The organism is Mycobacterium sp. NGS11 (genome assembly GCF_059813315.1).
Window position 1 is genome coordinate 1 of record NZ_JCALEJ010000016.1, and the last position, 57,397, is coordinate 57,397.

Annotated in this window: 52 protein-coding genes and 1 pseudogene (1 of these 53 cut by a window edge); 21 read left to right on the forward strand and 32 right to left on the reverse strand. The window is 68.7% G+C overall.

Annotation, left to right across the window (positions count from 1 at the left end; genetic code table 11):
* The 3 genes from AC5Y4T_RS17665 to cydC all read left to right on the forward strand — a co-directional run.
* The coding region (locus tag AC5Y4T_RS17665) for a cytochrome d ubiquinol oxidase subunit II (protein WP_499954557.1) at positions 1–501 on the forward strand (501 nt) is incomplete at its 5' end.
* 62 nt (positions 502–563) lie between these two features.
* Positions 564–2,177, forward strand: coding sequence for a thiol reductant ABC exporter subunit CydD (gene cydD / locus AC5Y4T_RS17670; protein ID WP_499921738.1), 1,614 nt, complete (start codon positions 564–566; stop codon positions 2,175–2,177).
* The gene (gene cydC / locus AC5Y4T_RS17675) at positions 2,164–3,867 is read left to right on the forward strand and encodes a thiol reductant ABC exporter subunit CydC (RefSeq protein WP_499921615.1); all 1,704 of its coding nucleotides are present in this window, start codon (positions 2,164–2,166) and stop codon (positions 3,865–3,867) included. Before cydD ends, cydC begins: the two co-directional genes overlap by 14 nt.
* Here the strand turns inward: cydC and AC5Y4T_RS17680 are convergent.
* From AC5Y4T_RS17680 to AC5Y4T_RS17725, 10 genes are all read right to left on the reverse strand, one after another.
* The gene (locus AC5Y4T_RS17680; protein WP_499954661.1) at positions 3,814–5,214 is read right to left on the reverse strand and encodes a bifunctional lysylphosphatidylglycerol flippase/synthetase MprF; all 1,401 of its coding nucleotides are present in this window, start codon (positions 5,212–5,214) and stop codon (positions 3,814–3,816) included. The two genes, cydC and AC5Y4T_RS17680, sit on opposite strands and share 54 nt — an antisense overlap.
* Before the next feature lie 139 nt (positions 5,215–5,353).
* Entirely contained in the window at positions 5,354–6,271 is a 918-nt protein-coding gene (locus tag AC5Y4T_RS17685; protein WP_499954559.1) for an acyl-CoA thioesterase II, read from the reverse strand.
* A 14-nt stretch (positions 6,272–6,285) separates the two neighbouring features.
* Positions 6,286–7,704: a pyruvate kinase gene (pyk, locus tag AC5Y4T_RS17690; protein ID WP_499921618.1), complete on the reverse strand. Its 1,419-nt coding sequence runs from the start codon at positions 7,702–7,704 to the stop codon at positions 6,286–6,288.
* A 66-nt stretch (positions 7,705–7,770) separates the two neighbouring features.
* Complete coding sequence (locus AC5Y4T_RS17695) at positions 7,771–8,124, reverse strand: DUF2752 domain-containing protein (RefSeq protein ID WP_499954663.1); 354 nt, start codon at positions 8,122–8,124, stop codon at positions 7,771–7,773.
* Positions 8,125–8,303: 179 nt separating this feature from the next.
* Complete coding sequence (locus AC5Y4T_RS17700) at positions 8,304–9,788, reverse strand: prolipoprotein diacylglyceryl transferase (protein ID WP_499954561.1); 1,485 nt, start codon at positions 9,786–9,788, stop codon at positions 8,304–8,306.
* The gene (gene trpA / locus AC5Y4T_RS17705) at positions 9,785–10,600 is read right to left on the reverse strand and encodes a tryptophan synthase subunit alpha (RefSeq protein ID WP_499954563.1); all 816 of its coding nucleotides are present in this window, start codon (positions 10,598–10,600) and stop codon (positions 9,785–9,787) included. Before trpA ends, AC5Y4T_RS17700 begins: the two co-directional genes overlap by 4 nt.
* Positions 10,597–11,859, reverse strand: a complete 1,263-nt coding sequence (trpB, locus tag AC5Y4T_RS17710) for a tryptophan synthase subunit beta (RefSeq protein ID WP_499921742.1) — start codon at positions 11,857–11,859, stop codon at positions 10,597–10,599. Before trpB ends, trpA begins: the two co-directional genes overlap by 4 nt.
* 70 nt (positions 11,860–11,929) lie before the next feature.
* Entirely contained in the window at positions 11,930–12,748 is an 819-nt protein-coding gene (gene trpC, locus AC5Y4T_RS17715) for an indole-3-glycerol phosphate synthase TrpC (RefSeq protein ID WP_007776189.1), read from the reverse strand.
* A gap of 110 nt (positions 12,749–12,858) precedes the next feature.
* Positions 12,859–13,533, reverse strand: coding sequence for a TIGR02234 family membrane protein (locus AC5Y4T_RS17720; protein ID WP_499954565.1), 675 nt, complete (start codon positions 13,531–13,533; stop codon positions 12,859–12,861).
* Positions 13,526–15,058 (reverse strand): anthranilate synthase component I, encoded by a 1,533-nt coding sequence (locus AC5Y4T_RS17725; protein ID WP_499954567.1) that lies wholly within the window; start codon positions 15,056–15,058, stop codon positions 13,526–13,528. The genes AC5Y4T_RS17720 and AC5Y4T_RS17725 overlap by 8 nt, the downstream gene beginning before the upstream one ends.
* Before the next feature lie 63 nt (positions 15,059–15,121).
* Between AC5Y4T_RS17725 and AC5Y4T_RS17730 the strand changes: the two genes are divergently transcribed.
* On the forward strand, positions 15,122–15,580 hold the full coding sequence (locus tag AC5Y4T_RS17730; protein WP_499921623.1) for a peroxiredoxin: 459 nt from the start codon (positions 15,122–15,124) through the stop codon (positions 15,578–15,580).
* A gap of 3 nt (positions 15,581–15,583) precedes the next feature.
* Here AC5Y4T_RS17730 and AC5Y4T_RS17735 read toward each other — a convergent pair whose 3' ends face one another.
* The 9 genes from AC5Y4T_RS17735 to hisD all read right to left on the reverse strand — a co-directional run bounded on the left by AC5Y4T_RS17735 (position 15,584) and on the right by hisD (position 23,218).
* Positions 15,584–16,675, reverse strand: a complete 1,092-nt coding sequence (locus AC5Y4T_RS17735) for a calcium:cation antiporter (RefSeq protein WP_499954569.1) — start codon at positions 16,673–16,675, stop codon at positions 15,584–15,586.
* An 80-nt stretch (positions 16,676–16,755) separates the two neighbouring features.
* Positions 16,756–17,103 carry a phosphoribosyl-AMP cyclohydrolase gene (gene hisI, locus AC5Y4T_RS17740; RefSeq protein ID WP_499921625.1) on the reverse strand — a complete coding sequence of 116 codons (348 nt, stop codon included), beginning with the start codon at positions 17,101–17,103 and terminating at the stop codon, positions 16,756–16,758.
* Complete coding sequence (gene hisF / locus AC5Y4T_RS17745) at positions 17,100–17,888, reverse strand: imidazole glycerol phosphate synthase subunit HisF (protein ID WP_499921626.1); 789 nt, start codon at positions 17,886–17,888, stop codon at positions 17,100–17,102. The genes hisI and hisF overlap by 4 nt, the downstream gene beginning before the upstream one ends.
* A 1-nt stretch (position 17,889) precedes the next feature.
* On the reverse strand, positions 17,890–18,690 hold the full coding sequence (locus AC5Y4T_RS17750; RefSeq protein ID WP_499921627.1) for an inositol monophosphatase family protein: 801 nt from the start codon (positions 18,688–18,690) through the stop codon (positions 17,890–17,892).
* A 6-nt stretch (positions 18,691–18,696) separates the two neighbouring features.
* Positions 18,697–19,428: a bifunctional 1-(5-phosphoribosyl)-5-((5-phosphoribosylamino)methylideneamino)imidazole-4-carboxamide isomerase/phosphoribosylanthranilate isomerase PriA gene (gene priA, locus AC5Y4T_RS17755; protein WP_499921628.1), complete on the reverse strand. Its 732-nt coding sequence runs from the start codon at positions 19,426–19,428 to the stop codon at positions 18,697–18,699.
* A gap of 76 nt (positions 19,429–19,504) precedes the next feature.
* Positions 19,505–20,128, reverse strand: coding sequence for an imidazole glycerol phosphate synthase subunit HisH (hisH, locus tag AC5Y4T_RS17760; RefSeq protein ID WP_499954571.1), 624 nt, complete (start codon positions 20,126–20,128; stop codon positions 19,505–19,507).
* A complete protein-coding gene (hisB, locus tag AC5Y4T_RS17765) occupies positions 20,125–20,745 on the reverse strand; it encodes an imidazoleglycerol-phosphate dehydratase HisB (RefSeq protein WP_499954573.1) in 621 nt (206 codons plus the stop codon). The genes hisH and hisB overlap by 4 nt, the downstream gene beginning before the upstream one ends.
* Entirely contained in the window at positions 20,742–21,875 is a 1,134-nt protein-coding gene (locus tag AC5Y4T_RS17770; protein WP_499954575.1) for a histidinol-phosphate transaminase, read from the reverse strand. Before AC5Y4T_RS17770 ends, hisB begins: the two co-directional genes overlap by 4 nt.
* Positions 21,872–23,218: a histidinol dehydrogenase gene (gene hisD, locus AC5Y4T_RS17775; protein WP_499954577.1), complete on the reverse strand. Its 1,347-nt coding sequence runs from the start codon at positions 23,216–23,218 to the stop codon at positions 21,872–21,874. The genes AC5Y4T_RS17770 and hisD overlap by 4 nt, the downstream gene beginning before the upstream one ends.
* A gap of 96 nt (positions 23,219–23,314) precedes the next feature.
* Here hisD and AC5Y4T_RS17780 point away from each other — a divergent pair, with 96 nt between their 5' ends.
* A complete protein-coding gene (locus tag AC5Y4T_RS17780) occupies positions 23,315–23,728 on the forward strand; it encodes a nitroreductase family deazaflavin-dependent oxidoreductase (RefSeq protein WP_499921633.1) in 414 nt (137 codons plus the stop codon).
* 65 nt (positions 23,729–23,793) lie between these two features.
* Here the strand turns inward: AC5Y4T_RS17780 and nadC are convergent, their stop codons facing one another.
* The 3 genes from nadC to nadA are packed head-to-tail and all read right to left on the reverse strand — an operon-like array spanning position 23,794 to position 27,277.
* Entirely contained in the window at positions 23,794–24,654 is an 861-nt protein-coding gene (nadC, locus tag AC5Y4T_RS17785; RefSeq protein WP_499954579.1) for a carboxylating nicotinate-nucleotide diphosphorylase, read from the reverse strand.
* Complete coding sequence (locus tag AC5Y4T_RS17790) at positions 24,651–26,231, reverse strand: L-aspartate oxidase (RefSeq protein WP_499954581.1); 1,581 nt, start codon at positions 26,229–26,231, stop codon at positions 24,651–24,653. Before AC5Y4T_RS17790 ends, nadC begins: the two co-directional genes overlap by 4 nt.
* Positions 26,228–27,277 carry a quinolinate synthase NadA gene (gene nadA / locus AC5Y4T_RS17795; RefSeq protein ID WP_499954583.1) on the reverse strand — a complete coding sequence of 350 codons (1,050 nt, stop codon included), beginning with the start codon at positions 27,275–27,277 and terminating at the stop codon, positions 26,228–26,230. The genes AC5Y4T_RS17790 and nadA overlap by 4 nt, the downstream gene beginning before the upstream one ends.
* Positions 27,278–27,323: 46 nt before the next feature.
* On the opposite strand from nadA, the gene AC5Y4T_RS17800 reads away from it, so the two are divergent.
* Both AC5Y4T_RS17800 and AC5Y4T_RS17805 read left to right on the forward strand, forming a co-directional pair.
* Positions 27,324–28,049 carry an NUDIX hydrolase gene (locus AC5Y4T_RS17800; RefSeq protein WP_499921637.1) on the forward strand — a complete coding sequence of 242 codons (726 nt, stop codon included), beginning with the start codon at positions 27,324–27,326 and terminating at the stop codon, positions 28,047–28,049.
* Positions 28,050–28,209: 160 nt separating this feature from the next.
* Complete coding sequence (locus AC5Y4T_RS17805; protein WP_499921639.1) at positions 28,210–29,550, forward strand: lipase family protein; 1,341 nt, start codon at positions 28,210–28,212, stop codon at positions 29,548–29,550.
* Here the strand turns inward: AC5Y4T_RS17805 and AC5Y4T_RS17810 are convergent.
* The 3 genes from AC5Y4T_RS17810 to bioB are packed head-to-tail and all read right to left on the reverse strand — an operon-like array spanning position 29,545 to position 31,496.
* Positions 29,545–30,204, reverse strand: coding sequence for a DUF2567 domain-containing protein (locus tag AC5Y4T_RS17810; protein ID WP_499954585.1), 660 nt, complete (start codon positions 30,202–30,204; stop codon positions 29,545–29,547). The two genes, AC5Y4T_RS17805 and AC5Y4T_RS17810, sit on opposite strands and share 6 nt — an antisense overlap.
* Positions 30,201–30,428 carry a biotin synthase auxiliary protein BsaP gene (gene bsaP / locus AC5Y4T_RS17815; protein WP_064883538.1) on the reverse strand — a complete coding sequence of 76 codons (228 nt, stop codon included), beginning with the start codon at positions 30,426–30,428 and terminating at the stop codon, positions 30,201–30,203. The genes AC5Y4T_RS17810 and bsaP overlap by 4 nt, the downstream gene beginning before the upstream one ends.
* 30 nt (positions 30,429–30,458) lie before the next feature.
* On the reverse strand, positions 30,459–31,496 hold the full coding sequence (gene bioB / locus AC5Y4T_RS17820) for a biotin synthase BioB (protein WP_499921643.1): 1,038 nt from the start codon (positions 31,494–31,496) through the stop codon (positions 30,459–30,461).
* A gap of 131 nt (positions 31,497–31,627) precedes the next feature.
* Between bioB and AC5Y4T_RS17825 the strand changes: the two genes are divergently transcribed.
* From AC5Y4T_RS17825 to AC5Y4T_RS17850, 6 genes are all read left to right on the forward strand, one after another.
* Entirely contained in the window at positions 31,628–31,819 is a 192-nt protein-coding gene (locus tag AC5Y4T_RS17825; protein WP_499954587.1) for a hypothetical protein, read from the forward strand.
* Positions 31,820–31,932: 113 nt separating this feature from the next.
* The gene (locus AC5Y4T_RS17830; protein WP_499921647.1) at positions 31,933–33,765 is read left to right on the forward strand and encodes a hypothetical protein; all 1,833 of its coding nucleotides are present in this window, start codon (positions 31,933–31,935) and stop codon (positions 33,763–33,765) included.
* Positions 33,766–33,769: 4 nt separating this feature from the next.
* On the forward strand, positions 33,770–34,135 hold the full coding sequence (locus AC5Y4T_RS17835; RefSeq protein ID WP_499954589.1) for a hypothetical protein: 366 nt from the start codon (positions 33,770–33,772) through the stop codon (positions 34,133–34,135).
* Positions 34,132–35,496, forward strand: a complete 1,365-nt coding sequence (locus tag AC5Y4T_RS17840) for a hypothetical protein (RefSeq protein ID WP_499954591.1) — start codon at positions 34,132–34,134, stop codon at positions 35,494–35,496. Before AC5Y4T_RS17835 ends, AC5Y4T_RS17840 begins: the two co-directional genes overlap by 4 nt.
* A 72-nt stretch (positions 35,497–35,568) precedes the next feature.
* Positions 35,569–37,743, forward strand: coding sequence for an adenylate/guanylate cyclase domain-containing protein (locus AC5Y4T_RS17845; RefSeq protein WP_499954593.1), 2,175 nt, complete (start codon positions 35,569–35,571; stop codon positions 37,741–37,743).
* A complete protein-coding gene (locus tag AC5Y4T_RS17850; RefSeq protein ID WP_499954595.1) occupies positions 37,743–39,149 on the forward strand; it encodes a mechanosensitive ion channel family protein in 1,407 nt (468 codons plus the stop codon). Before AC5Y4T_RS17845 ends, AC5Y4T_RS17850 begins: the two co-directional genes overlap by 1 nt.
* Here the strand turns inward: AC5Y4T_RS17850 and AC5Y4T_RS17855 are convergent.
* From AC5Y4T_RS17855 to AC5Y4T_RS17870, 4 genes are read right to left on the reverse strand one after another with little or no spacing between them, the layout of a single operon-like run.
* Positions 39,146–39,658: a 2'-5' RNA ligase family protein gene (locus AC5Y4T_RS17855; protein WP_499954597.1), complete on the reverse strand. Its 513-nt coding sequence runs from the start codon at positions 39,656–39,658 to the stop codon at positions 39,146–39,148. The two genes, AC5Y4T_RS17850 and AC5Y4T_RS17855, sit on opposite strands and share 4 nt — an antisense overlap.
* Positions 39,658–40,338 (reverse strand): dethiobiotin synthase, encoded by a 681-nt coding sequence (gene bioD, locus AC5Y4T_RS17860; protein WP_499954599.1) that lies wholly within the window; start codon positions 40,336–40,338, stop codon positions 39,658–39,660. Before bioD ends, AC5Y4T_RS17855 begins: the two co-directional genes overlap by 1 nt.
* A gap of 9 nt (positions 40,339–40,347) precedes the next feature.
* Complete coding sequence (locus tag AC5Y4T_RS17865) at positions 40,348–41,493, reverse strand: 8-amino-7-oxononanoate synthase (RefSeq protein WP_499954601.1); 1,146 nt, start codon at positions 41,491–41,493, stop codon at positions 40,348–40,350.
* A gap of 6 nt (positions 41,494–41,499) precedes the next feature.
* Positions 41,500–42,804, reverse strand: coding sequence for an adenosylmethionine--8-amino-7-oxononanoate transaminase (locus tag AC5Y4T_RS17870; RefSeq protein WP_499954603.1), 1,305 nt, complete (start codon positions 42,802–42,804; stop codon positions 41,500–41,502).
* A gap of 62 nt (positions 42,805–42,866) precedes the next feature.
* Between AC5Y4T_RS17870 and AC5Y4T_RS17875 the strand changes: the two genes are divergently transcribed.
* From AC5Y4T_RS17875 to AC5Y4T_RS17905, 7 genes and pseudogenes are all read left to right on the forward strand, one after another.
* Positions 42,867–43,343: a hypothetical protein gene (locus AC5Y4T_RS17875; RefSeq protein ID WP_499921662.1), complete on the forward strand. Its 477-nt coding sequence runs from the start codon at positions 42,867–42,869 to the stop codon at positions 43,341–43,343.
* 334 nt (positions 43,344–43,677) lie between these two features.
* Positions 43,678–44,331 (forward strand): annotated as a pseudogene (ripD, locus tag AC5Y4T_RS17880) (NlpC/P60 family peptidoglycan-binding protein RipD); the annotation flags it as partial.
* Between the two features lie 325 nt (positions 44,332–44,656).
* Positions 44,657–46,813 (forward strand): acetyltransferase SucT, encoded by a 2,157-nt coding sequence (gene sucT / locus AC5Y4T_RS17885; RefSeq protein ID WP_499954605.1) that lies wholly within the window; start codon positions 44,657–44,659, stop codon positions 46,811–46,813.
* A 62-nt stretch (positions 46,814–46,875) separates the two neighbouring features.
* Positions 46,876–49,077: a glycogen debranching protein GlgX gene (gene glgX, locus AC5Y4T_RS17890; RefSeq protein ID WP_499921665.1), complete on the forward strand. Its 2,202-nt coding sequence runs from the start codon at positions 46,876–46,878 to the stop codon at positions 49,075–49,077.
* A 3-nt stretch (positions 49,078–49,080) separates the two neighbouring features.
* Positions 49,081–51,381 (forward strand): malto-oligosyltrehalose synthase, encoded by a 2,301-nt coding sequence (treY, locus tag AC5Y4T_RS17895; protein WP_499954607.1) that lies wholly within the window; start codon positions 49,081–49,083, stop codon positions 51,379–51,381.
* Positions 51,374–53,113 (forward strand): malto-oligosyltrehalose trehalohydrolase, encoded by a 1,740-nt coding sequence (gene treZ / locus AC5Y4T_RS17900; protein WP_499954609.1) that lies wholly within the window; start codon positions 51,374–51,376, stop codon positions 53,111–53,113. The genes treY and treZ overlap by 8 nt, the downstream gene beginning before the upstream one ends.
* Positions 53,114–53,150: 37 nt before the next feature.
* Positions 53,151–53,321, forward strand: coding sequence for a hypothetical protein (locus AC5Y4T_RS17905; protein ID WP_499954611.1), 171 nt, complete (start codon positions 53,151–53,153; stop codon positions 53,319–53,321).
* Between the two features lie 4 nt (positions 53,322–53,325).
* Here AC5Y4T_RS17905 and AC5Y4T_RS17910 read toward each other — a convergent pair whose 3' ends face one another.
* Positions 53,326–54,654 carry an aminotransferase class I/II-fold pyridoxal phosphate-dependent enzyme gene (locus tag AC5Y4T_RS17910; protein WP_499954613.1) on the reverse strand — a complete coding sequence of 443 codons (1,329 nt, stop codon included), beginning with the start codon at positions 54,652–54,654 and terminating at the stop codon, positions 53,326–53,328.
* Positions 54,655–54,694: 40 nt separating this feature from the next.
* Here AC5Y4T_RS17910 and AC5Y4T_RS17915 point away from each other — a divergent pair, with 40 nt between their 5' ends.
* Entirely contained in the window at positions 54,695–55,366 is a 672-nt protein-coding gene (locus AC5Y4T_RS17915) for a pyridoxamine 5'-phosphate oxidase family protein (RefSeq protein ID WP_499950771.1), read from the forward strand.
* Positions 55,367–55,370: 4 nt separating this feature from the next.
* On the opposite strand, the gene AC5Y4T_RS17920 is transcribed toward AC5Y4T_RS17915, so the two are convergent.
* A complete protein-coding gene (locus AC5Y4T_RS17920; RefSeq protein ID WP_499954615.1) occupies positions 55,371–56,252 on the reverse strand; it encodes a phosphatase PAP2 family protein in 882 nt (293 codons plus the stop codon).
* 15 nt (positions 56,253–56,267) lie between these two features.
* Positions 56,268–57,397, reverse strand: the 3' portion of a protein-coding gene (ilvA, locus tag AC5Y4T_RS17925) for a threonine ammonia-lyase (protein ID WP_499950769.1). 154 nt of this gene lie beyond the right edge of the window; the window shows 1,130 of its 1,284 coding nt (coding positions 155–1,284); the start codon falls outside the window, past its right edge — the gene reads right to left on this strand; its stop codon occupies positions 56,268–56,270.

The window sequence follows — 57,397 nt, forward strand, 5'->3', positions numbered from 1 at the left end:
CTTGCCAGATCGAACGGGCGACGTAACTCGGCGCCGACGGCCTCAGCAAGCCGGGCCGCCCGCCAGCTCGTGGCATCAATGATCTGCCAACCAAAGTCGGCCCGCTCGACGGGTACCACCACCTGCCATGGCAAGGACTGGAGCTGGGTGGTGCTGGCCGCGGCGGTGCTGGCGCAGCTGGCGGCGGTGCTGCTGGTGTGGCGGCGCGCCTCCGACGGGTGGGCGTTCACCTGCGTCGCACTGGTGGTCGCGGCCGTCGTGATCCTGCTCTTTGCGTCGCTGTATCCGAACCTGGTGCCCTCGACGCTGAACCAGCACTGGAGCCTGACCATCTACAACGCCTCCTCCACCCACTACACCCTCAAAGTCATGACGTGGGTGACGGCGTTCATGGCTCCGCTGACGGTGATCTACCAGGCATGGACGTATTGGGTATTCCGGCAACGGATCTCGGCCGACCGGATACCCGCGCCCATCGGCCTGGCAAGGCGCGCGTCCTGAGCGGTACGGACCGTACCAGCCGGGCGCCCCTGGACCCGCGACTGTGGCGGGCGTCGGCGGCGTTGCGCCGCTACCTGGTCGCCGTGGTGGGCTGCGGCGTTCTGATCTCGGGCTGCGCGATCGGCTCGGCGGTCGTCCTGGCGGGCATCGTCGCGCGCGCCGTCGGCGATTCCGGCGCCCGCGGTTTGCGCGCCTTCCTGGTCCCGCTGTCAATCCTGTTGGCGCTCTGGGTAGTCCGTGCCGTGACGCATTGGCTGCAGGCCCGGCTGGGGCAACGGGGGGCCAGCGCGGTCATCGCCGATCTGTCCGGCCAGGTGCTTGCCGCGGTGACCGCCAGGCAACCCAGCGAACTCGCGACGCAACGCGACTCGGCCGCCGTTGTGGTCACCCGCGGACTGGACGGCTTGCGCCCCTATTTCACCGGCTACTTGCCGACGTTGCTGCTCGCCGCGATCCTGACCCCGGCCACGGTCGCCGTGATCGCGGCGTACGACCTGAAATCGGCGGTGGTCGTGGCGATCACGCTGCCCCTGATACCGATCTTCATGGTGCTGATCGGACTCGCCACCGCTGACCGGTCGGCCGCGGCGCTGGCCGCGATGACGACGCTGCAGGCCCGGTTGCTGGACCTGATCGCCGGCATCCCCACCCTGCGCGCACTGGGGCGCGTCGTGGGGCCCGAGCGCCGTATCGCCGAACTGGCTGCGGCACATCGCCGTTCGGCCATGGCGACGCTGCGGATCGCATTCCTGTCGGCTTTGGTGCTGGAGCTGTTGGCCACGCTCGGGGTGGCGCTGATCGCGGTCGGGATAGGTCTTCGGCTGGTGTTCGGTGAGATGACCCTGACCACCGGGTTGACGGTCCTGCTACTGGCTCCCGACGTGTACTGGCCGCTGCGCCGCATCGGCGTGGAATTCCACGCCGCGCAGGACGGCAGGACCGCGGCCGCTGCGGCGTTCGCCCTCATCGGCGAGCCGACCGCGCCGAAGGCCGGGACTTTGACGGTCAGCGCGCGCGGCGCGCGGATTCACCTCGATCATCTGACCGTGGGCGGCCGCGACGGCCGGGCGCCGCGCGATCTGAACGCGGTCATCGAACCCGGCTCGGTGACGGTGCTGACCGGGCGCAACGGCGCCGGCAAGAGCACCACCCTGCAGGCGATCGCCGGCATCAGCGTGCCCTCGTCGGGCCGGGTCAGCGTGGACGGCGTCGACGTCGCCGACCTGGAGCCCACCGGATGGTGGCCGCAACTGTCCTGGCTTCCGCAACGTCCGGTGCTGGTGCCGGGCACCGTCGATGAGAACCTGATGCTGCTCGGGAACCTCGACGACGTCGAAAAGGCTTGTGCCGATTCCGGGTTCGACGCGGTGCTGGCCGAACTGCCAGATGCCGGCGGCACCGCGCTCGGGCGCGGCGGTGCCGGTTTGTCGCTGGGACAACGACAACGGCTGGGTCTGGCCCGGGCTCTCGGCTCGACGGCCGCCGTGCTGTTGCTCGACGAACCGACCGCCCACCTGGACGCCGCCACCGAGGAGCGCGTCTTGCGGGCCATCGTCGAGCGGGCGCGGGCCGGTGCGACCGTGATCGTCGTCGGCCACCGTGCGCCTGTCCTGGCCATCGGCGACCAGGTCGTCGAGGTGGTCGCCGAGCGCGGGGTGCGTTATGTCGCAACCTGATCCGCTGATCGACGGTTTGGCACTGCTGTGCCCGCGGCTAACCCGCGTACTGGCGGCGATCGCGCTCGGGGTGCTCTCGCTAAGCAGCGCACTGGCCTTGGCCGGCGTTTCGGCATGGCTGATCACGCGCGCCTGGCAGATGCCGCCCGTCCTGGACCTGTCGGTGGCGGCGGTCGCGGTTCGCATGTTCGCGATCTCGCGGGGCGTGCTGCACTATTGCGAGCGACTGGCCACCCATCACACGGCCCTGCGGACGGCCGGCACCGCACGCGTACAGATCTACCAACGGTTGGCGCGCGGACCGGTGGCGGCCTCCGTCCGGCTGCACAGCGGTGAACTGGTAGCCCGCGCGGGCGCTGACGTCGACGAGCTGGCCAACGTCCTGGTTCGCGCCGTGGTGCCGATCGGCGTCGCGGTCGTGCTGGCGCTGGCGGCAACCGCGGTCGTCGCGGCCATTTCGCCGGCGGCGGCCGTGGTGCTGGCCGTCTGCCTGCTGACCGCCGGCTTGGTCGCGCCCCGAATCGCCGGCCGTGCCGCCGCAGCCCAGGAAGACGTTGCGCGACAGCATCATTCCGAACGAGACACGTCGGCCATGCTCGCCCTTGAGCACGCGCCCGAGCTCCGGGTGGCCGGCCTGCTTCCCGATGTCATCGCCGAATCGCAACGCCGGCAACGCGCTTGGGGCGATGCGCTGGACGCCGCCGCGAAACCGGCGGCTGTCGCAGCGGCGATGCCGACCGCGGCGATCGGGGCGAGCGTGCTGGGCGCGGTGGTGTGCGCGATCGGGTTGGCGCACGCGGTCGCGCCCACCACGCTGGCCGTGCTGATGCTGCTGCCGCTGTCCGCTTTTGAGGCGATGACGCCGTTACCGGCCGCCGCGGCGCAATTGACGCGGTCGCGGATCGCCGCGCGCCGCCTGCTCGAACTGGCACCGCCCGGGTCCGAGATCGCGACGGCGAGCGTACCCGCACCGGTCGGTACCGGACGGTTGTCGGCCGACGTACGTTCCGGTCATGACGGCGCGGCACGCTCGACCCGCATCAAGGTGGATCTGCCGGCCGGCGCGCGGCTGGCCGTCACCGGCGCCAGCGGTTCGGGGAAGACGACCCTGCTGATGACGCTCGCCGGCCTGCTGCCACCGCTGGGCGGGCGGGTGAGGCTGGGCGACACCGACGTGAGCGAGTTCGACGAATCCGACTTACGCAGCGCGATCGGGTTTTTCGCCGAGGACGCCCATGTCTTCGCCACCACCATCCGCGACAACCTGCTGGTCGCGCGCGGAGACTGCGACGACGAAGAATTGACGGCAGCGCTGGACGCGGTCGGACTGCACTCGTGGATCGCCGGTCTTCCCGACGGCTTGGCCACGGTGCTCACCGCTGGGGCGCAGGCTCTTTCGGCCGGCCAGCGCAGGAGGCTGTTGCTCGCGCGGGCGGTGATCTCTCCCGCGGGGATCGTGCTGCTCGACGAACCCACCGAACATCTCGATGTCACCGACTCGGAACGGATTCTGCGAGATCTGTTGACCCCGAACTCACGGTTGTTTTCCCCGCAACGGACGGTGGTGGTCGCGACTCACCACCTGCCCACGGGGCTGGGCTGTCAGCAACTCACTGTGACACAGGCGCAGACACACTCAGAGGTGTCGCCGGCGCGGCATGAACTCCAGCGACAACAGCACGAACAGTAGCGGGACGATCTGCGCCATGGAGATCAGCGCGTAGCGACGGGCGTCGAGGGCATGCCACTTGCGTAGATACCGATACAACGACTCGAGGGCGATCAACGGGTCGAGCACGTGGATCAACCGATAGAAGACGCGCTGGGTCCGGCCGCGGTTCTTGTCATCGAAGATCTCGGGAAACGCGGCGAACGCAAGCGATACCCGCTGTGCCCCAGTCTCTTTGCCCGCCATGATCATGTCGACACTGAGCCGCTCGTCAAGCCCGTTGGGGGCGCTGCGCCGGCGCCACGGCACGTCGAGGGTGATGTCGCTGCCGGCGCCGGCCGTGGCGTATCGGTGAAACGCCTGCACGGTGCCCGCTTTGTCCCTGGCGATGATCAGCTGGATTCCGGGGAACCGGCCCTCCAGTACGCCGTCGAGGTTCATGTGGAATCCGCGGTCGGCGCGGGCCCCCTTGGACGACTCCCGGACCACCTCCGTGAGCTCGGCCAGCAACTTCTCGTCGAGCTCCTGCTCCGCCACGATTTCGGTTGTCACACCGCAGTTGTGGGTCCGCTTCACCGCTTGACGCAGGTTGCGGAATTTGCGGCCCACCATGTCGAAACCGGTAACATCAACGACTACATCACGGCCGATCGGTATGGGCCGCAACGGTTGTCCTAGCACTGACGAATCGGTCCACAGGCTCAGCCGCCGCTCACTGCACCCCACTACGGCGATGCGCCATCCGTGCGCGTGGCAGGTGGCGGCGAAATCGGCGACCAGTTCCGGAAAGCGCGCCTCGTCGCCCACCGGGTCGCCCCCCACCGCGGCGATCCCCATCCGCGTGCGGTACGCGAGCGCCGCGGTGCCGTCGGCGGTGAAGTGGTAGCTCTTGCCGGTCTGCATCGTGAACGGGGCGAGCGCGTCGCCGCCGGTCGCGTTGATCAGCTTCCACAGCCGGGGCAGATCATCGGGACGTGGGTGGGAGGCCGTCGGCCACATCAACACCATGCCGGAGCTGGCGATCACCACATCGCCGAACAGATCGAAGGACAGCACATGCAAGCCCAGCCCGGCCAGCACGAAAAAGGCGGCGACGACGGCATGCATCGTCGTCACTGGCCGGCCCAGGAAGATACCGCGAGCCATCCACGCCACCGCCACCAGAACGGTCAGTGACCAGGCCAACCGGTCCGTGTAGTCCCAACTCGGATGGGTGTGGTGCCGGGCGAGTATCCCGATGAACCAGCATGCGGCGCACAACAGCGCCAGAGCGCCGATCAGCCGGGCCCCGAGTGAATCGACGGAGACGACAACGCGTTCGCGCGCGCGGGTTCTCGCCGCCGTGACGTCGACCACTGGCCCGTTCACCATCACCTCCCGATGCAATGACACGGCGGCTTGTGGCCGCCCTTTGCACCGAATACCCGACTACGTCAACGCTACGCCCGACGACGACCGTTTCGCGGCCGAATTCGAACGAGAGGTTATGCACCTATTCGATAACGTTTTATCGGCCGGATGGAGGGAAGTATTTGAGCACTCCTTCTTGCATCACCGTGGCCAGCGGTTGCCCGGAGCGTGCGAAGAAGTGCCCGGTGCCCAGCCCGCGCGAGTCGGCCGCCACCGGCGACGATGTGGAGTACAGCACCCAGTCGTTGAAGTTGACCTGCCGGTGAAACCAAATGGAATGATTGGCCGACGCGGCGAATATGCGGTCGAATCCCCACGAAAGACCGTGCGTGGTGATAACCGAGTCCAACACGGTGGTATCCGACGAATACACCATTGTTGCCGTGTGCAATACGGGGTCGTCGGGAAGGTCGCCCAGGGCCTTGACCCAGACCCGATTGTGCGGCAGCCGGTCGCCTTTGGTGCGCATCACCCATGCCGGGTCGTTGGTGTAGCGCCATTCGATCGGCTGCAGCGCGTTGACGAAGTGCGGAACCGTCTGCTCGTAGCCGCGCAGCAGTTCGCCGATCGTGGGCTGCGTGTGCGGCTCGGCAACCTGCGGCGGCTCGATGCCGTGCTCCAGGCCGCGGCCGCCCGACATGTAGGAGATCAGCGCCGACGACAGCAACGTGCCGTCTTGCACCGCATCGACGCGCCGATTGGCGAAGCGGCGCTCGTCGCGCAGGCGGGTGACGTGGAATTCGATGTCCTTGGCGGTGTCTCCCCCGTTGATGAAGTGCACCGACAGCGCGCTCGGCGGCAGGTCGTCGCGAAGCAGGCTGCGGCTGCTCGCGACGAATGACTGCGACATCAGCTGGCCACCGAAGGTCCGCATCGGGTTCTTGCTCGGATGCGAGCCGATGAACAGGTTGTCGTCGACGCGATGGAGGTCGAGAGTCGCCAGCAGCTCCGCGAAATCCGAATGGGCCTGTGTGGCGGCTTCTCCTGGCCCTCCAGACTCACAGCCGGCCGCCACACGCTCTCCTCTAGTTAGACGTCGTCCTCCCCGATCCTGTGCACATGGATGAGGTTGGTTGACCCTACTGTGCCAGGTGGCGCGCCGGCGACGATGACCACCAGGTCGCCGCGCTTGTAGCGACCGAGCTCCAGCAGTGACTTGTCGACCTGGCGGATCATGCCGTCGGTGGAAGTCATCATCGGGACGATGAACGTTTCGGTTCCCCACGTCATGGCGAGCTGGCTGCGCACCTCGGGCCACGCGGTGAAGGCGAGCAGCGGCAGGGGCGTGTGCAGGCGCGCGAGGCGCTTGACCGTGTCGCCGGACTGGGTGAACGCGACCAGCGCCTTGGCGTCGAGCCGCTCGCCGATGTCGCGGGCCGCATACGAGATCACCCCGCGCTTGGTACGCGGCACGTGTGTCAGCGGCGGCGCGGCCGTGGAGTTGTCCTCGACCGCGCAGATGATGCGCGCCATCGTCCGAACGGCCGCCAACGGGTACTTCCCCACCGAGGTTTCCCCGGACAGCATCACCGCGTCGGCGCCGTCGAGGACGGCGTTGGCGACGTCCGAGGCCTCGGCCCGGGTCGGCCGAGAACTCTCGATCATCGAATCGAGCATCTGGGTCGCGACGATCACCGGTTTGGCGTTCTCCCGGGCCATCTGGATGGCCCGCTTCTGCACGAGCGGAACCTCTTCCAGGGGAAGTTCGACGCCAAGGTCGCCGCGGGCCACCATAATCGCGTCGAAGGCCAGCACGATGGCTTCCAGATTGTCGACGGCCTCCGGTTTCTCCAGTTTGGCGATCACCGGCACCCGACGGCCGACACGGTCCATCACCTCGTGCACCAACTCGACGTCGGACGGCGAACGGACGAAGGAGAGCGCGACCAGGTCGACACCGAGTTCCAGCGCGAAGGTGAGGTCGTCGACGTCCTTCTCCGACAAGGCCGGTGCCGACACGTTCATGCCTGGCAGCGAGATGCCCTTGTTGTTGCTGACCGGGCCGCCCTCGACGACCGTGCAGACCACGTCGTCGCCCTCGATGCCGTCGATGACAAGGCCAACCTTGCCGTCGTCGACCAGAATCCGATCACCGACGGCGGCGTCCTCGGCCAGCTTCTTGTAGGTGGTCGACACCCGGTCGTGGTCGCCTGCGCAGTCCGCGACGGTGATGCGCACCGTTTCGCCGTCGGCCCAGTACGTGGGTCCGGTGGCGAAACGTCCCAGCCTGATCTTGGGGCCCTGCAGGTCGGCGAGTACGCCGACGGCTCGGCCCGTGGCGTCGGAAGCCGACCGGACGCGCTCGTAGGCGGCTTTGTGGTCGGAGTAGTCGCCGTGGCTGAAGTTCAACCGAGCGACATCCATGCCGGCCCCAACCAGGGCCAGGATCGACTCATCCGAACTGGTCGCGGGGCCAAGGGTGCAGACGATCTTTCCGCGTCTACTCACGCCGACCCAGCATAGTCGCGTGCAACCCCCGCGGCCCGCACATCATCGCTCGCGCGCGGTGTGCTCTTACCCACCAAGAACGGTGGGAAACAACGGGAAGGCCGGCAGGTTACGCAGCACCGTCCAGGCGATCGTCGCGACCACGGCCACCAGCAACGCCGCCGTGGGCGGCAGCCCCTTGCCGCGCGCGCGGCGCACCAGCAGCCAGGCAGCCAGCAGCGGGATTCCCACCAGCGCGAAGACGTTGTCGTGGATGGCGGCCATCAGGTCGCCGTGCATCAGGTCGTGCGTCATCCGCAGGCCACCGCAAAACGGGCAATTCCAGCCGGTGAGCAGCTTGAACGGACACGCCGGGTAGACCGAACTCGGGCTGTGCGGGTCGACCAGCGCGACGTAGCCGAGCGCGCCACCCAGCACCACGCCGGTACCGGCCCCGATGAGCAGGCGGTGACCCCGCCCGCCGCGTGGACGGGGTTGTCCCGGAGCATGCGCGGGAGTGTGAGGCTGCATCACTTAGCCCGCTGACCTCGCGTTGGTCACGCCTTTCAGGATGCCAGATCCGTCGCGCCCGGCCGCGGGAATCGGGACACGGGCGGCCGTTAGCGGCCCGACAACCGGTTCCGCAGCCGCGAGCCCCAGCGCCGACGGGGTTCCGATTGGGCAGGCGTCGTTTCGGCGGGCTCCTGGGCGGCGGGCTTTCCGTCCGATTCCTCGTCGACGGGCTCGTCTTCGGTTGCGGCTTCCGGTTCTTCGGCTTGCGGTTCTTCCGCTTCCGGTTCTTCGGCTTCGGCTTCGGCTTCAGGCTTTTCCGCTTCCGGCTCTTCCGATTCCGGTTCCTCCGCTTCGGCCTCGGGCTCTTCCGCTTCTGCCTCTTCCGGTTCCCCGTCGACCAATTGAGCCTCGGCTGTCGGCTCGTCCGATTCGGAGGTTTCGGCCAACGCCTCGGTTTCGGGCTCGACTTCCGGCACTTCGGCTTCCGATTCGACCTCGGGCTCGTCTGCCCCGGCATCGCCCGAGTCGACGGCGGCTTCCGTCGAGTCCGCCACCGGTTCTTCGGCTTCCGCGGCGGCGGCGGTGGTGGTGTCGTCAGCCTCCGCCGCCTCGGCCGAGCCCGGCGGCGCGTCGGCTGCGGCCGCCGCGCCCGCCGCAGTCGTCGCGACCGCCACCGTTGCGGGCTCATACTCCGACTCGACGCCGGCCGCTTCCTCTTCGAGATACTCGTTGCCGCGCAGTGTGGCGGGGTCTTCGCGGCCCTTTGGCGCCGCCATCAGATACACCACGGCCCCGATGAACACGAAAGTCGATGTGAACGAGTTGATCCGGATGCCGGCGATGTGGGTTGCGGTGTCATCGCGCAGCAACTCGACACAGAATCGCCCCACGCAATAGCCCGCCACATACAGCGCGAACAGTCGGCCGTGGCCCAGATTGAAGCGCCGGTCGGCGTAGATCAACACGACGAAAACCAGGACATTCCAGATCAATTCGTAGAGGAACGTCGGCTGCACCACGAATGCGATCTGGCCCGTCGAGATGCCATCCAGCGAATGCGGGTCGATGTATCCCGAGGGGTCTCGGCGGTAGAAGACCTCCAGGCCCCACGGCAGCGTGGTTTCGCGGCCATAGAGCTCCTGGTTGAAGTAATTGCCGAGCCGACCGATGGCCTGCGCCAGAATGATTCCCGGGGCCAGCGCGTCGGCGAAGGCAGGAAGCGGGATCCCGCGCCGGCGGCAGCCGATCCAGGCGCCGACGCCGCCGAGCGCCACCGCGCCCCAAATGCCCAGCCCGCCGTCCCAGATCCGCACGGCCGCGCCGACTCCCGCGCCGCCCGGGCCCCAATAGGTGCGCCAGTCGGTGGCCAGGTGGTAGAGCCGACCACCGATCAGCCCGAACGGCACCGCCCACAGTGCGATGTCGTAGATGACGCCGCGCTCGCCGCCGCGGTCCGCCCAGCGCCGGTCACCGATCAGCAATGCGACCACGATGCCGGCAATGATGAACAGCGCGTAGGCCCGGATGGGCAGCGGCCCGAGGTGCCATACGCCCTGCGACGGGCTCGGAAAATAGGCCAGTAGCTTCGTCATAAGGCGTCCGCCCTCTGACGAACACCGGCGGCGAGTTCTTCAGTCAGCGCACGCAATGCAGTCAACCCTCCGTCTCCCAGCGCAGACACCAGCGCCGACCCGACAATGACACCGTCTGCGTAGCTGCCGATCTCGGCGGCCTGCTCCCGCGATCGCACCCCCAGTCCGACACCCACTGGTATGTCGGATATCTCCCTTACCCTGCTCACCAATTCGGGTGCCGCGTTGGACACGACGTCACGCGCACCCGTCACGCCCATCGTCGAAGCCGCGTAGACGAAGCCACGCGACGCCTCCACCGTCATCGCCAACCGCTGCGGCGTCGAGGACGGCGCGACGAGAAAGATGCGGTTCAACCCATAATCGTCGGAGGCCGCCAACCACTGCCCGGCTTCGTCGGGGATGAGATCGGGGGTGATCAAGCCGTACCCGCCGGCCGATGCCAGGTCCCGCGCGAATGCGTCAACCCCATAGCGCACCACCGGGTTCCAATACGTCATCACCACGGCGTGGCCGCCCGCCGCGCTGATCGCCTCGACCGCGGCAAGCGTGTCACGAACGCGCACACCACCGCGCAGCGCGATCTCGGTGGCCTTGGCGATGGTCGGGCCGTCCATGCCCGGATCCGAATAGGGGACGCCGACTTCGATGATGTCGCAACCCGATTCGACCAGGGTGGTCATCCCGTTCACCGACGTCGACACGTCGGGGTAGCCGGTGGGCAGATAGCCGATCAGCGCCGCGCGGTTGTCTTTGCGGCAGCCATCGAAAACCGACTCGAGCTTGTCCGCCTCGCTGTGTTTGACCGTCATCGATCGCTGGATCCCAACAGCCCGAACCACTTCGCCGCGGTCTCGACGTCCTTGTCGCCGCGGCCGGACAGGTTCACCACGATGATCGAGCCCCGCCCCAACTCGGGGCCCAATTTCAGGGCACCGGCTACCGCGTGCGCCGATTCGATCGCCGGGATGATCCCTTCGGTGCGGCACAACACGCGGAACGCGTCCATCGCCTCCGAGTCGGTGATCGGACGGTATTCGGCGCGCCCCGTCTCGCGCAGATACGCGTGCTCTGGACCCACTCCTGGGTAATCGAGACCGGCTGAGATGGAATGGGATTCGATGGTCTGCCCATCCTCGTCCTGCAGCAGATACGAGAACGATCCCTGAAACGCCCCGGGTGAGCCGCCGCTGAAAGTCGCAGCGTGCCTTCCGGTTTCGACCCCATCACCGGCGGCTTCGAATCCGATCAACCGCACGTTGGGGTCGTCGATGAACGGGTGGAAGATGCCGATGGCGTTGGAGCCGCCGCCGATACAGGCCACCACGGCGTCGGGCAACCGGCCCGCCTGGGCCTGGATCTGGGCGCGCGCCTCGAGGCCGATGATGCGTTGGAAGTCGCGGACCATGGCGGGAAAGGGATGCGGGCCGGCAGCGGTGCCGAAACAATAGAACGTGGTGTCGGCATTGGTCACCCAATCCCGAAACGCCTCATTGATCGCGTCCTTGAGCGTCTTCGAACCGCTTTCGACCGAGACGACCGTGGCCCCCAGCAGGCGCATGCGCGCCACGTTGAGCGCCTGACGCTCGGTATCGACGGCGCCCATGTAGATCACGCATTCGAGACCGAGTAAGGCGCACGCGGTGGCGGTCGCGACGCCGTGCTGGCCGGCCCCGGTCTCGGCGATCACCCGTTTCTTACCCATCCGCTGAGCCAGCAACGCCTGGCCGAGCACGTTGTTGATCTTATGAGAACCGGTGTGGTTCAAGTCTTCTCGCTTGAGGAAGATGCGCGCGCCGGCCTGTTCGGACAACCGGGGCGCCTCATACAGCGGTGACGGTCGGCCCGCGTAGTTCGCCTGCAGGTAATCGAGGGTGTCCAGGAAATCCTGGTTGACACGTTCCTTCTCGTAGGCGGCGGTGACCTCTTCGATCACGGCCATCAACGCCTCGGCGACGTAGCGGCCGCCGTACACGCCGAAATGCCCGCCCGCATCGGGTTCGTGACGGGTGGGTTCTGCGATGGCTGCGCTCGGGAGCGGAAGGTCCGGGCGGGACAGGTCCACCATCACCAAGGCTCTACGCGGGGATGGCTCATGGGTTCAACGTATCAGCGCAGGGACTTCTGGAGTGACGTAGTGACTAGCGAGCCGGTTTCGGACAGGACGGGTGGGTGCCAGCGGTAACCAGGTCGGCGACCGCGGCGCGCGGATCGCCGCTTTTGACCAGGCCTTCGCCGACCAACACCGCGTCGGCACCTGCACCGGCATACGCCAGCAGGTCTCCGGTACCGCGCACGCCGGATTCGGCGATCCTGATCACGTTGCTGGGCAGCCCGGGAGCGATGCGCGCGAAGCAATCCCGGTCCACCTCCAGGGTCGCCAGATCGCGGGCGTTGACGCCGATTACGTTGGCCCCGGCCTTGAGTGCCCGGTCGGCTTCCTCTTCGGTGTGCACCTCGACGAGCGCCGTCATGCCCAGCGATTCGGTCCGATCGAGCATCGACACCAACGCCGACTGTTCCAGCGCGGCGACGATGAGCAGCAGCATGTCGGCGCCGTGCGCACGCGCTTCGTGGATCTGATAGGGCTGCACGACAAAGTCTTTGCGCAGAATCGGAATCGAGACCGCCGCGCGAACCGCGTCGAGATCGTCGAGCGAGCCGTGGAAACGGCGCTCCTCGGTCAACACGCTGATGATGCGGGCGCCACCGTCTTCGTAGGCACGGGCCAGCTTGGCGGGATCGGCAATGGTCGCCAGGGAACCCGCCGACGGGCTCGCGCGCTTGACTTCGGCGATGACGCCGATACCGGGCTCGCGCAAGGCCGCCATCACATCGCGGGGCGGGGGTGCGGCCGCTGCGGCGGCTTTGATCTCCGACAGGCTGATGAGCGCTTCGCGCGCGGCAACGTCGGCCCGGACTCCCTCGAGGATGGAGTCAAGCACGGTTGCCGGACTCATGCCTGTCGTTTCCCTTCGCCCTGTCGTCCGCTGTCATCCACGGCCACTTCGTGTCCCCAGCCGAATGCGACGACGTCAATGAAGGGTAGCGGCCCGCGGCTTGCAGCCCGTCACCGACCCTCGGTGTCAGACTCACCTGCCTGATCGGTTGGGTCGCGTCCCTCGTCAAGCGCGTCCCAGATCATCCGCTCCGACATTCCCGGCGTCTCCGGCTCCTCCAGCATCGCCCCGCCGGCCTGTCCGCGCCGCACATTCGACCGGCGCGTCGCCGGCGCCGCGTACTTTATTGCACTCGACCGTGCCGACCCCGAGTCCGACGCCGACCGCATGAGTAGGACGGCGGCTACCAGCGTGCACGCCGCAGCGATAACGGTGACGCCCGCACCCCAGTACCGCCGCTCGCTTCCGACCAGCGACATCACCGAGACGTGCGCCAGCTCAGCGCCGCGGACCGCCACGTCCGGCAGTGCCCACAGGCTGACCCCGAGGTAGCCGACCGCCAGACTGACCAGCGCCAGCAGGCCCGCGAGCGCGCGCAAGAGCCGGCCCCGCACGGCGATGGCGGCGACGGCCGCGGCCAGCAGCAGCAACGCCAGCGGAAGCAGCGCCGTCGACCACGCCGCGCCGGCCAATGTCACCTGCTTGGGCGGTCCCAGCCCATCGAACGACCGGATGACGACCCACGGCAGGCGCGAGGCCACCCACAACGTCCCGGCGGCAACCACCAGCACTGCCTGGGCAATTCGGATCAGCCACCGGCTCTTCGGCCGTCCGGTGTCAGCCATCGCCCACGGGTTCGGTCAACGTCTCGGCGGCGGCGATCGCGCTGAGCACCGCGCGGGCCTTATTGGTTGCCTCGGTGTATTCGTAGGGGCCGTTGGAGTCCGCCACCACCCCGCCGCCGGACTGCACGTAGGCGGTGCCGTCGCGCATCAGGGCGGTGCGAATGGCGATCGCGAAGTCGGCGTTGCCGGCGAAGTCCAGGTAGCCGACCACGCCGCCGTACAGGCCGCGGCGGGTCTTCTCCACCTCTTCGATGAGTTCCATGGCCCGCACCTTCGGCGCGCCCGAGAGCGTGCCGGCGGGAAAGCAGGCGGTCACCGCGTCCAACGCGGTACGGCCCTCGTCGAGCGTGCCCGTCACCGTCGACACCAGGTGCATGACGTGGCTATAGCGTTCGATATGGCTGTAGTCCTCGACGCGCACGGTGCCCGGTGCGCAGACCCGGCCTAAATCGTTGCGGCCCAGGTCGACCAGCATCAGGTGCTCGGCGCGTTCCTTCTCGTCGGCCAACAGTTCCTTTTCCAGCAGCTGGTCCTCTTCCTCGGTGCCCCCGCGCCACCGCGTTCCGGCGATCGGATGGGTGGTCGCGGTGCCGTCGGCGACGGTCACCAGCGCCTCGGGGCTGGAGCCGACGATCGAAAAATTAGTTCCGCCAACGTCATTCGGGACGTGCAGTAGATACATGTAGGGGCTCGGGTTGGTGACCCGCAACATCCGGTACACGTCGATGGGATTGACGTGGGTGTCCATTTCGAACCGTTGCGAGGGCACCACCTGGAAGGCCTCGCCCGCGGCGATCTGCTCGACGAGGTAGTCGACGATCTTTCCGTACTCCTCGACGCTGCGCTGCGCGCGATAGCGCGGCTCGGGTCGCCCGAACGTGCCGACGGTCGACGGCAGCGGCTGGCCCAGCGCCGCGGTCATCACGTCCAAGCGGGCGATCGCGTCGTCGTAGGCCTCGTCGACCCGCTCGTCGGTCCCGTTCCAGTTCACGGCGTTGGCGATCAGCGTGATGGTGCCCTCGTGGTGATCGACCGCCGCCACATCGGTGGCCAGCAGCAGCAACATGTCGGGGAGCTGCAGGTCGTCGACCGCCAGTTCGGGCAGTCGTTCCAGGCGCCGGACCATGTCGTAGGCGAAGAACCCCACCATGCCGCCCGACAGCGGCGGCAGCCCCGGGAGCGGGCCGGTGGCCAGCAGCTCGCACGTGGCCCGCAAGGCCTGCAGCGGGTCGCCCCCGGTCGGCGCGTCGTGCGGCACCACGCCCAGCCAGACGGCTTCACCGTCACGTACGGTCAGCGCCGACGGCGCTCCCGCGCCGATGAACGACCAGCGTGACCAGGAACGGCCGTGCTCGGCGGATTCCAGCAGAAAAGTGCCCGGGCGGTCGGCGGCGAGTTTGCGGTAGGCCGACAACGGCGTCTCGCTGTCGGCGAGCACCTTGCGGGTCACCGGAACCACGCGGTGCTCGGCTGCCAGCTGGCGGAAATCCTCTCGTGAGGTCGTCGCGGCGAGGTGGGCGTGCACCGAACCATCCTCCCAGACGCGTGGAAGCCCGAGCGGAGAGCTTGGCGGCGTAGCGTGTCCGCCATGAAACCTGGTGACACCGTCGCGGACTTCGAACTACCGGATCAGACCGGGACGCCGCGCACGCTCAGCGAACTGCTTTCCGGGGGGCCCGTGGTGTTGTTCTTCTACCCGGCGGCGATGACGCCCGGTTGCACCAAGGAAGCGTGCCACTTCCGCGACCTGGCCGCCGAGTTCGCCGCGGTCGGGGCCAACCGGGTGGGGATCAGCGCCGACGCCGTGCAGAAGCAGGCCAAGTTCGCGGACATGCAGAAGTTCGACTACCCGCTGCTTTCGGACAGCGACGGCAGCGTCGCGACCCAATTCGGCGTCAAACGCGGCCTGCTCGGCAAGCTGATGCCGGTCAAACGCACGACGTTCGTCATCGACACCGACCGCACGGTGCTCGAGGTGATCTCCAGCGAGTTCAATATGGACACCCACGCCGACAAGGCACTGGCGACGTTGCGGGCCCGCGCGTAAGCCTCAGGGGTTGATCGCCAGGAACACGTAGGCGGCCAGCAGCACCAGGTGCACCTCGCCCTGCAAGCGGGTCGCCCGCCCGGGCACCACCGTCAGCATGCTGATCACGACGGTCAGGGCAAGCAATACCAGTTGGATGGCGCCGAGGCCGAGCACCAGCGGCCCTTTGAGCCATATCGACGCCAGCGCGATCGCGGGGATCGTGAGCCCGATGCTGGCCATCGCCGAGCCGTACGCCAGATTCAAGCTGATCTGGATGCGGCCCTGCCGCGCCGCCCGCACGGCCGCGAGCGTCTCGGGCAGTAGCACCAGCGCCGCAATGATCACGCCCACGAACGACTGCGGAAAGCCGACCGCGGTCACCGCCCTCTCCACGGCCGGCGACTCTTCTTCGGCCAGGCCCACCACCGCCACCAGAGCGCCGAGCATCAGCGCGAGGCTGGTCAGCGCGGCGCGGGTGGTCGGGGGGTCGGCATGGCTTTCGTCGGCGAACAGGCTTTTCTGGCCCTTCTGCGCGATCGGCAGGAAGAAGTCGCGGTGCCGCACGGTCTGCGTGAAGACGAACACGAGGTAGAGCAGCAGCGAGGCGACGGCGGCGAAGGCGAGCTGGCCGGGCGAGAACTCCTTGCCCACGGTGGTGGTGGTGAACGCGGGCAGCACCAGACTCAGCGTCGCCAGGGTGGTCACGGTTGCGAGCGCGGCGCCGCTGCCTTCGGCGTTGAATATCGTCACGCCGTAGCGCCGGGAACCCAGCAGCAGCGACAGCCCGGCGATCCCGTTGGTGGTGATCATCAGCGCGGCGAACGCCGTGTCGCGGGCCAGGGTCGCCGTCTCGTTACCGCCGGACGCCATCAGCTCCACGATCAGGGCTACCTCGATGACCGTCACCGCCGCCGCGAGCACCAACGACCCGAACGGCTCACCGACCCGGTGTGCGACCACCTCCGCGTGGTGCACGGCGGCTACCACCGCACCGATGAGAAACAACGCCGTCAGCCCGACCAGCACCGGCCCGAGCGTCTTGCCCCAGATCAATGCCAGCACGACGACGGAAAGCACCGGCACGACGACGTTCCAGGACGACCATTTCGACATTGACCGCCATTCTTGTCGAAGTGATGTGCCCACGCCCGCGGAAAGTGACCCTACACACGCCTCGCGCTGCCGAGCGAGGGTCAGCGCTCCGGTGCCAGCAACACGTCGGCGTCGAAGCAACTGTGGTCGCCGGTGTGGCAGGCGCCGCCCACCTGGTCTACGGTCAGCAGCACGGCGTCGCCGTCGCAGTCCAGACGCACCGAATGAACATATTGGGTGTGACCGGACGTGGCTCCCTTGATCCACTGCTGCCCGCGGGACCGTGAAAAGTAGGTCGCCTCACGGGTTTCCAGTGTTCGGGCCAGGGCGGCGTCGTCCATCCAGGCGACCATCAGCACGTCACCGCTGCCGCGCTCCTGCACCACGGCGGTGAACAGGCCCTCGGCGTTGCGCTTCAGCCGCGCGGCGATCTGGGGGTCGAGCGTCATCGCACGGTGATCCCTTCTGCGGCCATCGCGGCCTTCACCTGGCCGATGGTCAGCTCCCGGAAGTGGAACACGCTGGCCGCCAACACAGCATCGGCGCCGGCGGCGACGGCGGGCGCGAAGTGTTCGGCCGCACCGGCGCCACCGCTGGCGATGACCGGCACCGTGACCGCAGAGCGCACTGCGCGCAGCATCTCCAGGTCGAATCCGGCTTTGGTGCCATCGGCGTCCATCGAGTTCAGCAGGATCTCCCCTACCCCCAGATCGGCTCCGCGCGAAGCCCATTCGACCGCATCGAGCCCCGTGCCGTGTCGCCCACCATGGGTGGTGACCTCCCAGCCCGATGGTGTCGGCACCGCGCCCGGCGGAACCGTTCGCGCATCGACGGACAGCACGATGCACTGGGAGCCGAACTGCCGCGCCATCTCGGCCAGCAGCTCGGGACGGGCGATCGCGGCGGTGTTGATGGAAACTTTGTCGGCGCCCGCGCGCAGCAACACGTCGACGTCGGCCACCGTGCGCACCCCGCCGCCGACCGTCAGCGGAATGAAGACCTGCTCGGCGGTGCGGCGCACCACATCGAGCATGGTGGCCCGTCCCGACGAGGATGCGGTCACGTCGAGAAAGGTCAGCTCGTCGGCGCCTTCGGCGTCATAGGCCGCCGCGAGCTCCACGGGATCGCCGGCGTCGCGCAGGTTCTCGAAATTGACACCCTTGACCACCCGGCCGCCGTCGACATCGAGGCACGGGATCACTCGCACCGCGAGCCCGTTGGGGGCAGGGGGCATCTCAGTAGTCCTCCGGTCGGCCGGTGGCGCGCAGGATTTCCAAGATCTCGGCGTGGGCGGCGGGGCCGGCCGCCAGCGCGGAATCGGATGCGGGAGTCCACGGTTCGCCGGCCAGATCGGTGACGACGCCACCGGCAGCCCGGACCAGCGCGACTCCGGCGGCATGGTCCCACACGTGGCCGCCGAAACTTATTGCCGCACCGAGTATTCCGTCGGCGACGAACGCAAGGTCGATTCCGGTGGACCCGTGCATGCGCAAACGCGACGAGACCCGGCTGAGGTTCTCCAGCAAGGCGATTCGATAACGTCCGGGGAATCGGCCCCGCGCATCCGCGCTGAACGACCCGGCGCCGACCAGGGCGTCGGCCAGATCGACGGGGGTGAGCGGCGGCTGCGGCACCCCATTCTTGCGCAACGGACCGCCCGCCACCGCGGTGTAGCGCTGGTCCATGAACGGCAGCCAGGTCAATCCGGCCACCGGTTCGCCGTGCCGCAGCAGACCCAGCAGGATGCCGGCCATCGGCGATCCGGCCGCGTAATTGAACGTGCCGTCCACGGGATCCAAGACCCACACCCATGGCGAGTCGACGGCCGAGCCGCCGAATTCCTCACCGTGCACCCCGATCCCGGTGGCCTCGACGAGCGCGGCGACCACCTGACGCTCGATCGCGAGGTCGACATCGGTGGCAAAGTCGTTGCCCTTCTTGCGGACCGCGGAATCGGCGCGGTGACCGGCAAGGAACGGCTCGGAGGCATCGTCGAGAATCGCCGACGCCTGCGCCACCAGGGTGTGCACGTCCATGCGGTGCTACTCCGCCACCGCGGCCAGCGCCTGCGGCAACGTGAATCGCCCCGCGTAGAGGGCCTTGCCGACGATGGCGCCCTCGACCCCGCGGTCGGTGAGGGTGGCGATCGCGCGCAGGTCGTCGAGGCTGGACACCCCACCGGAGGCGATCACCGGGGCGTCGGTGCGCTCGGCGACGGACGCCAGCAAGTCCAGATTGGGACCGCCCAGCGTGCCGTCCTTGGTCACATCGGTGACCACGAACCGCGAACATCCCTGCCCGTCAAGGCGTTCCAGCACGTCCCACAGGTCGCCCCCGTCGGTTTCCCAGCCCCGCCCCCGCAACCGGTGCTCACCGTCGACGATCTGCACGTCCAAGCCCACCGCGACCTTGTCGCCGTGTTCGCTGATCGCCCGGGCACACCACCCGGGGTTCTCGAGGGCCGCGGTGCCCAGGTTCACCCGCGCACAGCCGGTGGCCAGGGCGGCGGCCAGCGAATCGTCGTCGCGAATCCCGCCGGACAGCTCAACCTGCACGTCGAGCTTGCCGACCACCTCGGCCAGCAGTTCGCGGTTCGATCCGCGTCCGAACGCCGCGTCCAGGTCGACCAGATGGATCCATTCGGCGCCGTCACGCTGCCAGGTCAGCGCGGCATCCAGCGCCGAGCCGTATTCGGTCTCACTGCCCGCCTTGCCCTGCACCAGCCGCACGGCGCGGCCGTCGACCACGTCGACCGCGGGCAACAAGATCAACACATTCCCTCCTGTGTGCCGAGACGCGTCTTGCAGCACCCCGGCTTGTGCTTGGTAGAAAGCGCTTTCGCGAGGTCCCTCACAATGCGTGGACCCAATTGCTCAGTACGGCCGCGCCGGCATCCCCGCTCTTCTCCGGGTGAAATTGGGTGGCCGACAGCGGCCCGTCCTCGACCGCCGCCAGAAACGGGCCCTCGTGGGTGGCCCACGTCAGCACCGCGTCGGGCGAACCCTCCCACTGCTGCGCGGCGTAGGAGTGCACGAAGTAGAACCGGGTGTCCGCATCAAGCCCCTTGAACAGCACTGTGCCGGGCCCGGATTCGACGACGTTCCAGCCCATGTGCGGAATGACCGGCGCCTGCAGTCGCGTGACGTATCCCGGCCACTGACCGCATCCCTGCGTCTCCACGCTGAATTCGACGCCGCGGGCGAACAGGATCTGCATGCCGACGCAGACGCCCAGCACCGGGCGATCGGCGGCGATCCGCTCGGCGATGATGCGCTCGCCGCCGATGTTGCGCAGCCCGGTCATGCACGCCTCGTAGGCGCCGACGCCCGGCACCACCAATCCATCGGCAGCGGCCGCGGCATCGGCGTCGCCGGTCACCTCGACCGACGCACCGACCCGCTCGAGGGCGCGCTGGGCCGACCGCAGATTGCCCGAGCCGTAGTCCAGGACAACTACTTTCTTGTGTGCCGTCACAGAACCCCTTTGGTGGACGGCACATCCGACACCCGGGGGTCGGATTCCACCGCCTGGCGCAGCGCGCGGGCTACCGCCTTGTACTGCGCCTCGGTGATGTGGTGTGGGTCGCGCCCGTAAAGGACGCGCACGTGCAGCGCGATGCGCGCGTTCATGGCCAGCGATTCGAACACGTGCCGGTTGATGACGGTGTGATAGGGCACCGAGCTCCCGGCAATCGTGGTGTGCTGCAGGTGATCCGGCTCTCCGCTGTGCACGCAGTAGGGCCGGCCGGACACGTCGACCGCCGCGTGGGCCAGCGTCTCGTCCATCGGGATGAAGGCGTCGCCGAACCGCCGGATGCCCCGTTTGTCACCCAGGGCCTGGCCGAGTGCGGTGCCCAGCGCGATGGCGGTGTCCTCGATGGTGTGATGTCCCTCGATCTCGACGTCGCCCTTGGTGCGCACGGTCAGGTCGAAGCTGGCGTGACTGCCCAGGGCCGTGAGCATGTGGTCGTAGAACGGCACACCTGTGTCGACGTCGACCTGGCCGGTGCCGTCGAGGTCGAGTTCGACGACGATGTCGGATTCCTTGGTGCGGCGCTCGATGCGCGCACGGCGGGTAGTGGTCGCTGTCACGGTGCTCCTACGGGGCTGGGGGCGAGTTCGGTGGTGGCCAGCTGGGCGCTGGCGCGCAGGAAGGCGTCGTTCTCCTCCGCCAGGCCGGTCGTGGCGCGCAGGTAGCCGGGGATTCCGACGTCGCGGATCAGCACGCCGGCATCCAGATAGCGCTGCCAGGTGGCGGGCGCGTCGGCGAACTCCCCGAACAGCATGAAGTTCGCGTCGCTGGGAATCACCCGAAACCCCATGCCGGCCAAGGCCGTTGAGACACGTTCGCGTTCGGCGATCAGGGTCGCCACGCTGCCGAGCGTGTCATCGGCGTGCCGCAGCGCGGCGCGTGCGGCGGCCTGGGTGAGCACCGACAGGTGATAGGGCAGCCGCACCAGCAGCATCGCGTCGATCACCGCCGGGGTGGCGATCAGGTAGCCAAGCCGGCCACCGGCGAACGCGAACGCCTTGCTCATGGTGCGCGAGACGATGAGCTTCGTCGGATACTCCCTCACCAGCTTCACCGCGCTGGGCTGCGAAGAGAATTCGCCGTAGGCCTCGTCGACGATCAGGATGCCGGGCACGACGTCGAGCAGCCGGCGCAGGTCCGGCAGCGAAACGCTCTGCCCGGACGGGTTGTTCGGGCTGGCGACGAACACCACATCGGGCCGGCGGTCGGCGATGGCGGCCACGGCGGCGTCGACATCCAGGCTGAAGTCGTCGGCGCGGGCGGCCTGCAGCCATTCGGTGCGGGTGCCGTCGGAGATGATCGGGTGCATCGAGTAGGACGGGACGAACCCGATGGCGGTGCGGCCAGGCCCCCCGAACGCCTGCAGCAGCTGCTGCAGGATCTCATTGGAACCATTTGCCGCCCACAGATTTTCGACGCCCAGCTGAACGCCGGTCTGGGCGCTGAGGTAGGCGGCCAGGTCGGCGCGCAGGGCCACCGCGTCGCGGTCGGGGTAGCGGTGTAGTTCGGCGGCGACCGCGCCCACCGACCGCACCACGTCGTCCACCAACGCCTTGCTGGGCGGGTGCGGGTTCTCGTTGGTGTTCAGCCGCACCGGGACATCCAGTTGTGGTGCGCCGTAGGGCGATTTACCGCGCAGGTCGTCGCGCAGCGGCAGATCGTCCAGCGTGGGCTCCGATTGTCCACTCATCGCTCGAACCTCCGCCGCACCGCTTCGCCGTGTGACGGCAGGTCTTCGGCCTCGGCGAGCGCGATCACATGCCCGGACACGTCTTTCAAGGCCGCCTCGGTGTAGTCGACGACGTGGATGCCGCGCAAGAAGGTCTGCACGGACAGGCCGCTGGAATGCCGGGCGCTGCCGGCGGTCGGCAGCACGTGATTGGACCCGGCGCAGTAGTCACCCAGGCTCACCGGCGCATACGGTCCGACGAAAATGGCGCCGGCCGAACGGATTCGGCCCGCGACGGCGGCCGCGTCGACGGTCTGGATCTCCAGATGTTCGGCGGCATAGGCGTTGACGACGTCGATTCCGGCGTCCAGGTCGTCGACGAGGATGATGGCCGATTGGCGTCCGCCGAGCGCCGCCGTCACCCGTTCGCGGTGCACGGTCGTCTGTAGCTGGGCGGCCACCTCGGCGTCGGTGGCGGCGGCCAGGTCCCCGCTGGGCGTGACCAGCACGCTGCCCGCCATCTCGTCGTGTTCGGCCTGGCTGATCAGGTCGGCGGCCACGTGCGCCGGGTCGGCGGTGTGGTCGGCCAGGATCGCGATCTCCGTCGGGCCGGCTTCGGCGTCGATCCCGACGCGCGACCGGCACAGCCGCTTGGCCGCGGTGACGTAGATGTTGCCCGGTCCGGTGATCATGTCGACGGGCGCCAGCTCGGCGCCGTCGACGTCGGTGCCGCCGTAGGCCAGCAGCGCCACCGCCTGCGCGCCGCCGACGGCCCACACCTCCTCAACCCCCAACAGCCGGGCGGCGGCCAGGATCGTCGGGTGCGGCAGGCCGCCGAACTGGGCCTGTGGCGGGCTGGCGACCACCAGGGAGGCGACGCCGGCGGCCTGGGCCGGCACCACGTTCATCACCACGCTGGAGGGGTAGACGGCGTTGCCGCCGGGCACGTAGAGGCCCACCCGGTCGACGGGGACCCACCGCTCGGTGACGGTCGCGCCCGGGCCGAGCGTGGTCGTGACGTCGGTGCGACGCTGGTCGGCGTGCACGGCGCGGGTGCGTTCGATCATCACCCGCAGCGCGTCGGCCACGTCCGCGGCCAACTCGGTCAAAGCCTTCTCGAGCGCGGCATCGGGTACCCGCACGGCCGGGGGCCGGACCCCGTCGAAGGTGGCGCCGAACTCCAAGGCGGCGTCGGCGCCGCGCTCGGCGACGGCCTGCACGATCGGCCGGACCTTCGACAGCACCGTCTCCACGTCGGCGCCGCCGCGGGGCAGCGCCGCCCGCAATCGGGCAGCCGTCAACTCCGCGCCCCGCAGGTCGATGCGGGCCATCGGCGACGCTTGGATGGTGCTCACGGTGTCCATTGTCCCAGAGGAACTCAAGTCGATATCCGACCGGTACAGTGCCGGTATCGAGGCCATACCCCGCGCTGAAAAGTAGAGCCGACTCAGGGAGCCGCCATGTCCGCCAAGGATCACCCCAACAATGCCCCGGGCGTCCCGATGGTCTTCCCGCCGTGGTTCGAGCGTTTCCAGATCAAATACTTCAACCCGGCGCTCAAGCCGATAGCCCGCTTTCTGCCCGGGACGGCGACGATCAAGCATCGCGGCCGAACCTCCGGCAAGGCGTACGAGACGATCGTCACGCCGTACCGCAAGGGCAACACCCTGGCGATCGCGCTGGGCCACGGAAAGACCAACTGGGTGAAGAATGTGCTGGCGGCCGGTGAGGCGGACGTGGAATTCAGCCGCAATCGAACGGTGCACCTGATCAACCCGCGGATCCTGCCGGCCGGCTCGGACGGCGATGGCCTGCCCGGGATGGCGCGCATGCAGCTGCGCCGGATCGGGGTATTCGTCGCCGACATCGCCTAAGGCCGTTTGCTTTCGGGGCCGCCGGTTCTGCGTCGGGTGTGCGCTGGCGGGGTTGAAAGCCCCAGCTACATGTCGAGGCCGATGTCGAGCACCCGCACCGAATGGGTCAGCGCGCCGACGGCCAGGTAATCCACCCCGGTTCCGGCGTAGGCGGCCGCGTTCTCCAGGCTGAGCCCGCCCGACGATTCGAGCAGCACGGCGGGTGCGCGCGCGTCGCGGCGCTGCACGGCCATCTGCGTCTGCCACACCGGAAAGTTGTCCAGCAGGATCAGCTCGGGCTTTTCGGGCAGGACCTCGTCAAGCTGCTCGAGTGAGTCCACTTCCACCTCGCAAGGCAGGTCCGGTGCCGCGTCGCGCACGGCACGCAGCGCGTCGACCACCGAGCCCGCGGCCACCACGTGGTTGTCCTTGATCAGGGCCGCGTCGCCCAGCCCCAGCCGGTGGTTGACCCCGCCGCCGACCCGGACCGCGTATTTCTGCAAGGCGCGCAGGCCGGGCAGGGTTTTGCGGGTGTCGCGCACCTTGGCCTTGGTGCCGTGCACGGCGGCCACCCACTGCGCCGTCGTGGTGGCGATCCCGGACAGGTGGCAGATCAGGTTCAGCATCGTCCGCTCGGCGGTCAGCAGGCCGCGGGTTTCGGCTCGCAGCGTCAGCACCGGCTGGCCCGGCTCCAGGCGGGCCCCGTCCTCGACGCGGTCGACCACCTCGTAGCCGCGCGCACCGAGGACCTCGTCGAGCACCAACAAAGCGATATCGATGCCGGCGATCACACCGGGATCGCGGGGCACCATCGCCGCGGTCGCCATCGTTTCGGCGGGCACCGTCGCCAGGGTGGTGACGTCGGGTCCGTAGCGCAGATCCTCGGCCAGGCCGCGCTCGATGGTTTCGCGCGCCGCGGTCAGTTCACAGTCGGACATCGTGGTCATACGACCGCCGCCAACGCCTCCACCAGCACCGCGTTCTGGTCGTCGGCCAGGCGCAGCACATTGCTGCGTCCCAGCTCGGATGCGGTCTGCGGATATTCCTCGCGGTGGTGGCAGCCCCGGCTCTCGGTGCGGGCCAGTGCGGCGGCGGTGACCGCGCGGGCGGCGACGGCCAGCGCGACATCCTCGAAGTCGCGGCGACCGGACACCGGCCGGATCCGCGCCTGTGACAGCGCGGTGGACAGCCGGGTCAGCCCAGCGGCATCGCGCACCACCGAAGCGTCGCGGCTCATCGCGCGCTGCAGTTCGGCGCGCTCGGGCGCGGTGTGCACGACCGGCTCCGGCGCGACCGCGTGCACTCGCCCGGTCGTCGCGGCATGCGCGGCCGCCGATTTGCCGGCCCGCCCGCCGACCACCAAACCTTCCAACAGGCTGTTGGACGCCAGCCGGTTGGCTCCGTGCAGTCCGGTGCGTGCCACCTCGCCCGCGGCGAACAGCCCGGGCAGCTCCGTTCGGCCGTACACATCGGTGACGATGCCCCCGCAGCTGTAGTGCGCCCCGGGCACGACCGGAATGGGTTGCCGGACGGGATCGATGCCGGCGGCCCGGCAGGCCGCCGTCACCGTCGGGAACCGGTTGGCGAAGTCGTCGATGTGGCGGGCGTCGAGGAAGACGCAGGCATCGCCGGTGGCCTTCAATCGCGCGTCGATGGCCGCGGCGACGACGTCGCGCGGCGCCAGATCTCCCATCGGATGAACACCGGCCGTCACCGAATCGCCTTGCCGGTCAATCAGTTTTGCACCCTCGCCGCGGATGGCCTCGGTGACCAGCGGACGCCGCCCGGTGGGGGCGTCCGGGGCGAAGAGCATCGTGGGGTGGAACTGGATGAACTCGAGATCGCTGACCGCGACACCGGCCCACAGGCCCAGCGCGAGTCCATCGCCGGTGGAGCCCTCGGGGTTGGTGGTCGCGCCGTACAGGTGCCCGAGGCCGCCGGAAGCGAGGATCACCGAAGGCGCGCTGATGATTCCGCACCCGTTCGGGGTGCCGACCAGGACACCGGTCACGGCGGCGCCGTCGTGCAGAACCCGCAGCACCACGTGGGCGGTGCGAATGTCCAGCATGCGAGCGGCGTGGTCGAGGGCGCGCTGCACTTCGGCGCCGGTGGCGTCGCCGCCGGCATGGACGATGCGCCGCCGGGAGTGTCCTCCCTCCCGGGTCAGCGCCCACTTGCCGGGCGACGATTCGTCGAATCGTGCTCCGTCGCCTACCAATTCGGTGACCGCCGCGTATCCGTCGGCGACGATCGAGTAGACCGCCTCGGGATCGCACAGGCCCGCCCCCGCGACCACGGTGTCGGCGACATGGGCTTCCACCGAGTCGTCATTGTCGGGCAGTACTACCGCGATGCCGCCCTGCGCGTAGTGCGTCGCCGTCGCCCCGCGGGCCTGGTCGGCTTTGCTCAGCACCACGACGCTGCGCCCGGCGCGGTGGGCCGCCAGCGCGGCGGCCAGTCCCGCGACGCCGGTGCCGATGACGACGACGTCGGCGCTGTGCGTCCACTGGGGTCGGGCGGTCATTCGCCGCCGCCCGGCTGCCCGATCTCGATCATTCGCTGCACGCTGCGCCGCCCGGCGGCGGCGATCTCGGGGTCGACATCGACTTCGTCGGCCCCCTCGACGAGGCAGCGCAGCAACGCGGCCGGGGTGATCATCTTCATGAACTTGCAGGAGGCCCGGTCATTGACCGCGCGGAAGTCGACTTGCGGTGCGGCCCGGCGCAATTGGTACAACATGCCGACCTCGGTGGCGACCAGCACCTTGCGCGCGTCGGTCTGGTTGGCGGCCTCCAGCATGCCGCCGGTGGACAGGATCTTCACCCGGTCCGGCGGGAAGGCGCCCTCGCCCGCGAGATACAGCGCCGAAGTGGCGCAACCACATTCGGGGTGCACGAAGAGCTCGGCATCGGGATTGGCGCGGGCCTGGTCGCGCAGTTCGTCGCCGTTGATCCCGGCGTGCACGTGGCATTCGCCCGCCCACACATGCAGGTTCTCGCGACCGGTCATCCGACGCACGTGGGCGCCGAGGAATTGATCCGGGCAGAACAGCACCTCGCGGTCCGGGTCGATGGACTCGACGACCTCCACCGCGTTGGACGAGGTACAGCAGATGTCGGTGAGCGCCTTGACCGCCGCGGTGGTGTTGACGTAGGAAACGACGACCGCGCCGGGGTGTTCGTCCTTCCAGGCGCGCAGTTCGTCGGCGGTGATGGAGTCCGCCAGCGAGCACCCGGCGCGCTGGTCCGGGATGAGCACCGTCTTGTCGGGGCTGAGGATCTTGGCGGTCTCGGCCATGAAGTGCACACCGCAGAACACGATGGTGTCCTCGGGCGCCTCGGCGGCGATCCGTGACAGCGCCAGGGAGTCGCCGACGTGATCGGCGACGTCCTGGATCTCGGGCAGCTGGTAGTTGTGCGCCAGGACGGTGGCGCCACGCAGCTTGGCCAGGCGGCGAACCTCGGCCGCCCATTGCTCATCACCGGCCACCCCGGCGTACCCGGTGGGTGAATCCGTGATGTCGGCAACCATGCTTTCGGCGAGCGTGTCCATGCGATTGATAACCGTCATGGCGGGTCCTTTCAGCCCAGGAGGTTTTCGACTTACAATCGAAAACATGGCCCATGGTAGCACCGCCCACGAAGTGCTCGCGGTCGTGTTCCAGGTTCGCGGAGTGACCGGACGGGTTACGAAGGGTCGCCACACGGCAAAACCACAGCTGAACGTGCTGTTATGGCAGCGCGCCAGGGAGCCACAGCGGGGCAAGTGGTCGCTGCCGGGCGGGCAGCTGCGCAACGACGAGGACATGATCACCTCCGTCCGGCGGCAACTCGCAGAGAAAGTCGACCTCAAAGAGCTGGCACACCTGGAGCAGCTCGCGGTGTTCTCCGACCCGCACCGGGTTCCGGACACCCGGGTGATCGCGTCGACCTTCCTGGGCCTGGTGCCCTCCCCCGCCAGCCCCGAGCTGCCGCCGGACACCCGTTGGCATCCGGTGAACTCCCTGCCGCCGATGGCCTTCGACCACGGTCGAATGGTGGACAACGCCCGCACCCGGCTGATCGCCAAGCTGTCCTACACCAATATCGGTTTCGCCTTGGCACCAAGGGAATTCGCGCTTTCCACGCTGCGCGACATCTACGGCGCCGCCCTGGGCTATCAGGTGGACGCGACGAACCTGCAGCGGGTGCTGGCCCGGCGCGGCGTGATCACGGCGACGGGCACCATCGCACAATCCGGGCGCAGCGGCGGCCGTCCGGCCGCGCTGTACCGGTTCACCGACGCGGCGCTGCGGGTGACCGACGAATTCGCCGCGCTCAAGCCGCCGGGGCTCCCTGGCTAGGCTGGTGGAAAAGCGTCGTCGGGCGACGCGGGGGCATTTCGACTTCAGTAGCGCTCTGACCTGGCCAATGTGACGAGAAGTCGCTCACACTGCGGCGATTACGTTTTGGTTACCTGCCGTTCGTGCGCGAGAATGCCGGGTGGCCACGAAGGGAGCCTCAATGGCTGAGCTCGGCAATCTGGCAGGCACGCACGGAGCGGAATGGATCGCCCGGCCGCCGCACGAGGAACTGCAGCACAAGGTGCGTCCGCTGCTGCCCTCCGACGATCCGTTCTACCAGCCGCCGCTGGGGTTTCAGCACGCCGAGCCCGGCACCGTGCTGCGCTCGCGTGACGTCGAGCTGGCGTTCCTGGGGCTGATCCCGCAACCCATGAAAGCCGTCCAGCTGCTCTACCGGACCATGGACATGAACGGCGAGCCGGAAGCCACCGCCACCACGGTGATCGTCCCCGCCGACCTCGCTCCGGGTCAGTCGTGCCCGCTGCTGTCGTACCAGTGCGCGATCGACGCCGTCTCGTCGCGCTGCTTTCCCTCCTACGCGCTGCGCCGCAGGGCGAAAGCACTGGGCGCGATCGGCCAGTTCGAGCTTTTCCTGATCGTCGCCGCCGTCGCCGAGGGATGGGCCGTCTCCGTGCCCGACCACGAGGGCCTGCGCGGCCTGTGGGGCGCGCCGTATGAACCGGGCTACCGCGTTCTGGACGGCATCCGGGCGGCGCGGAGCTCGGAGCGCCTGAACCTGTCCTCCTCGGCCCCCGTCGGGCTGTGGGGATACTCCGGTGGCGGACTGGCCAGCGCGTGGGCTGCCGAGATCTGCGCCGAATACGCGCCCGAACTGGACATCGTCGGCGCGGTGCTGGGCTCGCCCGTGGGGGACCTCGGTAACACCTTCCGCCGCCTCAACGGCAGCTTCCTGTCCGGGCTTCCGGCGCTGGTGGTAGCCGCGCTCGCGCACATCTATCCCGACCTGGACCGGGTGATCCGGGAGCACACCAACGAGGAGGGTCGCGCCCTGCTCGACTCGCTGGAGAAGATGACGACGGTGCAAGCCGTGGTGCGGATGGCCGGCAAGAACATGGGTGACTACCTCGACGAGCCGCTCGAGCAGATTCTGTCCACCCCGGAAGTCACCTACGTCTTCGACCACATCAAGCTCGGCGCCGCGGTCCCCACACCGCCGGTGCTGATCGTGCAGGCAGTGCACGACTACCTGATCGACGTGCACGACATCGACGTGCTTGCCGATGCGTATTCCGCCGGCGGCGCGCACGTCACCTACCACCGTGACGCCTTCAACGAGCACATGATGCTGCATCCGCTGTCGGCGCCGATGGCCCTGCGCTGGCTGACGGATCGCTTCGAGAGCCGCCCGCTGACCGAACACCTGATCCGGACCACGTGGCCGACGATGTTCAACCCGATGACCTACGTCGGGATGGCCCGGCTGCTGAAGATCGCGGCAAAAGTCGTCACGGGCCGCAAGATCGGCCGTCGCCCGCTATGACGTTGGCACTTCCGCGGCGCCTCCGCCTTTCACCGGCAGCGTCTCGGAAGGCCTAGGCTGCGGCGGAAGCGCCCCCAGGTCGTCGCGGGCGTCCGCGGCCGTACGAACGGCGTAGACCAGAGCCGCGATACCGGCCGGCCACAGCAGGGTCACCGCGATCTGCAGCGGGCCGTCCGAGAAGAACACCGGCGGTGCCTGGACGACGTACGCGACCGACGGGCTTTTCGTCAGCGGTATCGCATCGAAGTTCAGGGCGCCAAAGCGCAGCCGAACCAGCCCGGCCCCCACCGCCGAGGCCGCGGCGGCCGCCGCCACCATGCCGCTCGACAGGGCGATCACCATTGCCGGCCCGCGGTGCTCGCGCCACTGCCACACCCCGACCGAGGCCACCACCGCCAGCACGGTCAGCAGCCCCAGCATCAGGGCCGGCGCGACGAAGAAATGCTCGGACTCATTACCCAGGTAGTCATGGACGCGCTCACCCGAGCGGGTGAGCGCCACCACGGCGTGAATCGGCGGGGCGATCCACGCCCACACCCCGCCGATCACCACACCGGTGAGCGCCGAGCCCAGGACGACGACCAGGAGCGCACGCGTACGCGCCCGGCGGGAAGCGGGAACATCCACAGCCTCCGGCCTGGCCGGCTCGGTCACCGCTGCGTCTCCAGATCACCGGAATCGACCTCACCGTGCCGCGAGCAGCGCGCCCGCCAGCCGTCGGGGCGAACCTGTACCACCATCCGGCGCCCGCACGCCGCGCAGAACCGGGGAGGCTCGAGACCCAACTGAGCCGCTGTCGGCACGGAGGTGCCCCCTAATTCCCCGGTGTAGACGTTGTAGACGCCGGCGCTCACCGCAGCGCCCAGATCGCCAACCACAAGTCTTTAACCCTAGCCGCGACAGCCGGCCTACAAGCTGGCGTTGAGGCCCTTGAGGGGCATCTGCAGATCGTCCAGCAATTCCAGGTCGGATTCGGCGGGACGACCCAGCGTGGTCAGGTAGTTGCCCACGATCACGGCGTTGATGCCGCCCAGGATGCCCTGCTTGGCACCCAGATCCCCCAGCGTGATCTCGCGGCCACCGGCGAACCGCAGCATGGTGCGCGGCAGCGCCAGGCGGAAGGCGGCCACCGACTTCAGCGCCTCGCTCGCCGGCATGACCTCGAGGTCGCCGAACGGGGTTCCGGGCCGCGGGTTGAGGAAGTTCAGCGGCACCTCGTCGGGGCCGAGTTCGGCCAGCTCCGCGGCGAATTCCGCGCGCTGCTCGAGGGTCTCACCCATGCCGAGGATGCCGCCGCAGCACACCTCCATGCCGGCGTCACGGACCATCGACAGCGTCTCCCAGCGCTCCTCCCAGCTGTGCGTGGTCACGACGTTGGTGAAGTACGAGCGGGCGGTCTCGAGGTTGTGGTTGTAGCGGTGCACGCCCATCTCGGAGAGCTGCTCGACCTGCTCGGCGGTCAGCATGCCCAGCGAACAGGCGATGTTGATCTCGACTTCGTTGCGGATCGCTTCGATACCGGCGGCGACCTGGGCCAACAGCCGCTCGTCGGGACCGCGCACCGCCGCCACGATGCAGAATTCGGTGGCGCCGGACTTTGCGGTCTGTTTGGCCGCCTCGACCAGGCTGGGAATGTCCAGCCGGGCGCTGCGCACCGGCGACGCGAACAGGCCCGACTGTGAGCAGAAATGGCAGTCCTCCGGGCAGCCGCCGGTCTTCAGGCTGATGATGCCCTCGACCTCGACCTCCGGTCCGCACCAGCGCATGCGTACCTCGTGGGCCAGCGCCAACAGTTCGTCGAGCCGGTCGTCGGGCAGCTGCAGCACCCGCAGCACCTGGTCACGGCTCAATCCCTGGCCGTCCTCCAGCACCTGCTGCCGGGCCACCGCCAAGATGTCCTCGTCGTTGCCGGTTTCGGCCGTCGGTCGAGTTGCCGCTTGCGTCACCAGGTACTCCCCTGCCTCTTTTTCGTGTCCGCGCGAGGCGACACCTGCCACATGGTGATGGCAGCCGGAATGAAAAGTGTTCAGAGTAGGGTAACGGCCGAACGGTCCGACCTAGCTATGGGTATACGACCTTGGTGACTCCGCACGCCGAAATCCTGGCGCACCACATGCTGCTGTTGGCGGCGCCGGCCTTCCTGCCTGCGGTGATCGTGGTAGGGGTGATCTTGTACATCGCACTGCGCGACCGCCGCGAGGGCCGCAACGCCACACGTTCGACAGGCGACGGCCCCCATTCCGACACGCCCGACGAAAAGCGTGATTGACGAGCGCTGCATCGGGGCATTAAACAAGCAATCGCAGACCTACTTGACAGTAATAAGCGGTTGACTTCAATCGGATCCTCCGGGGCAGCCCGGCGCGGTTGGGAGGCACGACGATGCGGTCGAATGAACTGACGATTGTTGCCGAGGCACCGGCTCGCGGTGCGGGGCTGAATCAGGTGATCGGGCTGTCGATCGCCGCGGTGGTGATCACCCTGCTGTTGCTGTGGGTGGGCCATGCCCATCGCACCCGTCGCATCACCTGGTTGACCCGCCTCGCCGACAAGCTCGGCGAGAAGTTCCACCGCCCCGGCTGGGTCGCCCTGCCGGTTCTGGTGTTCACCACGTCGATCATCTGCGCGTTGTTCGGCTTCATCTGGGACGTCAGCTGGCATATCGGCAACGGCCGCGATCCCGGGCCGCTGGCCAACCCGGCGCACTACTTCATCATCATCGGATTGTTCGGCATCTTCCTTGGTGGGATGACGGCGGTCGTGCTGCCGTTCGACCAGCCCGGCCCGGCGGCAGTGCGGATCACGCAGAACTGGCGCGCGCCGGTCGGCGGCGTGCTGATGGCCGGTTGCGGGATGTACGCGATGATCGGGTTCCCGCTCGACGACATCTGGCACCGAATCTTCGGCCAAGACGTCACCCTCTGGGGCCCAACGCATTTGATGATGATCGGCGGTGCCTGCTTTTCGCTGTTCGCGGTGCTGATGCTGGAGCGCGAGGGTGAGGCCGAAGAAGGCGAAGACGTCTACCACGGCGTCTTCATTACCTTCCTGCGTTACCTGTCCTTCGGCGGGTTGTTCATCGGCCTGTCGGTCTATCAGATCGAGTTCGATTTCGGCGTCCCGCAATTCCGCCTGGTGTTCCAACCCATGCTGATCGCCGGCGCTTCAGCCCTGGCGGCGATCGCTGCCCGCATCACCATGGGACGAGGCGCGGCCCTGATCTCGGCCGTCTTCGCCATCGCCCTGCGTGGTGGTGTCGCCTTGCTGGTCGGGCCGATACTGGGCGCTCCCATCAACTGGTTCCCGCTCTACCTCGGACCCGCGCTGGCAGTCGAGCTGGTCGCGCTGACCCCGCTTCTCAAGCGCCCCATCCTGTTTGGCGCCGTCGCCGGGCTGGGCGTGGGCACGGTCGGGCTCTGGCTTGAGTCGCTGTGGATCGCGGCGGTCTACCACTACCCGTGGCCGATGAGCATGTGGCCCGAGGCCCTGGCGATGGCCGTGCCGGTGGCGATCCTGATGGGTATGTGCGGCGCCATGTTCGGCATGGTGCTCACCGGACAGCGTCTCCCCGGGCGCGCCATCGGCATCTCTGTGATCGTCGTGACGGTGTTGGTGATCGGCGGCGCGGTGGCCAACGGCTTGCACATCGTGGTGCCCGGCCAGAACAACGCCACCATCACGTTGACCGATCTGCCCAGTCCGCCGGGGCAGCGCATGGTGTCGGCCGACGTCCAACTGCTACCCGCCGACATGGTCAGCGACAATCCGGACTGGCTGACGATCCTGTCCTGGCAGGGGCGCATGAACAACGACCGCGGCCTCGTCATCGACCGGCTCGCCAAGGTCGGGCCGGGACACTACCGCTCCACCCAGCCGGTCCCGGTCTGGGGAGATTGGAAGACCCTGCTCCGTGTGCAGGACGGCCGCACGATGACGGCCGTGCCGATCTGGGAACCGGCGGACTCCGCCATTCCGGCCCCCGAGGTCCCCGCGCTGGCATCGAGCACCCGGCCGTTCGTCCTGGAGGTCACCATCCTGCAGCGCGAACGCGACCAAAGCGCGCCGGCGTGGTTGTTCACCGCGGGCGGGATCGTGGTGCTGTTCCTGACGCTCATGGTGATCGCCGGCTTGACCTGGGGCGCCGGCCGACTCAACAACTCCCTCGCCGAGCCGGAACCGGTGGAAGACAAGCAGCCGATTCCTCGGGCGGCGTAGGGCCATGTCACTACGGGGCACGCTGGGAGCGGCGGGCGCAGCGGCGCTGGCCTGCGGCCTGGTCGCCTGCGGCGGCGGTTCTACGGGCAAATCTCCGGCCGCACCGCTGACGATCGACGTGACCATCGCTAACGGGCAGGTCACTCCGACCAACGCCACGTTGCAGGCAAAGGTGCACCAGCAGATCACCCTGCACGTGACCAGCGACGCCGCCGATGAGCTGCACGTGCATTCGACGCCCGACCATAAGTTCCAGGTCGCGGCCGCGCCCAACCAGACGTTCGGGTTCGCCGTCGACGTTCCCGGCAACGTCGCGGTGGAGCTGCACCACCTGGACCGCACCATCGCAACCATCCAAGTGCGGTCGTGAGCTCCGCCGCCGCGGCGGTGGTGCTCGCGCACGGACTCGGTGGGTCTGGCGACCTCCCGGTACCCTACGCCTACGCGATGGTCGGGGCGGCCTGGGCGCTGACGTTCACCTTCGCCCTGGTGGCTTTCGCGTGGCGCCGACCGCGGTTCGATCCGCTCAAGCCGGGGCGTCCCTTGCCGGCGGCGCTGACGACGTTGGTCGATTCCCGGGCGGCGCGGTGGTCGGCGGCCGCGGTGGCCCTGGCGTTCGCGGCGTGGGCGGTGGCCGCCGGGCTGTGGGGTCCCGAATCGGAGTCCAACGCGCTGCTCGGCGCGTTCTACGTGCTGCTGTGGGTCGGGCTGGTGGCACTGTCGTTGGCCTTCGGACCGGTGTGGCGGGTGATTTCGCCGATGCGCACGGTGTATCTGCTGCTGCGACGCATCGTCCCGGAGCGGCTGGGCCGCCCACGGCTGTCCTACCCCGAAGGCTGGGGCTATCGGCCCGCGGCGGCCGGCCTGTTCGCCTTCGTCTGGATGGAGCTGGCCAGCCCCAATTCTGCGTCACTGCCGTGGGTCAGGACATGGATAGCCTGCTACGCCGTGCTGATGCTGGTCGGCGCGTGGCTGTGCGGGCAGCGCTGGCTGGCCCGCGCCGACCCGTTCGGCGTTTACAGCGTGGCCGTCTCCCGGCTCTCGCCGTTTCGGCGCAACCGGGGGACCGGCCGGATCGTCATCGGGAACCCGCTCGACCATCTGCCGTCGCTGCCGGTGCGGCCGGGTGTCGTCGTGCTCCTCGCGGTGCTGCTCGGCTCGACGGCGTTCGACAGTTTCTCGTCGTCGCCGACGTGGCGCGGCTTCTCCGACCAGGTCACCCGCGAATTCGGGGCGCCCCCGACCTTGGCGTCATCGACGCTGCGCACCGTCGGCCTGATCGTTTTCATTTGCGTTGTGGCACTGACGTTTTCACTCGCCGCACGCGCCACTGGCGGGGTGACCGCAGAGCAGCGCCGCGAATTGCCCGGCGAGATGGCACATTCGCTGATCCCGATCGTGGTGGGCTACATCTTCGCGCACTACCTGTCCTATCTCGTGGAGCGCGGACAACAGGCGCTCTTCGCGCTGGCCGACCCCTTCGGCCACGGGTGGAATCTGCTCGGCCTGGCGCATCTGCACGTCGCCTACGTATTGTCCATGCACCCCCCGGTGCTGGCCGCGGTCAAGGTGACCTGTGTGGTCACCGGGCACATCGTCGCGGTGATCGCGGCCCACGACAAAGCGCTGCGGCTGCTGCCCACCGGCCACCAGCTCACCGGGCAGCTGACGATGATGCTGGTGATGGTCGGCTACACCTTCACCGGTTTGTATCTGCTCTTCGGGGGGTAGGCGTCGGGGCGTGCGCTTCGTAACGCCATCGCGAGAAGCGGCGCCGTGGCGTCGGGGACACCAGGGGAGTTGATGCGCCCGAAAGAGTCGGCTCCCCCGGACGAGCAGGCCGCGGCCCCCAAGAGGCGCCGCCCGCGCGCGCTGTCGTGGGTCAGCATTCAGTCCAAAGTCATGCTGATGTTGCTGGTGTCCAGCCTGGCGTCGCTGGGTGTGATCGGGACTGTCGAGTACGTCGCGGCGCGCAATGCGCTGCTGCCCGCGGCTTCCGAGCGCATGACGCAGTTGCGCGAGGCGCAGAAACGCGCGATCGAGACGCTGTTCTCGGACTTGTCGGACTCGCTGGTCGTCTACAGCCGCGGATCCACCGCGCTGGACGCGGTGCAGGCCTTCACCGCCGGCTTCGACCAGCTGGCCAACGCGCCCGTCGACCCCGGGCAGCAGCGCGCGCTGGTGGACTTCTACAACGAGCGGCTGATCAAACCGCTGGAGCGCGACACCGGAAACAAGCTGGCTCTTGATGCCCTGCTGCCGACCAACAACTCACAGCGGTATCTGCAGGCGCACTACACCGTTGCGGCACATGGGACTCCGAATGGATCCGCACCCGACGACGCGGGCGACGGCAGCGCCTGGTCGGCCGCCAACGCCCGCTTCAACGACTACTTCCGCGAGATCGCCACCCGCTTCGAATACCGCGACGCGCTGCTGCTGGACACTCGCGGCAACGTGGTCTACACCGTCCGCAAAAGCGCCTCGCTAGGAACCAACGTGCTCACCGGCCCGTATCGACAGTCGAACCTGCGCGGCGCCTACGAGAAGGCGATGGCGGCGAACTCGGTCAATTTCGTGTGGATCACCGATTTTCAGCCCTATCAGCCCCAGCTCGGTCAGCCCATCGCGTGGTTGGTCGCGCCCATCGGGCCGCCGGGCAGGCCCGCCGGGGTGCTGGCGCTGCCGCTGCCGATCGCGAAGGTGAATCGGATCATGACCGCCGACAAGCAGTGGCGCGCCGCGGGCATGGGCCAGACCGCCGAAACCTATCTCGCCGGCCCGGACAATCTCATGCGCTCCGACTCGCGGCTGTTCATCGAAGACCCGCAGCGATATCGGCGGGAGGCACTCGCCGCCGGCGCTCGCCGCGAGACCGTCGACACCGCGATCAGGTGGGGCGGCACCACACTGGTCCAGCCCGTCGCCACCCCGGCCGTGCTTGCCGCGCAACGCGGCGAGACCGGAACGGTGACCGACACCGGCTATCTGGGCCGGCGAGAGCTGGCGTCTTACGCTCCCTTGTCCCTGCCGAATTCCGATTTGCACTGGTCGATCGTGGCGACCAGGGAAACCTCGGAGGCCAATGCCCGGGTGGCGTCGCTCACCCAGACGCTGATATTGACAACTACGGCAATGGTATTCGTCATCTGCGTGGCCGCGCTGCTGGTCGCCCAGATATTCGTGCGGCCCATTCGCCGGTTGCAGGCCGGGGCGCGTGAGATCGGCGCCGGCAACTACGACGTCGCGATCCCGGTCACCTCACGCGATGAAATCGGTGAACTCATGGCCGCTTTCAACGACATGAGCCGCAACCTGCAGATCAAAGAGGAACTGCTGACCGAGCAGCGCAAAGAGAACGACCGGCTGCTCGCTTCGTTGATGCCCGAGCCGGTGGCGCGGCGTTATCGCGACGGGGAACAAACCATCGCCCAGGAGCACCAGGACGTCACCGTCATCTTCGCCGACATCGTCGGTCTCGACGACATCTCCGGCAAGCTCTCCGGCCGCGAACTGGTGGGCATCGTCGACGAGTTGATCCGGGAACTCGATTCGGCGGCGGAATCCCTTGGCATCGAGCCGATTCGCACACTGCACAACGGATACCTCGCCAGCTGCGGCCTGAACTTCCCCCGGTTGGACAGCGTCCACCGCACCGTCGAATTCGCCATCGAGATGCAAGACATCATTGCGCGCTTCAACAGCAGGACGGGTTATCACCTGGGACTGCGGGCCGGCATCAACACCGGCCATGTAATCAGCGGACTGGTCGGGCGATCCAGCATCGTCTACGACATGTGGGGGGCGGCCGTCAACCTGGCCCACCAGACACGCAGCAGCACAACGCAATCCGGAATCTTCGTCACCGCACAGGTTTACGAGGTGATGCGCGACATCCGCCGATTCACTCCGGCTGGCACCATCACCGTCGGCGGGACCGAGCAGCAGATCTGGAAGTTGTCGGAAGGGCAGGAATAGTGAACACCCTCGACTCGTCGTCGCTGTATTGGGCCGCCGGTGTGGTGTTCGGCCTGCCGCTGCTGCTGATCGCGCTGACCGAATGGCACCAGGGGCTGGTCCGCAAGTCGAGTCCACTGGCGCGGCCCGTCCTGCTGTTGCGCAGTTATCTCATCCCGCTTGGCGCCCTGCTGGTGCTGCTGGTGAATGTGGCCCAGATGCCCGCGCAGTTCACGTCGGTTCGGGTGCTTGCGACGGTGTTCGGTTTCGTGGTGCTGGTGCTGGTGTTATCCGGGCTCAAGGCAACGGTTTTCGAAGGTGCACCGCAGGGGTCCTGGCGCCAGCGGATCCCGCGCATCTTCCTCGACGTGACCCGATTCGTGCTGATCGGGGTCGGGCTGGCGGTCATCTTCTCCTACGTCTGGGGTGTGCGCGTCGGCGGCCTGTTCACCGCGCTGGGGGTGACCTCGGTGGTCATCGGCCTGATGCTGCAGAATTCCGTCGGCCAGATCGTGTCGGGCCTGTTCATGTTGTTCGAGCAGCCGTTCCGGATCGGCGACTGGCTGGACACCCCATCGGCCCGCGGCCGGATCGTGGAGGCGAACTGGCGGTCCGTACACATCGAGTCCGGTCACGGGCTTCAGATCACCCCGAACTCGGTGCTTGCCACCACCTCGTTCACCAATCTCAGCCGCCCGGCCGGCGGGCACCAATTGACAATGACCGCAACGTTTTCCGAGATCGACCCGCCGGATCGGGTGTGTGCGCTGTTGGAACGGATTGCCAACGCATTGCCGCAGCGCAGGCCCGACGCGGTGGCGGCGTCGGTGCCGACCGGAGGGGCCGAGTACCGGGTCAGCGTCGGGCTGACGTCGCCTGCGGACGACTCCGCCGCGCAAGCCGCGTTTCTGCGTTGGCTCTGGTACGCCGCGCGGCGCGAGGGCCTGCACCTCGACGGCGCCCAGGACGACATCTCGACGAGCGAGCGCATCGAGAGGGCAGTGCGGACCGTGGTGGCACCGGCGCTGCGGCTCAGCCCACAGGATCAGCAGGCCCTGGTGTCGCACGCGAAAATCGTTCGCTACGGGGCGAATGAGATCGTCGAGCAGGCCGGTCACGTTCCCGCCAGAATGACGTTTCTGCTCGAGGGCGGCGTGCGGTTGACCGCCACAGCGACGGATGGAACGGTGGTCGCGGTCGGGGGGCTGGACGAGGGCTCGTTCCTGGGTGTGACCGCGCTGACCCGACAACCCAACCTGGCCGACGCCCAGGCCATCGGCGAACTGACCGCGCTGGAGATCGATCGCGATCACCTCGTCGAGCTGGTCATGGACAAGCCGCTGCTGTTGCAGGACCTGGGCCGGGCCATCGACGAGCGGCGCGCCTGGGTGCAGGCGGCCACCGCGCCGGTGCTGGCGGACGCCTAGCCACCGATCAGGTGTTCGACCTTTTTGTTGCCATCCCAGCGACGCAAACCCGCGAAACTGCCCTCGATTCGGGTGGGCCGGCCCGCGACGCGCAACGCCCGCCCGAGTTGGGCGCCGCCGACGCGGCGCGCCAGCGTGACGTGCCCGGTCCACTGACCGGGCAGGCTGTTGGGCATCGGGCCGGGCTTGCAGTGCGGAGCACACACCCGGTGCACCTGCGCGTGCAGGGCCAGCAGTTCGCCGGTCGGCACCACCAGCCGCGCGAAAACCGCACTGGCGCGCCCGAATAACACCGGTGCACTGATGAGGCAGCGCTGCGGCAGCCGCTCAGCGACGGGGCGCAGCAGCTCGTCGACGTCGGCGGCGATGCCTTCGGCCACGGCCAATGTCACGTGCGGCCGGCTGGCGGGCGCCTGACTGGGTATTCCCGCCGTGGCCAACGCTTCCCAGATGTTCCGGATGGCCACCTCGGTGTCGCGGTCGAAGACCAGCTCGATGGAGTGGACCATCAGGCCACCAGGGCGGTGACCCAGTCGCGGTCGAACGCCTTGGCGCACAGCGTCGCGAACTCGGCGGTGTCCAGTGACGCCGCACCTTCGGGCAGCACCGCGCGCACCGCGGCCAGCCGGGCCAGCGCGGACCGGTTGGTCGTCTCGACCACCCCGGGCCGCCGGGGCCAGCTGCCGATGACCAGGCCCGCACACGAAAGCCCCTGTGCGGCAATAGATTCCAGGGTCAGCGCGGTGTGGTTCAGGGTGCCCAGCGCCGGGCCGACCACGACCAGCACCGCGGCGCCCAGCGCGACGGCGAGATCGCGTGCGGTGACACCGTTTTCGCCGAGTTCGACCAGCAGCCCCCCGGCGCCCTCGACCAACGTCAGCCGCCCCGGGCGGTCCAGCTCGCCGATGAGCGCCAGCAGCTGCTCGCGGGTGGGCAGCGGCATTCCGGCCGCCTCCGCGGCGGCCACCGGCGCCAGCGGCTGCGGATACCGGCCGAGTCCAGCCAGCTCGCTCACCCCCGACAGCCGGGCCACCTCGGCGAGGTCGTCGTCGCCGGCGTCGGTGCCGGTCTGAACCGGTTTGCACACCGCGACGTCGAGGCCGGCCTGACGAGCGTGACACGCCAGTGCCGCGGTGGCGACCGTCTTGCCGACCCCGGTGTCGGTGCCGGTGACGACCAGGACCGTCACCGGCGCGCCTCAGCCGAGCGTGGCGAGCACATCGGTCAGCACGCGCCGCGCTACCTCGAGTTCGGCGTCGTCCAGCGACGCGCGGGCGGTCAGCCGCAGCCGCGACGTCCCGACCGGCACGGTCGGGGGCCGGAAGCAGCCCACCCGCACGCCGGCATCCAGGCAGGCGGTCGCGGCGGCCACCGCCACGTCCGGGTCGCCCAGGATCACCGACACCACCGCCGACTGCGGCACCTCGGCCACCCCGCACGCTTCGGCGAGCATGGCGGCATGGCGCAGCACCGCGGCCGCCCGCCAGGGCTCCGACCGCAGCACGCCCAGCGCGGACCGCGCGGCGCCCACCGCCGCCGGGGTCAGGCCGGTGTCGAAGATGAAGGTGCGCGCCGCGTCGATCAGATGGGCGCGCACCGACGCCGGCCCGAGCACCGCGCCGCCCTGACTGCCCAGCGCCTTGGACAGCGTGGTGGTCATGACCACGTCCGGCGAACCGGCCAGCCCGGCCTCGTGCAGCAGCCCGCGCCCGCCGCCGCGCACCCCCAAGCCGTGCGCCTCGTCGACGATGAGCAGGGCGCGATGGCGACGGCACGCCTCGTGCAGTTCCCGAAGCGGCGCCAGCGCGCCGTCGGTGGAGAACACCGACTCGGTGATGACGACCGCGCGCTCCTCGGGGCGCGCGGCGAGCGCCGCCTCCGCGGCGCCGACGTCGCGATGCGGCGTGATCGCCACCCGCGCCCGCGACAGCCGGCAGGCGTCCACCAGCGACGCGTGCGAATACTCGTCGGAGACCAGCAGCGAACCCCGGCCCGACAACCCGACGACGGCGCCCAGGTTGGCCGCGTAGCCGGAGGAGAACAGCAGCCCGGATTCGGCGCCGGCGTAGTCGGCCAGCTCGGACTCGAACTGCTGGTGCAACTCGGTGTCCCCGGTGACCAGCCGGGACCCGGTCGCCCCGGCACCCCACATGCGCAGCGCGGCGATCCCGCCATCGATCACGTCGGGGTGTTGCGAGAGCCCGAGGTAGTCGTTGGAGGCCAGATCCAGCTCGGTGGCGACCGCGGGACGCGGCCGCAGTGAACGGCGCAGCCCGGCCTCCCGGCGCTGCCGTTCCACCGCTTCCAGCCAGGCCAGCGGGGAAACCTCGATCGGTGCCTTCATCGGCGTTCAGCCTACGAGGTGGGCGACCTGCACCATCGCCGAGGTGATCTGGGCGACCTCGTCGGGCGTGCAGATGTAGGGCGGCATCGCGTAGACCAGGTTGCGGAAGGGGCGCAGCCAGACGCCGCGGTCCAGGGCCGCGGGGGTGGCGACGCCCAGGTCGACGGGGCGCTCGCACTCGATGACGCCGATGGCGCCGCACACCCGCACGTCGCTTACGCCGGGCAATGCCCGGGCCGGCTCGAGTCCGGCCGCCAGGCCGGCGCCGATCTCGCCGACCCGCGACCGCCAGTCCTGCCCGAGCAGCACCTCGACGCTGGCCACTGATACCGCGCAGGCCAGCGCGTTCGCCATGAACGTGGGGCCGTGCATCAGCGCTCCGGCCTCGCCGCCACTGATGGTGTGGGCGATGTCGGCCGTGCACAGGGTGGCGGCCAGGGTCAGATATCCCCCGGTCAGCGCCTTGCCGACGCACATGATGTCCGGGCTCACGCCTGCGTGGTCGGCCGCGAACAGCTCGCCGGTGCGCCCGAAGCCGGTGGCGATCTCGTCGAAAATCAGCAGCACCTCGTGCCGCCGGCAGATGTCGCGCAGGTCGCGCAGGTATCGCGGGTCGTGGAAGCGCATGCCGCCGGCGCCCTGCACGACGGGCTCGACGACGACGGCGGCCAGTTCGGCGGCGTGCCCGACCAGTTGCTCCTCGAACGCCGCGCTGTAGCCGGCGTCGTAGTGCCGCGGCACCTGCGGGGCGAACACCTGGCGGGCCAGGATGTCGGTCCACAGCGAATGCATGCCGCCGTCGGGGTCGCAGACGCTCATCGGCGTGAACGTGTCGCCGTGGTAGCCCCCGCGCCAGGTCATCAGCCGGTGCTTGCCGGGCCGGTCGCGGCTGCGCCAGTACTGCAGCGCCATCTTGACCGCCACCTCCACCGACACCGATCCGGAGTCGCTGAAGAACACGGTCTCCAGACCCGCCGGGGTGATGTCCACCAGCAGCTGGGCCAGGCGCGCGGCGGGTTCGTGGGTCAGCCCGCCGAACATGACGTGGTTCATGGCGCCGAGCTGGGCGGACAGGGCCGCATCGAGCACCGGGTGGCCATGCCCGTGAATCGCGGTCCACCAGGAGCTCATCGCGTCGAGCGCCTCGAGCGGCTTGCCGTCGCGGATCAGGGTGAGCCACGCGCCGCGGGCGCCGACCGCCACCACGGGTGCGACGGATTCGGCGCCGATGGTGCTGTAGGGATGCCACAGGTGCGCGGCGTCGATCGCGCTGATCTGATCGGGCGTCAGGCCGGCCTTTGCCGCGGGCATAGTGATCGAGGGTAAAGCAGCCGATTCGCGCAAAACTCCGACGTCGGGAAGCATGGGACATCATGGCCACGCCGCAGCAGCCCGACAGCGCAGCGCCCGGAGCCGAGGCCGGGCCGCCGCCGGGGCCGGGCTGGTCCCCCGACACCCACTACCCGCTGCTCGAGTACGAGGACGAAGCGCCTCGGGTGCTGCGCGTGCGGGTGGCGCCCTGGGACATCGCCTGCACGGTCGCGCTGCTGATCTTGCTCGCGGTGCTGGCCACGGCGACGACCTGGCCGACGCGGCTCTTCGGCTTTCTGGCGAATGTGTGCGAGGACGAGACCTGCGGGCCGGTTCCCTATGGGCTCGACCTGTATATCCACCCGGTGGTCTGGGGCGGCATCGGTGCGGCCATGACCGCGGCGGTCATCGGGCCGGTCGTTTCCCTGCTCAAGGGCTGGTACATGTCCTTCTGGCCGGTGCTGTCGCTGGCGCTGGTGATGGTCAGCTCGATAGCCGGATCGCTGCTGACGATGTTCAGCGAACGCTACTGGCTTTGATCACGCCGCCGCCGGCCGTTGGCGGACGTGCGAATCCGTAGCCGACTGAGACCGAAATCACAACTGCGCATACGGAATTGGGCGCGCCCGTCACCGTCCGGTCACGGTACGACAAAAAATCCCGCGTGGACCTGGCGGCTAACACCATCTGTTGTCAAAGTGGCTTTTGTGACTGATGTGAATTGAGCAGCCCGACCGCTGATTCACTCGCAAGTGCCATGGACCGCGTTCGGCCCCAGCGTGGGGGCCTCGCTTTGGTTCATGAACCGGGGGCGGACGCGCGAAGTCACCGCGCCGAGGCCAGTTGAGCGCCTGGAGAGGCCAGGGAAAGGCCATGAACATGAAACGCATCTACGCCTTCGCGATCGGCTTAGCCCTGCTCGGGGCGCCGATGGTGGTTCCCACCACCATCGCGACCGCCGACCCGGGCGCCAGGTCGATGGACTACCAGCAGGCCACCGACGTGGTGGTCGCCCGCGGTCTTTCGCAGCGCGGTGTGCCGTTCTCCTGGGCCGGTGGCGGCATCAACGGCCCCACCCGCGGCACCGGCACCGGCATCAACACGGTCGGTTTCGACGCTTCCGGGCTGATGCAGTACGCCTACGCCGGCGCCGGCATCAAGCTGCCGCGCTCGTCGGGCGCGATCTACCGGGTCGGCCAGAAGATCGTGCCGCAGCAGGCCCGCAAGGGCGATCTGATCTTCTACGGCCCCGAGGGCACGCAAAGCGTCGCGATGTACCTGGGCAACAACCAGATGCTCGAGGTCGGCGACGTCGTGCAGGTCTCGCCGGTGCGCGCCAACGGCATGACGCCCTACATGGTCCGGGTTCTCGGTGCCTCCGCCCCGGCCCAGCAGGCGCCGCTGCAGCAGGCACCACAGCAACTGCCCGCCCAGCAGGCCCCGCTGCAGCAGTCGCCGTACCAGCAGGCACCGCAGCAGCTGCCCGCTCAGCAGGCACCGCTGCAGCAGGCACCCCAGCAGGTCCCGCTCCAGCAGTCGCCGTACCAGCAGGCACCGCAGCAGCTGCCCGCTCAGCAGGCGCCGCTGCAGCAGGCACCCGCCCAACAGGCGCCGCTGCAGCAGTCGCCGTTCCAGCAGGCCCCGGTGCAGCAGGTGCCGACCCAGCAGTCGCCGCTGCAGCCGACCGGCGCCGGCATCGCCAGGTAATTTCGCGGTCCGTTCTCGACCGTCCGACGCCCGCCACCCGCTCCCCCGCAACCCGGCGCGGAAGCTCAGCGACCCACCTGAGCAGCCGCCGCGCCGTGAGCAGTCGGGAGCCGGTGGCGGGTTTTCGGTAAATTGACTGTCGATCATGCAGACCCCGCCACCGCCTCCTGCGCCGGACGCCATCGCCGATCCGCGGGTCACGGGGGTGCGCAAAGGGGGGTCCGAGGGGTTTTATCGGTACGACCTCGACGGCCTGCGCGGTATTGCGATCGCGCTGGTCGCGGTCTTCCATATCTGGTTCGGCCGGGTGTCGGGCGGCGTGGACGTGTTTCTGGCGCTGTCCGGGTTCTTCTTCGGCGGCAAGGTGATTCGCGCCGCGCTGAACCCCGCTGGGACACTGTCGCCGGTGTCCGAGGTGATCCGGCTGGCCCGACGCCTCGTTCCCGCCCTCGTCGTGGTACTGGCCGGGTGCGCGGTGTTGACCATTCTGGTTCAACCGGAGACCCGGTGGGAGACGTTTGCCGATCAAAGCCTCGCGAGCCTCGGCTACTACCAGAACTGGGAGCTGGCCAACACCGCATCCGATTATTTGCGCGCGGGCGAAGCCGTCAGCCCCCTGCAGCACATCTGGTCGATGTCCGTGCAGGGCCAGTTCTACGTCAGCTTCCTGGTGTTGATTGCCGGCTTGGCCTATCTGTTCGGGCGCCGGATGGGCGCCCGGTTGCGCACCGTGTTCGTGGCGGCGCTGTCCGCGTTGACGGTAGCCTCGTTCGGCTACGCGATCATCGCGCATCAGCAGGACCAGCCGGCCGCCTACTACAACACTTTCGCGCGAGGTTGGGAGCTGTTGCTGGGCGCACTCGTGGGCGCGCTGGTCACCCGCGTCCGCTGGCCGATGTGGTTGCGGACGGTATCGGCCACGGTCGCGCTGGCCGCGGTGCTGTCCTGCGGGGCGCTGATCGACGGCGTGCACGAGTTCCCCGGCCCGTGGGCCCTGGTGCCGGTCGGCGCCGCCATGCTGATGATCCTCGCCGGAGCCAATCTGCGGGGTGGTCGGTTGCCGCTGCCCAATCGGCTGCTGGCGACGCGCCCGTTGGTGGAGTTGGGCGCCATGGCGTATGCGCTGTACCTCTGGCACTGGCCGCTGCTGATCTTCTGGCTGTCCTACAGCGGCCACAAGCACGCCGGCTTCGTCGAAGGCGCGGTTCTGCTGCTGGTGTCTGGTGTGCTGGCGTATCTGACCAATCGGCTCGTCGAGGACCCGCTGCGCTACCGCGCGTCCTCGAAGCCGGCCGCGGCGGCACCGACCATTCCGTGGCTGACGCGCCTGGCCCGGCCGACCATGGCGCTGGGATCGGCCATCGTGTTGCTGGGTGTGACCCTGACGGCGACGTCCTTCACCTGGCGTCAGCACGTGACGGTCTTGCGGTCGGCCGGCAAGGAGCTCAGCGTCCTCAACCCGCAGGACTATCCGGGTGCCCGAGCCCTCACCGAACACCTGCGCGTGCCCGCGCTGCCCATGCGGCCCACGGTCTTAGAGGTCAAGCAGGACCTGCCCGTTTCGACCCGGGACGGGTGCATCAGCGACTTCGTCAACCCCGCGGTGGTCACCTGCACCTACGGCGATGTGGCCGCCGACCGGACCATCGCACTCGCCGGTGGGTCCCATGCCGAACACTGGCTGCCCGCGCTGGACGTCCTGGGCAGGCTGCACCGCTTCAAGGTCGTGACGTACCTCAAGATGGGTTGCCCCCTGTCGACCGAGCAGGTCCCGTTGATCATGGGCAACAACGCCCCCTATCCCCAATGCCGGGAATGGGTGCAGGGAACGATGACCAAACTGGTCACCGACCGGCCCGACTACGTCTTCACCACCACCACGCGGCCGTGGAACATCAGGGCCGGCGATGTGATGCCTGCCACCTATATCGGGATCTGGCAAACGTTGTCCGACAACAACATTCCCATTCTCGGCATGCGGGACACGCCCTGGCTGGTCAAAAACGGTCAGCCGTTCGACCCGGCGGACTGCCTGGCCAAACGGGGCGGCACCGCGCAGTCATGCGCCGTCAAGCGTTCCGACATGCTCTCCGACCGCAACCAGACGCTCGACTTCGTCGCGCAGTTCCCGCAGCTCAAGGTGCTCGACATGTCGGACGCGATCTGCCGCGCCGACGTGTGCCGCCCGGTCGAGGGAAACATCTTGATTTATCACGGCGCACACCACCTGTCCCCCACCTACGTGCGGACCATGGCACCCGAATTGGGCCGCCAGATCGCCGAGGCCACGGGTTGGTGGTGACCCGCCTTACTCCCTGGTCTCCAACGCGCGTGAGCGCAACCGGGCGCGGATAAGGTCGATGGGTGTCAACAAACAGTCCCGCTTCAGAAGCAGGCGGTAACCACCAACCCAAACTCGCCACCGTGTGGCCGGGTGACCCGTATCCGCTCGGCGCCTCCTACGACGGCGCGGGAACCAACTTCTCGTTGTTCTCCGAAATCGCCGAGAAGGTCGAGTTGTGCTTGATCGACCATCACGGCGGCGAGTCGCGGATTGCCTTGGAAGAGGTGGACGGATTCGTCTGGCACGCCTATCTGCCCAACATCAACCCGGGCCAGCAATACGGCTATCGGGTCTACGGCCCCTTCGACCCGGCAGCCGGTCACCGCTGTGACCCCAGCAAGCTGCTGCTGGACCCGTACGGCAAGGCTTTTCACGGCGACTTCACTTTCGGCCAGGCGCTGTTCTCCTACGACATGAAGGCGGTCGACCCGGACGGACCCAACGCCGATGGAGCCGATCCGGGCATTCCCCCGATGGTCGATTCGCTGGGCCACACCATGACCAGCGTCGTGAGCAACCCGTTCTTCGACTGGGGATCCGACCGCGCACCGCTGACGCCCTATCACGAAACCGTCATCTACGAAGCCCATGTCAAGGGGATGACGCAAACCCATCCCAGCGTTCCCGAGGAGCTTCGGGGCACCTATGCCGGGCTGGCCCATCCGGCGATCATCGACCACCTCAAGTCGCTAGGGGTCACGGCCATCGAACTCATGCCCGTGCATCAGTTCATGCACGACTCGCGACTGCTGGATCTGGGGCTGCGAAACTATTGGGGCTACAACACTTTCGGGTATTTCGCGCCGCACAACCAATACGCGGCCAACCGAACGTCCAGCGTCGCCGAGTTCAAGTCCATGGTGCGCAGCTTCCACGAAGCCGGCATCGAAGTGATCCTCGACGTGGTCTACAACCACACTGCCGAGGGCAACCACCTCGGGCCGACCATCAATTTCCGCGGCATCGACAACGCCGCGTACTACCGGCTGGTCGACACCGACCTGCGCCTGTACAAGGACTACACCGGCACCGGCAACAGCCTGAATCCGCGCCACCCGCACGTGCTGCAGCTGATCATGGACTCGCTGCGGTACTGGGTGACCGAGATGCACGTGGACGGTTTCCGCTTCGACCTGGCCGCCACGCTGGCCCGCGAACTGCACGACGTCGACCGATTGAGCGCGTTCTTCGATCTGGTGCAGCAGGATCCCATCGTCAGTCAGGTCAAATTGATCGCCGAACCGTGGGACGTCGGCGAGGGCGGCTACCAAGTCGGAAATTTCCCGGGTTTGTGGACCGAGTGGAACGGGAAGTATCGCGATACTGTGCGCGACTACTGGCGGGGCGAGCCCGCAACCCTGGGCGAGTTTGCTTCCCGGCTGACCGGGTCGTCGGACCTGTACGAGGCGACCGGCCGGCGTCCGAGCGCAAGCATCAACTTCGTCACCGCGCACGACGGTTTCACGCTGGCCGACCTGGTGTCCTACAACGAGAAACACAACATGGCCAACGGGGAGGAGAACCGGGACGGGGAAAGCCACAACCGATCGTGGAACTGTGGCGTCGAAGGCCCCACCGACGACCCGGACATCATCGAGCTGCGCTGCCGCCAGATGCGCAACTTCTGGGCGACCCTGATGGTCAGCCAGGGCACGCCGATGATCGCCCACGGTGACGAGTTCGGTCGCACCCAGAACGGCAACAACAACGTGTACTGCCAGGACTCCGAATTGTCTTGGATGGACTGGTCTTTGGTGGACAAGAACGCCGACCTGCTGGAGTTCGCACGCAGGGTGACCACGCTGCGCAAGCGCCATCCGGTGTTCCGCCGGCGCCGGTTCTTCGAGGGCGAACCGATCCGCAGCGGCGACGAGGTGCGCGACATCGCCTGGCTGAATCCAAGCAGCCGCGAGATGACGCATGAGGACTGGGGCGAAAGCATTCACAAGTGTGTCGCGGTGTTCCTCAACGGCGAGGCCATCACCGCGCCCAACGCCCGCGGTGAACAGGTCATCGACGACTCATTCCTGTTGTGTTTCAACGCCGGTGAAGATCCGGTGGACTTCGTGACGCCGAACAGCGACTATGCGAAAGAGTGGGCCGTGGAACTGGACACCAACGAACCGACGGGGCGCAAAGAAGGAGCCGATCAGGTGGTGACCGCCGAGGAGAAGGTGTCCCTGCCGTCGCGCTCGCTGCTGGTCTTGCGTAAGACGCAGTGACGCATGGCTTTACCCGTCATCTCCACCTATCGGCTGCAACTGCGTGGTGAATCGAGTGGGTTCGCGTTCACCTTCGCCGACGCGGAAAACCTGCTCGACTACCTGAACGACCTCGGGGTGTCGCACCTGTACCTGTCTCCGATCATGACCGCGACGGCGGGATCGAGCCATGGCTACGACGTCACCGACCCGACGAGGGTGTCCCCCGAGCTCGGTGGCGCCGACGGCCTGGCGCGGTTGTCGGCGGCGGCCCGAGCGCGCGGCATGGGCTTGATCGTGGACATCGTGCCCAACCATGTGGGTATCGACGATCCGCGGCAGAACCCGTGGTGGTGGGACGTCCTGCGGAACGGCCGATCTTCGCAATACGCAACGTTTTTCGACATCGACTGGGACCTCGACAACGACGGCCGTATCGTGCTGCCGGTGCTGGGTTCCGACGACGACGCCGCCGACCTCACGGTCGACGGGGACGTGTTGCGCCTGGGCGATCTGGCGTTTCCGATCGCGCCCGGCACCGCGGGGGGCAGCGGCGCGCAAGTGCACGACCGCCAGCACTACCGGTTGGTGGGCTGGCGCAACGGCGTGTGCGGCTACCGCCGCTTCTTCTCGATCACCTCGCTGGCCGGGTTGCGCCAGGAGGACCGCGCGGTGTTCGACGCCACTCATGCCGAGGTCGGCCGGTGGTTCGCGGACGAGCTGGTCGACGGCATCCGCATCGACCACCCCGACGGCCTATCCGATCCGTGCGGGTACCTGGCGTGGCTGCGCGAACTGACCGGCCCGGAAGCCTGGATTGTGATCGAGAAGATCCTGGCCGTCGACGAGGCCCTCGAGCCCACCCTGCCGGTGGGCGGCACCACCGGTTATGACGTGCTGCGCGAAGTAGGCGGCGTCCTGGTGGATCCGGGCGGGTCCCGGGCGCTGACCGAGCTGGTCGAATCCACCGGCGTGGACTACTCCGCGATGCCGGACATGCTGGCGGACCTCAAGATTCGTTCGGCCACCGACACCTTGGCCAGTGAGCTGCGCCGGCTGCGCCGCAGCATCGTGGCCGCGGCCGGCGTCGACCACCCGTTGTTGCCCGACGCCGTGGCCGCGCTGCTCACCCGTATCGAGGTCTACCGCTGCGACTACCCCGGCCTGGCCGCTCTGCTGCCCACCGCGCTGGCCGAAACCGAGGCGGCCGCACCGCAGTTGGGCCCCGCGCTGCAGGTGCTGGCGGCGGCGCTGGCCCGCGGCGGGGAGCCGGCCACCCGGCTGCAGCAGCTGTGCGGCGCCGTCACCGCCAAGGCCGTCGAGGACTGCTTGTTCTACCGCGACGCCCGGCTGGTTTCGCTGAACGAGGTGGGCGGCGAACCGCACCGCTTCGGGGTCGGCGCGGCCGAATTCCATCACAGCGCCGCCAGCCGGGCCCGGCTGTGGCCGCGGACCATGACCACGCTGACCACCCATGACACCAAGCGTGGCGAGGATGTGCGCGCCCGCATTTCGGTGCTGTCACAGGTGCCCTCGCTGTGGACCGAGTTCCTCGCCCGCTGGGAGATCGACGCGCCCTCCCCCGATCCGGCGACCGGACAGTTCTTGTGGCAGAACATCTTCGGCGTGTGGCCGGTGAACGGCGAGGTCACCGGCGCGCTGCGCGAGCGGTTGCACAGCTACACCGAGAAGGCCATCCGGGAGGCGGCCTGGCATACCTCGTGGAACGAACCGGACGCCGATTTCGAGGGTGCGGTACACCAATGGCTGGACACCGTGCTCGACGGCCCGGTGGCGGGCCAGCTGACCGAGCTTGTCGCCCAACTGAATCCGCACGCCGCCAGCGACGCGCTGGCCCAGAAGCTGCTCGCGCTGACCGTGCCCGGCATTCCTGACGTGTATCAGGGCACCGAGCTGTGGGACGACAGCCTGGTCGACCCGGACAATCGACGGGCCGTCGACTATGCCGCCCGCCGTGCAGCCCTGCAGGCCCTGGAGCATCCGAAGATCCGGGTCGTCACCACCGCACTTCGCGTGCGCCGTAACCACCCGGACACCTTCCTGCATGGCGACTACGTCCCGCTACTCGCCAACGGCGACGCCGGCCATCACGTGCTGGCCTTCCGTCGCGGCGAGGACATCGTGGTGGCGGTGACCCGCTGGACCGTGCGCCTGGCCGAAACGGGCTGGGGCAACACGGTTTTGCCACTGCCGGACGGCACCTGGAAGGACGCCCTGACCGGGGCGATCGCCGACGGCCCGACGTCGGCCGCCCAATTGTTCGCCGACCTGCCCGTGGTTCTGCTGGAGCGCCACCATGACTGAATTCCGGGTCTGGGCGCCCATACCCGCGCAGGTTCGACTCGACGTCGAGGGCCAGGTGCACGCCATGACCCGCTCTGCGGGTGGTTGGTGGCACACGACCGTCGATACCGCGCCGGACGCCCGCTATGGCTACCTGCTCGACGACGACCCCACCGTGCTGCCCGACCCGCGCTCGCCCCGCCAGCCCGACGGCGTGCACGCCCGCTCGCAATTGTGGGATCCCGCCGCCGCGACGTGGACCGACGGCGGGTGGGCCGGCCGCGCGGTCGAGGGCGCCGTCATCTACGAGTTGCACCTGGGCACGTTCACCGAGGCCGGAACCTTCGACGCCGCCGTCGAGAAGCTGGACTATCTGGTCGACCTCGGCGTCGACTTCGTCGAGCTGATGCCGGTGAATTCCTTTGCCGGCACCCACGGTTGGGGGTACGACGGTGTGCTGTGGTACAGCGTGCACGAGCCCTACGGCGGACCCGACGGGCTGGTGCGCTTCGTCGACGCCTGCCACGGCAAGGGTATGGGGGTGTTGATCGACGCGGTCTTCAACCACCTCGGCCCGTCGGGCAATTACCTGCCGCGGTACGGACCCTACCTGTCGTCGGCGAGCAACCCGTGGGGCGAGGGCATCAACATCGCCGACGCCGATTCCGACGAGGTGCGCCGCTACATCATCGGCTGCGCGTTGCGCTGGATGCGCGATTTCCACGCGGACGGCCTGCGGCTGGACGCCATCCACGCCCTGGTGGACACCACCGCGATCCACATCCTCGAGGAGCTCGCCACCGAAACAGACTGGCTGGCACAGCAATTGAGGCGGCCACTGTCGCTGATCGCCGAGAGCGACCTGAACGACCCGCGGCTGATCACCCCGCGCGACCGGGGCGGCTACGGTCTGACCGGGCAATGGGCCGACGACATTCATCACGCCATCCACGCCGCTGTTTCCGGCGAGCGTCAGGGCTACTACGGCGATTTCGGCAGTCTGGCCACCCTGGCGCAGACGCTGCGCCACGGCTTCTACCACGCCGCCACCTATTCGTCGTTCCGGCGCCGCCGCCATGGGCGGCCGCTGGACAGCAGCGAGGAAACGGGCATCCCGGCCACCCGGCTGGTCGCCTACACCTGCACGCACGACCAGGTCGGCAATCGCGCCCTGGGCGACCGTCCTTCGCAGAACCTGACCGGCGGCCAGCTGGCCGTCAAAGCCGCACTCGCGCTCGGATCCCCCTATACCGCCATGCTTTTCATGGGTGAGGAATACGCGGCCTCGACCCCTTTCCAGTTCTTCAGCTCGCACCCCGAACCGGAGCTGGCCCGGGCCACTGCCGAAGGACGCAAGGCCGAATTCGCCGAACACGGCTGGGACGCCGACGAGATCCCCGACCCGCAGGACCCCCAGACGTTCGCGCGCTGCAAACTCGACTGGAACGAGGTGGACACCGGCGAGCACGCCCGGCTGCACCGCCTGTATCGGGACCTCATCGCGTTGCGGCGCAACCACCCCGACATGGCGGATCCCTGGCTCGACCACCTCACGGTCGACTACAACGAGGACGAGCGCTGGATCACCGTCTCCCGCGGCCGGTTGCGCATCGTGTGCAACCTCGCAGCCGAGCCGGTGCGGGTTCCGGTCAGCGGTCACGTGGTGCTGGCCTGGGACGAGCCGGCCATCGACGCCGGCGGCACTGTGCTACAGGGCCATTCGTTCGCCATCCTGTCGGCTGTGGATAGCTGACTGGCGGCCGCGCGGCCTTACCCCCGAAGATGCCGCCATGAGTCAATTCGGTCAACGACGGGTCTGCCTGCACAACCCGAGCCTTCGCGCGAACACGATGTCGGGTCGGCGTACCGTGCGCCACGACATCGCGCCCACTGCCGGCGTCGAGCCGTTGTGCAGCGGCCCCCGGCCCGCTGCGGCGACCGACGACGACGAGGACGCCTAGGCCGCTACACGATCGCCCGGCCATCGGGGTGCACCGCGCGTGCGACCGCGCCGGCGAGTGGATCGATCTCATCGAGAGCGAGCTCGGAGATCGTGATGCGGATGCCCGCGGGCGTGTTCATCCGGAACCGGCTGCCCGGTGCCGCGGCCCACCCCGCGCCGAGCAGCCGGGAAACCGCGACCGCCTCGTCGGGAACCGGCACCCACACATTGAGCCCCGAGCGGCCGTGCGCCGGCAGCCCGCGTTCGGCCAAGGCGTCACATAGCCGTTGACGCCTGGCGGCGTACTGCCTTTCGGCCGTCGCGACCAGCGCCACCGCCGCGGGGTCGGACCACAAGTCGACGGCGAGCCGCTGCAGGAAGTGGCTGACCCAGCCAGGTCCGAGCCGCAACCGGCCATGCACCCGCTCGACGGTGCGATGGTCGCCGGCCAGGACGGCCACCCGCAGATCGGGGCCGTAGGCCTTGGACGCCGACCGGACGAACGCCCAGTGCGCGGTGCAGCCGGCCAGGGCGCGCAGCGATACCCCGGCAATGCCCGCGCAGTGATCGTCTTCGATCAGCAGCAGGTCGTCGGCCCGCCGCCCCAACAGCTCCCGCAACGACTCGGCCCGATCCGCCGAAAGCGCGGCGCCCGTGGGGTTTTGCGCGCGGTTGGTGAGCACCAGGGCACGTACCCCGCTCCCCAACGCCCGGGCGAGGTCGTCGGGCAGCGGACCGTCGTCGTCGACCCGCACCGGCTCGGCCGAAAGCCCCAGTGCCGCGAGGAGATCGAGCAGGTTCGCCCAGCCGGGATCCTCGACCGCGACGCGATCGCCCGGGCGCAGGTGTGCGGTGAGCGCGCGTTCGATGCCGTCCAGCGCGCCGCTGGTCACGGCCAGGTGATCGGCGGGAATCCCGTCCGCGGCCAGCGCGCGGCGGGCGAATTCCGCCAGCTCGGGCGAGACGGCCTGCTCGCCGTAGAGGACCGGTTGGCCGGTACCCGAGCCGGCCGGCGAGGCGCCGGCGATGGGCAGCAGGTCCGGGTTCGGGTTGCCGGTCGACAGGTCGCGCACGCCCGCGGGCACGTCCAGACCGAGCAGCGAGCGCGGACTGGTCGCCGGGCGGTGGCGCACGCGGGTGCCGCGCCGGCCGGCCGTCTCGACCGCCCCGCGATGGCGCAGCAGGCGGTAGGCCGCTGCGGCGGTGTTGGCGTTGACGCCGAGTTGGCCGGCGAGCTCGCGGACCGGCGGGAGCGCGTCGCCGGGCGCCAGCGCCCCGGCGGAGATCGCCGCTTCGATGCTGGCGGCTATGGACTCAGCGCCCGTTCCGGTTATGCTGTTTTGTACTGGCACGCAACTAATTATGTATTAGAACAAATACGAGGGCAATCCTGTGGACACCGCATATCAGCCGACGGCACGCACCACCCCGACCCGCTACCGGGAGCGCGCGCACTACGACCGCCGCACCATCCACGCCATCCTCGACGAGGCGCTCATCTGCCATCTGGGTTACTCGAGCGACGGTCGGCCGGTGGTCTTGCCCACGACTCATGCCCGGCGCGGCGAGACCCTCTACCTGCACGGTTCGACGGGCAGCGGCCCGTTGCTGGCGGCCAAGGCGGCCGGCGCATCGGGGGCTGGGCTGCCGGTCTGCGTCACCGTCACTTTGGTCGACGGTCTGGTGCTGGCCCGGTCCGCGATGCACCACTCAGTGAACTTCCGCTCGGTGGTCGTGATGGGTGATGCGCGCGTCGTCGACGATCCCGCCGAGAAGGCGCAGGCGCTGCGTTGCCTGCTCGACCACATCGCGCCCGGGCGCGCCGAAGACTGCCGCGCCCCCGACGCCCGCGAGCTCGCCGCGACGGGGGTGCTCGCGCTCGATCTCGTCGAGGTGTCGGCGAAGGTCCGTAGCGGCCCCCCGGCCGACGATCCGCAGGACGTTCCGCTGCCTCATTGGGCGGGTGTGGTGCCGCTGAGCCTGTCTGCCGGAACGCCGGTGCCGGCCGACGACCTCAGTCCCGGCACTCCCGTGCCGGGGTACCTCGGGAAGCACCGCCCCTGAGCCGTCACGGATCCGGCTGCCGTTTGCCGGTCCGCGTGGTGTTGTCCCACCAGAATCCGGCGAGCATGACGGCGCCGGCCCAAGCCACGCCCAGCATCCAGCCGGCGAGCACATCGCTGAGGTAATGGACGCCGAGATAGACGCGCGAGAACCCGATCAGGAACACCGACCCGATCGCCGCCGTCCACACCACCACGCGCCCGGTCCACCACGGGATCAGCCAGCGGGTCAGGATCCACGCAGTGATGGCCATGGTCGCGGCGGTGCCGGTGGCGTGTCCGGAGGGAAACGAATACCCGTCGGCGTCGACCAGGGCGAATGGCACGGGCGGGCGTTCCCGCCCCACCAAGGCTTTGGCGGTGAAGAGGATCAAGGGAATCCCACCGCCACAAACGAGAGCAAGCACCAGGGGCCGCCACGACCTGCATCGCCAGGCGGCGGCAACGGAAATCGGCAAGGCGACCGCCGCCAGCAGAAGGGGACCGCCAGCGTGGGTGACCACCCGCAGGGTGCTGGTCAGCCATAGATCACGGTGGGCCGCAAGCCACCCGGTTGTCGGCTGGTCGATTCCGGCGATGCCGTCGCCCTCGAGCACGTCGTCGAGCACTTCGGTGAAGCCGACCGCCAACGACACGACCGCGGCGAGCCCGAGAAGCACTGAGATGCCGGCGACTTCGCTGGTGGGCAACCGACCGATTCGCCCCCGCACCCATCGCATCGCTTCGCCGATCGCGGGAACGTCGGACATCCGCGCCGTGAGTGCCCGTAACCGCGGCCCGCGGCGAGCGACCCAGATCGCTGCCCACCCAAGCAGCGCGAGCGAAGCTACCGTGGCGGCGCTGACCAGCCCGAAACCGGCGGCACCGGGTCCAGACGGTGGGTGCATGTCGGCGGGGAGGCCCTAGAACAGCAGGTAGCGATAGGCGGGCGAGCCCGGTTTCAACGTCTCGACGTGAAGTTCCGTCGCGCGCATCCGGGCCAGCAGGCCGTCCAGGTCGGCCGAGGATCCCAACTGGATGCCGACCAGCGCCTCGCCGGTCTCCCGGTTGTTGCGCTTGACGTACTCGAACAGGGTGATGTCGTCGTTCGGCCCGAGCACCGTGTCGAGGAAGCGGCGCAGCGCGCCGGGCTCCTGCGGGAAGTCGACCAGGAAGTAGTGCTTGAGGCCGAGATGGACCAGCGAGCGCTCGAGCACTTCGCCATAGCGCGACACATCGTTGTTGCCGCCCGAGACCAGGCAGACCACCGTCGAACCCGGCTCGATGTCGGCGTCCAGCAATCCCGCGACCGACAGGGCGCCCGCAGGCTCGGCGATGATGCCCTCGTTCTGATAGAGGTCGAGCATCGCGGTGCACACCGCCCCTTCGTCGACGGCGGTGATCGACACCATGTCGCCGGCCGCCGCCAAGGCGGCGTAGGTCAGGTCTCCGGCCCGGCGCACCGCGGCGCCGTCGACGAACTGGTCGACGTCGTCCAGCGTCACCGGCTCCCCGGCGGACAGCGCGGCCATCATCGCCGCGGCGCCGGCCGGTTCGACGCCGAGCACCGACGTGTTGTCGGTGCGCTCGGCCAGGTAGGTGGTGATGCCGGCGATGCAGCCGCCGCCGCCCACCGGGACGACCACTAGATCCGGCTCGCCGTCGAGCTGGTCGAGCAGTTCCGCGGCGATCGTGCCCTGGCCCGCCATGGTGCGCAGGTCGTCATAGGGGGGCACCAGGATGGCGCCGGTGCTTTCCACGTCGCTCAGCGCCGCCTCGGCGGCGAGGTCGTAGGTGGCGCCACCCACGATCAGGTCGATGAACTCCCCGCCGTGGTAGCGGATCCGGTCGCGCTTCTGCATGGGCGTCTTGGCCGGCACGTAGACGCGGCCGCGCACCTGCAACATCCGGCACGCGTAGGCGAAGCCCTGCGCGTGGTTGCCGGCCGACGAGCAGACCACGCCCGCGGCAAGCTCCGCCTCGGACAGCTGGACCAGCAGGTTGTAGGCGCCGCGCAGCTTGTAGGAGCGCACGATCTGCAGGTCCTCGCGCT

Coding starts and splice junctions, on each gene's coding strand:
- cydC (WP_499921615.1), top strand. CDS start 2,164: ATGTCGCAACCTGATCCGCTGATCGACGGTTTGGCACTGCTGTGCCCG.
- AC5Y4T_RS17700 (WP_499954561.1), bottom strand. CDS start 9,788: ATGACGAAGCTACTGGCCTATTTTCCGAGCCCGTCGCAGGGCGTATGG.
- trpA (WP_499954563.1), bottom strand. CDS start 10,600: ATGACGGTCAAACACAGCGAGGCGGACAAGCTCGAGTCGGTTTTCGAT.
- trpC (WP_007776189.1), bottom strand. CDS start 12,748: ATGAGTCCGGCAACCGTGCTTGACTCCATCCTCGAGGGAGTCCGGGCC.
- AC5Y4T_RS17720 (WP_499954565.1), bottom strand. CDS start 13,533: ATGGCTGACACCGGACGGCCGAAGAGCCGGTGGCTGATCCGAATTGCC.
- AC5Y4T_RS17730 (WP_499921623.1), top strand. CDS start 15,122: ATGAAACCTGGTGACACCGTCGCGGACTTCGAACTACCGGATCAGACC.
- AC5Y4T_RS17735 (WP_499954569.1), bottom strand. CDS start 16,675: ATGTCGAAATGGTCGTCCTGGAACGTCGTCGTGCCGGTGCTTTCCGTC.
- hisI (WP_499921625.1), bottom strand. CDS start 17,103: ATGACGCTCGACCCCCAGATCGCCGCGCGGCTGAAGCGCAACGCCGAG.
- hisF (WP_499921626.1), bottom strand. CDS start 17,888: ATGCCCCCTGCCCCCAACGGGCTCGCGGTGCGAGTGATCCCGTGCCTC.
- AC5Y4T_RS17750 (WP_499921627.1), bottom strand. CDS start 18,690: ATGGACGTGCACACCCTGGTGGCGCAGGCGTCGGCGATTCTCGACGAT.
- AC5Y4T_RS17770 (WP_499954575.1), bottom strand. CDS start 21,875: ATGAGTGGACAATCGGAGCCCACGCTGGACGATCTGCCGCTGCGCGAC.
- hisD (WP_499954577.1), bottom strand. CDS start 23,218: ATGGACACCGTGAGCACCATCCAAGCGTCGCCGATGGCCCGCATCGAC.
- AC5Y4T_RS17780 (WP_499921633.1), top strand. CDS start 23,315: ATGTCCGCCAAGGATCACCCCAACAATGCCCCGGGCGTCCCGATGGTC.
- nadC (WP_499954579.1), bottom strand. CDS start 24,654: ATGACCACGATGTCCGACTGTGAACTGACCGCGGCGCGCGAAACCATC.
- AC5Y4T_RS17790 (WP_499954581.1), bottom strand. CDS start 26,231: ATGACCGCCCGACCCCAGTGGACGCACAGCGCCGACGTCGTCGTCATC.
- nadA (WP_499954583.1), bottom strand. CDS start 27,277: ATGACGGTTATCAATCGCATGGACACGCTCGCCGAAAGCATGGTTGCC.
- AC5Y4T_RS17800 (WP_499921637.1), top strand. CDS start 27,324: ATGGCCCATGGTAGCACCGCCCACGAAGTGCTCGCGGTCGTGTTCCAG.
- AC5Y4T_RS17805 (WP_499921639.1), top strand. CDS start 28,210: ATGGCTGAGCTCGGCAATCTGGCAGGCACGCACGGAGCGGAATGGATC.
- AC5Y4T_RS17830 (WP_499921647.1), top strand. CDS start 31,933: ATGCGGTCGAATGAACTGACGATTGTTGCCGAGGCACCGGCTCGCGGT.
- AC5Y4T_RS17835 (WP_499954589.1), top strand. CDS start 33,770: ATGTCACTACGGGGCACGCTGGGAGCGGCGGGCGCAGCGGCGCTGGCC.
- AC5Y4T_RS17845 (WP_499954593.1), top strand. CDS start 35,569: ATGCGCCCGAAAGAGTCGGCTCCCCCGGACGAGCAGGCCGCGGCCCCC.
- AC5Y4T_RS17855 (WP_499954597.1), bottom strand. CDS start 39,658: ATGGTCCACTCCATCGAGCTGGTCTTCGACCGCGACACCGAGGTGGCC.
- AC5Y4T_RS17865 (WP_499954601.1), bottom strand. CDS start 41,493: ATGAAGGCACCGATCGAGGTTTCCCCGCTGGCCTGGCTGGAAGCGGTG.
- AC5Y4T_RS17870 (WP_499954603.1), bottom strand. CDS start 42,804: ATGCCCGCGGCAAAGGCCGGCCTGACGCCCGATCAGATCAGCGCGATC.
- AC5Y4T_RS17875 (WP_499921662.1), top strand. CDS start 42,867: ATGGCCACGCCGCAGCAGCCCGACAGCGCAGCGCCCGGAGCCGAGGCC.
- sucT (WP_499954605.1), top strand. CDS start 44,657: ATGCAGACCCCGCCACCGCCTCCTGCGCCGGACGCCATCGCCGATCCG.
- treY (WP_499954607.1), top strand. CDS start 49,081: ATGGCTTTACCCGTCATCTCCACCTATCGGCTGCAACTGCGTGGTGAA.
- treZ (WP_499954609.1), top strand. CDS start 51,374: ATGACTGAATTCCGGGTCTGGGCGCCCATACCCGCGCAGGTTCGACTC.
- AC5Y4T_RS17905 (WP_499954611.1), top strand. CDS start 53,151: ATGAGTCAATTCGGTCAACGACGGGTCTGCCTGCACAACCCGAGCCTT.
- AC5Y4T_RS17920 (WP_499954615.1), bottom strand. CDS start 56,252: ATGCACCCACCGTCTGGACCCGGTGCCGCCGGTTTCGGGCTGGTCAGC.